Origin of the sequence: Limnothrix sp. PR1529 (assembly GCF_002742025.1) — a bacterium.
Classification (GTDB): domain Bacteria; phylum Cyanobacteriota; class Cyanobacteriia; order CACIAM-69d; family CACIAM-69d; genus CACIAM-69d.
In genome coordinates this window covers 1-54,213 of the sequence record NZ_LIRO01000102.1, presented here as the reverse complement: position 1 = coordinate 54,213, position 54,213 = coordinate 1, and the positions used below count along the sequence as shown (strand labels likewise).

The window sequence follows — 54,213 nt, the reverse complement described above, 5'->3', positions numbered from 1 at the left end:
GTTCTCCCCCATCTCTACCCCCCCCTCAAGGACTGTTATGAAAACCGATCTAGACTTCTCGAATCGTTACCTGTTGGATTCCGTCGTCTTCCGCCCCGACTTCAACTCAACGGGCGAAACCATCAACATCAATCAAGCCTGGTCTCTGTTTTTCACAGCGGGGCGCGAAGATAAGGCCCTGGGTTTCAATGCCGAAACCGGACGCTTTTTCACCAACATTCTCTTCGCCTTGGCGGCCGCAGGGGCCCTGTGGGGTCTACTCTTCAGCAGCACCCTGTAAGTAATGGCTGTAGAGCTTTTCCCGCCTCGAATCCCCAGCAGCTAACCTGCAATGAGAATCGTTAAAACTGACAAGAGCCGGGCCACAGTGTGGCCCGGCTCTAAGTCTATTGGGAGCGTACTGTTGAGAGCGTCCTGTATCTCAGGAGTTGCCCCCTAGGGTTCCAGGGCGATCGCCGGAGCCACTAACGGTTTTGCGCCCGGCATCAGCCCGATCGACTGTGACTCCCGACTCACCAAGGTTGGCACCGCGTCTCGCAGCCGTGCCGTTAGTTGCACCGTTGTTGAGTCATAGATCTGGGTCAACAGCTTGGGATAGAAGCCAATGCCAATGATCGGAATCAGCAGACAGGCGATGATGAACACCTCGCGTGGTTCCGCATCGATCAGCACCTCGTGGGACACCAATTCCTGATTTTCCGGGCCGTAGAAGATTTCCCGCAGCATCGATAGCAGATAAACCGGCGTGAGAATCACCCCCACCGCTGCCAGGAAGACCACAATCACCTTAAAGGGCAACGAATAGGCATCACTGTTGGCAAAACCCAGGAACACCGTTAGTTCTGCCACAAAGCCGCTCATCCCCGGCAAGGCCAGCGATGCCAGCGAGCAAGCCGTGAACATCGAGAAAATCTTGGGCATCTTTTGGCCCACGCCGCCCATTTCATCCAGCATTAGGGTGTGGGTGCGATCGTACGTGGCCCCCACCAGGAAGAACAGGCTCGCCCCAATCAACCCATGGGACACCATTTGCATCATCGCGCCGCTGATGCCCAAGTCCGTGAAGGAACCCAAGCCAATCAGCACAAAGCCCATGTGGGAAATCGAGGAATAGGCAATTTTGCGTTTCAGGTTCCGCTGGGCAAAGGAGGTGAGTGCCGCATAGACAATGTTCACCACCCCCAAAATCACCAACACGGGCGCAAAGGTGGCGTGGGCTTCCGGCAACATTCCGGCATTCATCCGCACCAGGGCATAGCCACCCATTTTCAGCAGGATGCCCGCCAGCAGCATGTGGACTGGAGCCGTGGCCTCCCCGTGGGCATCGGGCAACCAGGTATGCAGCGGGAAAATGGGTAGTTTGACGGCGTAGGCAATCAAAAATCCGCCGTAGAGCAACAGTTGCAGCGTGTGGCCATAGGGTTTGAGGGCCAGCTCCCGCATATCAAAGGTGACCGTATCGCCGTAGAAGGCCATGGCCAGGGCGGCAACCAAGATAAACAGCGAGCCACCAGCGGTGTAAAGGATGAATTTGGTGGCGGCGTAGAGACGTTTTTTGCCACCCCAAATCGACAGCAGCAGGTACACCGGAATCAGTTCCAGTTCCCAGACCAGGAAGAACAAAAGCAAGTCCTGAACGGCAAAGACGGCGATTTGACCGCCATACATGGCCAGCAGCAGGAAGTAGAACAGTTTGGGCTTGAGAGTGACGGGCCAGGAGGCCAAGATGGCCAAGGTGGTGATGAAGCCCGTCAGCAGGATCAGGGGCATGGAGAGGCCGTCTGCGCCCACTGACCATTTCAGGCCGAGTTCGGGAACCCAGGTGTAGCTTTCCACCAGTTGCAGTTCGGGGTTGCCGAAGTCGTACTGGGTACAAAAGGCATACACCAACAGGATGAAGTCAATGAGTCCTACTCCCAACGAAAACCAGCGTACGGTTTTGCCGTCTTTGTCGGGCAACAGGGGCACGATCAGGGCGGCGACGATGGGGAGGAGAATGGAGGTCGTCAGCCAGGGAAAGTTCATAGGAAGTCTTGCGTCGCTAGGTGCGATCGCGACTTGGCAAAGCGTTAGTGGGTGCGTTACTCAAAGCGTTGAGTGGTGATGGTTTTAGCCATCTCTGCTGACAGTGTAAGCAATGGGATCGATCCCGTGGCGATCGCTTAATACTTTGGTTACAAAGCACTTTGAACTCTTTAAAGTTCCGTTGCAGTTTGTGGCTATTTCCTAATTTTTTGCTATGCAGCTTTTGGCAGGAATTCCCCTTGCGGGTGCGATCGCTTTTGGAATTTATCAATTCTTAAGAATTGATCAAGGTTAACGTTTGTTGATTAACGCTTGCTACTTAACCCTTGGATGTTAATCCTTGGATGCTTTCTTCCCCTGGGTTTTGAGTCTTCAGCTTGGAGTCTTGGACTTTGATTGTGGAGACTCTGGGAAAAATTGGGGGAATTTGGGATCTCGGGAAGTACCTAACTCTCAAGCTTCTGCGGTCGATCGCCCCAAGGCCCTAGCGATCGGGGCGGGCAGGGGGCCGGCAGTTGGGATTGGGCAGCAGAGCATCCCAAGTTTCGGCGGTCACTTCACCACTGGGATCCAGTTTTTGGGTTTCCTGAAAAAGACGAACAGCGTTGGCTAAGGCGGTGTCGTAGGTTCCGTCTGCGGGGCCTTGATAGAACCCCAGGAGCGCCAAAATGCCCTGAAGTCGGCGCACATCGCTGCCACTGTCACCGGGGCCCAAGTTGGGCAGGGGTTCCCGACGCGGCGGGCAGTTGGCCCAAGCGGGCCCCATGCCCAGGCTGAGACTGATGCCTAGGCCGATCGCCCCCAGGCTCAGGAGCATTCCCAGCCGGGTGAAGGCAATTGCTTTTCGGGCCGATGCAGGATTTGGAGCCATGGCCAGCCTGGGACAATTGAAATGTTCGAGAATGGAAAGGAGGCGGTTCCAAGCCATAGGGCTAATTAACGGTTAGGCAATGGTTCAAGAACGAATTCTCAGCCGCACAGCGGAGCATCGGGAATCAAGGGTCAAGCTTGGACGGTTTTTTGCCATCCATCTTGAATTGGAGATCCCTTAGATTAGAGATTCGCTTGTCGCGCGATCGCGCTGGATTTGGCAAATCATGAGTTTTGGCGATTGGCCCGTCAGTTTACACGGTCGATTTGAAGGGGCCCTTGTGGGAGGCTTGGTGGCACTTCACCAGCTCGATCGAACCTGGGAGCGCGATCGACGCAATTTGGACGCGGCTTTGCAAGGGGCCCTCCAATTGTCAGAGATCGTTGGTGCACAGGCGGGCCCGGATCCGGGGCTGTTGGCCTTGGCCTCACTGGAGCCGCTGATGGCGGGGCCGGGCGATCAGTTGGGCTTGGCCCTGTTGCCTTTGCTATTGCGCTGGTTCGATCGCCCTTTGGTGTTGCGCCAACTGTGGACTCAGGCGATGGATCAGCCTTTGCCCGAAGCGGTAATTTTGGGGGCGGAGGTGTTGGCCTGGGTGTTGGTGCATCCCAATGCTGCCACGCTGGAATTCTCCCAGGGCGATCGAGAGGAAACCGAGTTCGATCCTGCGGCCCATGCGACCCATTCCACTGCTCTCTCCAACACCCTCTCCAATACCCTGTGGCCGTCGGTGGTCAACATTCTCAGCGATTGGCAAACGTTGGATCGATTGGCCCTGGATTGGCCCCAACGGCTGCGGGCAGCCACGCCGGAAACCTTGCCTATTTTGGTGGCACTCCATAGCCTGCGATCGAGCGGTGGCCGCTGGGCCAGCAGTTTAGCCCGCTGCCAACAGCAGTCGGCCAGTGCGGTTTTGTGGTCGGGAGTATTGGTGGGTGCGGTGGGGGGCTGCGCGGCCATTCCGGCCGATGTGGGGGCAATTGTGCCCGATCGGCTGCTGACCCGGGCTATTCAGGGATCGCAGATGTTGATCGATCGCTGGTCGGGTCGCTTGCCCCAATATCCCCTAACCGACTCGATCGCAGAGGGCGATCGCCTGATTACCCATTTCAGGGTGGGACGCTGAGTTGAACGCTGAGCAATTACACCCCGCAAAATCCGCAACTGGGGACGATTCAGCCAAAATTACCGATAAAATGCCCTACGCTTCAATCAACTGAGATACTGCCAAGATGCCACCCCAATCCCGCCATGGGGCGATCGGGTGGTGGCTGGCCCCATCTTGCCATGGGGCCGGTGTTAACCCATTGCGCAATCTTTGCGAGAGCGCTACGACTGTTGAAATTGTCCAGCAACCGGTTGGCCAGAGTGATGAATGAATCCCATGGGATCATGGCCAACTCAGCCAACCGGTTGAAGTACCGACAGAGTCCCTGCAAGATGAACATGGAGACGAGACCCTTTTGGGATGACCTCCGATGGTTCTTCAGAATGGCATTTTTCAGCCCATTCTTTGGGTCAAATCAATTGGGTGGAACTGATTATGGTGACTTGGATTGCAATGGCTACTGGCGCAATCGGCGCAGGGTGTTAGGGGCAAAATGAGAGCCTCCCAGACGTTGACCCCCGCCAATCCGATGGGGCGTGATGGGCAACAGCCTGCCCCATCCCACACCGACTCCGAAGCCAGTGCGCAGGAACCGCCACCTCGCCAGGGTTCCCTAGAAGATGCGGAGGATCCGGTGGAGCCAGTGGGCGGCCGATCGCCCGAGCCATTTCGCGACCCATCCCCCGGCCGATCGCCCTTGGGGCCAAATTCTTGCAGCGTTTCCCCGCCTGGTTCAGTACCGCCATTGCCGCCATTGCCCCCCAGCCCATCGACCCGGCACGGATTTGGGCAGCTTTGGCCCGAGCGACTTTGCTGGCTGAACCGTCGGCTGAGTTCACTGGTTCAACGAGTGACGATCAACGGAGGAGTTGGGGTGATTCGCGGCGCTTGCCATAGTCTCTGTTGCCAAACCATGGGCCAACCCTATGTGCGGCGGGCCCGATCGATCCGTCAGCGGGTGCAAACCATCCTGCTAGGGATTTTGGGGGCGATTATTCTGACGGCCACCATGAGCCAGCCTTGGTTAAATCAACCGCGCTACGGCATTGGTTCGATCGCCCCCCAGGATATCGTTGCCCCCTACGATGCCCAAGTGGTGGATCAAGTCACCACGCGCAGCCGTCGAGAGGCAGCCCGCAACGGCATTGTGCCCGCCCTGAAAATGGACTCCGATGCCACCCAACAGTTGGCGGCCGAGTTGCAACGTCGGCTGGAACGGAGTGATGAACTGCGTCAGGTGGCTGGTCAGTTTCCCTATTGGCCGTCGGCAAACCTGTCCACTGACCTGCAACAAATTGCGCGATCGCTCAATGAAGCGGACTGGCAACAGGTGCTCCAGGCCCTGGGGCAAGCGTCCCCCCACCCCACTCCCCGACCCACGGGCCGATCGGATGGGTTTGACCCCTTCAAGCCCTCCCTGGCCTCCGGCAAAGTTCTGCCCATTTCAGCAGAACACCCCCTGGTGGTTGCCCTCAAAACCTACCGCATTCAGTCCGGTGAAACGGCGCTGCGGCAAGTGATCAGCGCCATTGAAAAGGCCCGCGAACGCTACGCTATGGCCCAAGCCGTGATGCAGGACTTTGGGCAACAGGACTACACGGTGGATCTGTTCACCCTGACCGATACCCAATGGCAGGCCACCCGCGCTAAAACCTTGGTGGCCCTCGAAAACCTGTTGGTGCAGGGCCTCGCGCCCGGTTTACCGCCGGAACTCGTTGAACGGGCGGTGCAACTCCATGTGGCGTTGGTGGTTCCCCTGGAAGGTCGGGCCCTGGCTCAGCAGCTTTTGCTGGGCACGATCGATCGCCCCACCCTCACGGAAGATCCAGATCGCACCCGCCGCTTGGCTGAACAGGCGGCGGAAGATGTGCCCCTTTCGATCGTGTCGCGGCGCATGGGCGAAACCATTGTCCGTCAGGGTGAACGCATTGATGCGGGCCAATTTGCCCTGCTCGATCGCTATGGTCTCAGCTCTCGGAATGTGAACTGGGGAGCAATTCTGCGGCTGTTCCTGTTGGTCTCGGGGGCGATCGTGGCCTTTTGGCAAATTGAGCGCCGGGTCTATCACCGACTGCGCCAGCGAGACTGCTTCCTGTTGCTGCTGCTGGCCACCAGCACCCCCCTGTTGATCAGCATGGGAGCCACCTGGCCTTGGGCCAGCCCCACCATGCTGGCCAATTTGTCTGCCATTGGCCTGCTCAGTGGCAGTTTTTACGGCTCCCTGGTGGGCATGTCTTTGGTGGGGCTGTTGGCGCTGCTGTTGCCCCCCGGTTTGGAGGTGAGTTGGGTTGATGCCTTGATCGTGGCGGCGGGGGGCTTGGTAGCTGCGGCCTGGGCCGGCCGGGCCCGATCGCGCGAAGACTTGGCCCTGTTGGGCGGGGGCGTGGCGATCGCCCAAGGAGGGCTATACCTGGTCATGAACCTAATCAACAGTGCCGCGGCCGAATTTGTTTGGCTGACGGTTCTTGGTTCAGCGGCCCTATGCGGGTTTGCGGGGCTGATTTGGGTGATCATCGCCATTGGCCTCAGTCCCTACCTGGAACATCTGTTTGATTTGGTCACTCCCATTCGCCTGGCGGAGTTGGCGAATCCCAATCGCCCCTTGCTGAAGCAACTGGCGGCGGAAGCGCCGGGCACGTTTCAGCACACCCTGTTTGTGGCGAGTTTGGCGGAGGCGGCGGCTCGATCGCTCGGCTGCAATGTGGAACTGGTGCGGGCCGGCACGCTCTATCACGACATCGGCAAGCTCCATAACCCCCGCGCCTTCATCGAAAACCAAATGGGCGGCCCCAATCTGCACGATCAGCTGGCGGATCCTTGGCTGAGTACGGAAATTGTCCGCAAGCATGTGAGCGAAGGCTTGGTGATGGCGCGGCGGGCCCGGTTGCCCAAGGCCATCCAAGCTTTTATTCCGGAACACCAAGGCACGATGCTGATTGCCTATTTCTATTACCAAGCCAAGCAACAACAGGAACAGCGAGAGCAGCGGGCCAAGACAGCCCATTTCGGGTTAGAGCAAACTTCTGTGGAGCGATCGAGCCGATTCGATCGCGTAGATCGCTTAGACCAAGCCGATCGAGCAGGTCAAGCAAATCCAGCCCACCAGCCCGATCGCGCCACAACCACCCTCGAAACAACCCAAACAACCCAACAGGACAAGGCCCCCCAAGGGCGATCGCCCTACCAAGCTTGCAATTTAGATCAGCGTCCGGTGCTGGAAAGCCATTTTCGGTATCCGGGCCCCATTCCCCAATCGCGGGAAACAGGAATTGTCATGTTGGCGGACTCCTGCGAAGCGGCCCTGCGATCGCTGGAAAATGCCACCTATGAGGAAGCCTTGGCGCTGGTGAATCGAATGTTGCGGGCCCGCTGGCAAGACAATCAGCTCGTTTGCTCGGGCCTGAGTCGGGAAGACCTGCGGGTAATTGCGGAAGTGTTCGTTACGGTTTGGCAGCAGTTTAACCACAAACGAATTGCCTATCCCAAGGCCGCTTTAAACGTGCCCGATCGGCCAGCAGCAGAACCAGCGGCCAACTCCTGCGCCAAATAGTGCAACTTCAAAATGCAGCAATGCAGAAATGCAGAAATGCAGGATTGATTCAACCACCGAACGATCGGGGTTGGCTCGCCTATTTGCAAAAATGTCAGTAAACCACAGCAAATTAATCACGGTTGATTAACCCCAAGGCGATCTCAACATTCGGACTTCGAGCGCGATCGGTTCCCCTGCGGTGGCTGCTGGTGATGCCCGTGGCGATCCAGTTGGTGGGGGCGATTGGGCTAACCAGTTGGCTCGCCTGGCGACATGCCAACCACCTGCTAACCGCCAACAGCACCCGCCTGCGCCAGGAAACCAGCCTGCGGATTGGGCAATTTTTGCAGGGCAGTTTGCAAGCCCCAGTCCAGGTGGTGCAACTGATGGCCCAGGATTCGGAAACGGGGCGGGTGAATTTTTTGGATCCGAGCGATCGGGAACAACGCCTGATTGAATATTTCCAAATCTTCAAGGGCACGGTGGACAACGTGGCCTATGGCGGCCAGGATGGGGAGTTTGCCGCCGTGCAGTTCACCGACGATCGCAGCGCTCGCCAATTGCAGGTGGCCGGGCGAGCCACGGACGGCAAAATGCTGGGGTTTGATTTAGACCAAAACCGCAAGCTGACCTCCGTGGCCCAAGTGTTTGACCCGCGCCGCCGGAGTTGGTACAGCAACACCTTCAAGGCCGAGCGTTTGGTTTGGAATTCGGTCTTTCAGCTCCACAGCAACCCGCAAATTTTGGCGCTGCCGGTGAGCCAGCCCGTGCGCGATCGCAATGGGCGAGTCATTGGGGTGGTCACGTCGCGGCTGTATCTGTCGGCGGTGAGCCGGTTTCTGAAAAACCTGCCGATCGGGCGATCGGGCTTGGCTTTTGTGATGGAAACCGATGGGCAGCTCATCGCCACCTCCACCGCCACGCCGTTGGTTTGGCCCAACCAACCCCAACCCAGCCGCATTAAGGCCAATCAATCCCTGCATCCGGTGATTCGAGCCACGGCCCAACATCTAGCAGCCGATCGGATCATCACCGCCCCAACGGATCCCGCAGCCCCGCCAGCCAGAGTTCACCCCCCCGCCGCTGCCAATCCCCAATCCTTTACCCTGACCGTGAACCATCGCGCCTATTTGGGCCAGGCCACTCGGTTCCAAAACGCGATCGGTCTGCAATGGTGGGTGGTGATTGTGGTGCCGGAAAGTGATTTTTACGCCCCGATCGCCGCTCAGTTACAAACAACGGTGGTGGCTTGTTTGGTGATGTTGCTGGTGGTGGCGGCGGTGGGGGGATGGCTGACCCAATGGCTAACTCGGCCGCTTCAGCACCTGGTCTTGGCGGCGGAGGGTTTGGCCAAGGGGAACTGGCTCGATCGCGCACCCCGATCGCCCATTGCCGAAATCGATCGCCTGGCCAGCACCTTCAACGCCATGACGGAGCAGCTCGCCCAATCTTTTCAAACCCTGGCCCACCAAGCCGCCCACGATCCGCTTACGGATTTGCCCAATCGCCACACCCTGCTGCAAGCCATTGACCATCGCCTAGAGCAAATGGAGCAGCAAATAGAACAGCAAATGGCGCAAAACATGACCCAAAACATGGTCCACCCCATGGGCCCACCGGGGGAACCGTCTTTGGCAACCGGCCTCAACCCTCAGCCCTGGCCAGGGTTAATTGATGCCGGGCCCGGTCACTATAGCGCCATCCTGCATTTGGACTTGGATGATTTCAAGCTGGTGAACGATTCCTTGGGCCATTGGGTGGGCGATCAGTTGCTGACCCTATTGGCCCAGCGGCTGCAAGCCCATTTGCAACCTAATGAGGTGCTGGCTCGGTTTGGGGGCGATGAATTTACGCTGTTTTTGGAAGGATTGGCCAGCTATGACCAAGGGATCGATCGCGCCATTCAACTGCAAACCCTCATTGCCCAACCCTTTGACCTGGGGAGTTTGGAAATTTTTGCGCGCGTCAGCATCGGCATCACCTGGGTAAATCCTCAGTTGGATGCGGAAACCCTGCTGCGTCAGGCAGAAATTGCCCTTTATGCGGCTAAACAGCGGGGCAAAGGCACTTGCGTAGTCTTCCGGCGGGAAATGCATGCCCAGGTGCTTAGTCGGTTCCAGATGGCTTCGGATTTGCAATGGGCGCTGCCTCGACGAGAACTGGTGCTGCACTACCAACCGGTGGTGGCGTTGGAGACCCAAGCGATCCAGGGATTTGAGGCCCTGATGCGCTGGCACCATCCTCAACGTGGGTCGATCGCCCCCACGGAGTTCATCCCGATCGCGGAAGAAACCGGCATCATTGTGGAGTTGGGGCTGTGGGCCCTGCGGGAAGCCTGCCAGCAACTACAGCATTGGCGATCGGCCTATCCCTGGTGTCAAGAGTTGCCCATTTCCGTCAACTGCTCCATTCGTCAACTGACGGGGGCGGACTTTGTGGGGCAAGTGGAGGCCATTTTGCAAGAAACGGGGCTGCCCCCCAATCTCCTGGCTTTGGAAATTACGGAAAGCCTGTTGATGTACCTCTCCCCGGAGTTGCGGGCCACGCTCGATCGTCTGGCGATCCTGGGGGTGCGCTGGGTGATTGATGACTTTGGCACGGGCTACTCGTCCCTCAGCTATTTGCACCAATTGCCACTGTCGGGGCTGAAAATTGATCAGTCGTTTATCCATAACCTCGATCGCCAAGAACGACCTCGGGCGATCGTGGCTGCCATTTTGAACCTGGCCGAGCAGTTAGAGTTAACCGTCACCGCCGAAGGAGCCGAAACCATCTCCAGCATCAGCACCTTGCAGGGGTTGGGCTGTCGGCAAGTGCAAGGGTTCTTTTTCTGTCCAGCCAGCACCCCCCGCACCTTGGAGGCTTGGATGACGAATTGGCAAAGGCGTGTGCGACCGCCCCGGCCGCGGTTAACCATTGTTCGATCGCCCCAGGAGCGATCGGCTCCGGCCACCAACCGCGCCCTGATCGACACCATCGATCGCACCCTAAACTACGCCGCTGAACGCCTTGATCCCCAGGAATTGGATCCCCAAAACCCCTGAGCAGGGGCCGGAGCGATTCATGCCTGGGTAGGTCACCCTCCGGCATTCAGACCCACAATTCTGATCTGATCGGGACTGGCACCGCGCACTAGCCCCAGGGCCAAACCAGTGCTGCTATCCGTAATCAGCGTGGCCGCGATCGCCTCCACCCGAAAATCCGCCGTCCGAATCATCGATCCTGGCGGAAACGGCCCCTCAGGCGCATGGTCGCGCGAATCGCCAATCACCAAGTAGCGCTGGCTGAGGCGCACATTGGCCGGCAACACACCATCCGCCAACTGGATGCGATCGCCCTCGGCCGCGTTGTAGTCCAGGATGATATCCACCACCAGCTCATCCACGTTGAAAATTGGGTCGGTGGTACGGGGTTGCTCACTCCCGATCGCGCTGTTGGCCGGGGCATCGCCCGGCCGGAGGATGAAGGTATCCGCGCCGCGACCTCCCCAGAGCCGATCGCGCCCCAAGTCTCCCGCGAGAGTATCGTTGCCGGCCTCACCGGTCAGGATATCGGCCCCCTGCCCCCCCAGCAGCAGATCATCCCCTTCACCGCCATAGAGATAGTCGGCCTGTAAATTGCCAAATAGGGTGTCGCTGCCGGCCCCGCCGCTGAGGTAATCCATCCCTCGCCCACCGATCAGGCGATCGGCCCCGTCGTTGCCTTCCAGATAGTCGCCGCCCCCGTTGCCATAGATGATGTCTGCGGCCTCGCTGCCCTGCACCAAATCATCGCCATTCAGGGCCCGCACACCGCCTGGATAGGCCGTCAGCAGGGACGGAATCCGCACCCGATCGCCCTGTTGCCCATTGGCACTCAGATCAAAAAAACGCGGTCGGGTTCCATCATCGGGCGACAGCGGATCGCGAATCAAGCGAGTATCCGGTAATCCATCGGCAGCAAACAGGCTAAAGAAACTGCCGAATTCGTAATCATTGTCGGCCATGGTCAATGGGACAAATTCAATGGGGACAAATTACAGGCGCAACAAATCCGCACCGCTACCGGGTCGAGGTTGCACCGGAGTGGGACGCGGGGTATTGGTGGGGCCGGGGGTAGCGGTGGGCAGCTCACCCCGATTGCCGTTGGGGTCAAACAAAATCACCAGGGTGTTCACCAACCGATCGCGCTGGGCCCGGTTCAAGCGTCGAACGGCCGCCTGGTCCCCATCCAAGGGATTTTCCGTGAGGCGTTCATTGCCGGGATAGCTGGTTTCGGGAATGTATTGATGCAGGCCCAAATAGTCCGCGAGGGTCAGTTTCCAATCCAATCGCGAAAAGGGCGATCGCCCCACTTGGTAAACGTGGTAGCGAATCATGCGGGCTAATAAACTGCTGCCGCGATCGACCTCTCGGGACTCACGGTTGATGTAGTGATCTTCCCGGGGAATATCCGGCAGCACTTGATAAACCTGCCGCCAAACATCATTGGTGGAAGGAGGCAGTTGGGCGATCGCGGGGCCCCGAAGCATCAGGGCGATCGCCAAACCCAAGGCCACCCAAACGCCCCACAGGCCAGGCCAACGCCCCGATCGCCGCCCGTTTCCGCTCAACAGAGTCATAAACTGCCGTGCTCGCTTCATGGATTCTGAATCTTGGTTGATCCGGGCGGTCGAGATGACCGCGCTCCGGACGGGCGGGCCGAACCCTCAATTAACGCTCAAAAATAACGTTCAGAACAGAACCAACGTTCAGAAGCGTCATTAGGAGACTGACGAAACTGAGAAACAAACTAAGAAACAAAACGAACTAAGAAACAATGATGTCCGGCTGGGTCAGCTCATCGGACATTTCAATGATGGCGCGAATCACCGGCTTCATGGCAGATTCTTCGCCCGTGTCAAATTCTTCGTAGCGGCGACGCTTCGCCCGGTTGGCCACCTGCACCGTGATTTTGTAGCGATTGGACGATTCGGAAATCAGCGAGGCAGCACGATACATCAAATCCGACGTGTCAAAGGGCTTGTCGAGTTTAGACATGGTTGGCTAGTGAATGGGGCAAATTCAACGAGACGAGGTTGCTGTAGGTTGCGGAAGGAGCAGGGCCGTTGGCAACGGGCCCAACAGGAGCCGCTCAACCGTGGTTGCAAGCAAGCGCCACAAAATCACGGAGCGGCCGATCGCCTGTACCCAGCCTGTTTAGATTACCAGTTCCCGGGAGGGCGATCGGGGATGGGCCCAGGTGGGCCAGTGAGCCGGCCCAACTCCGATTCAGTCCAGTATCAGTCCGGCTTTAGTCCGTTGCGTCATGGCTCCACCCGCACGGGCATCCCCTCCGTGACCCGATCGAATAAATCCACAATGTCCTCATTGCGCATCCGCACACAACCGTGGGAAACCGCTTGACCGATCAGCTCCGGATTAGGTGTGCCATGGAAGCCGATCGAATTGTCACCATTGGTCCAAAACCCAATCCAACGAACTCCCAAGGGATTATCTTTTCCCGCCGGAACGATCGTGCCGTTGAAGGGGTGCTGCCAAACGGGATCCACGGTTTTTTGGATGACCTGAAAATGGCCCGTGGGCGTTTCCCAACCATCCCGCCCGATCGCCACGGGATAGCTGCGCACCATCACCGTACCGCGATAGAGATAAACCCGCCGTTCCCCAAGCCTTAACACCAGGGCACTGGAAACGACTGGGACATGGGCTTGATGTTGGCCCAAACCGGGCAACGGCGGTTGGGCCGTTTGCACGATCGGGGGCCACAGGCCTGGCCGCTCTAGGGGCGACTCATTGGCGGCTGGGTTAACGGCCTGGACGGGGCGGGGTTGCGGATTGGGAAGCGGTTGGGGCCCCTCTGCCCAGGCCGGGCCCCCGGACAGTAAGCCCAGACCCAGGATCGCCAGAAGGGTCAAGGGGCGAGAAGAGTCCCCAAAATGCGGCGGTTGCTGGAACTGCATAGGTTGGGTGTGGATTCAAGGCAGAGAGGCCTAGGGTTCAACCACAACGGTGGTTCCCATTTGCACTTTTTCAAATAGTTCTACAACATGCTCGTTGCGCATCCGCACACAGCCATTGGAGGCGGCCCGCCCGATCGAGTTAACCGTGGGCGTGCCATGAAACCCAATGATGCCGTTGGAGCGCTCCATAAACCCAATCCAGCGTAACCCCAGGGCGCTGTTGGGGCCGGGGTTGGTGACCTGGCCTGTCCAGGGATTGCGCCAAATGGGATTTTTCACCATTTGGAACACGCGATAGGTGCCGGTGGGGGTGGGGGTGGAAGGTTTCCCGATTGCCACCGGGTAGCTGACTTCTACCCGATCGCCCCGATAGACATAAACCCGCCGTTCCCGCAGTCGCAACACCAGTTTCACGGGCAGTTCCGCTGGCGCTGCTGTGGGGCTGGGGGACAAATTGGGGGCTTGGGCTGGAGGTTGAGCCGGAGTTGAGCCGGGAGTTGCGTTCGGGTTGGCTGAGTCGGTGGGGATGTTGGCGGGAACCACCGTTGGAGCGGGTGAGGCGGCTTCCGGGGCCCGCCCGATCGAGTCGTTCAGCCCATGGCCCTCAGCAGCGATGGTTGACGGAACAGGATTGGCCAAAACCGGTAGCGGCCCAGCGCTTGTCCAGGAGGCGGCCATCGCCAGGCCCAAGGCCAATCCTCGACGGGTGCGTCGTTGCACCAATTGCCAAGCCCAAGGCAGAGTAGATCGAGTGTGCATCATGCGTTCCTAACACCAAATTTGACCCAATCCGGAAGGGGGTAGGCAGGCTTGCGGTGGGTGAACCGAGGCTTGCAAAATCGCTCGCCATTTTAGCGCGGCCTTGGGAGCGGCCTGATCCCGATCGAATCTTGTTGCGCCTGCGCTCTCCAATCCTGAAGCGATCGGAAGCGATTTATGTCAATGCTGAATTTTTCCCCTATGGTCATTAACCGAACAATTTGAGCCACATCGGGATCGCCAGCAAAACCAGCACGGTGGTGAGGGCGATGCTGGTGGCAATCATGGAGCGATCAAGGTCGTATTCTTCCGCCAAAATCAGGCAAGCAAAGGCCGTGGGCATTCCAGACATCAACACCAGCCCCAGGCGTAATTGCGGATCAATCCCAACCACGATCGCCCCCAGTCCCAACAGGGCCGGCACGGCGATGGTTTTGAGCAGGGCCGGCACGGCCGCCACCCGCAAACAGTCCCACCCTTTCAGTTGACTGAGCCGAATGCCCATCAACACAAACGCCGTGGGAATCACCAGCCCCACGGAGCCATGGGACAGGGTTTCGATCCAGGAGGGCAGGGCGATCGGTTGGCTGGCCACCCCAAACCCAAATCCCCAAAGAGAGGGCACGGCGGCCATGGTTTTGACTTGACCCCACAGGCTGCGATCGCCCCCTGTGGAACCAAAGGTGCTGGCCACCCACACCCCGAGGCCATAGGTTCCCATCACGTTTTGGGACACTGCGTAAAACGCTGGAAATCCCGCTGAGCTGGCATCCAAAAACAAAGGGGCGATCGCCAAGCCCACAAAACCCGTGTTCCCCAGCATGGCGGAGAGAATATAGCTCCCTCGGGCGGCGGGTTCTGTCCACCAAGGGGCTGTTTCCGGAGCCTTGGCCGGATCGATCGGATCGATCGCGAGGTCTACCCCACAATCTGCCCCGAAATTTGTCTCCAAATTCGTCACCATCGGGGCCAGGGCGGGCGAGGTGCTGAGGGCGATCGCCGTTGCGAATTTCCCAGAGCCATGCCGCCCCCAAAGGCCCCCCGTCGGGCGATCGGGCGATATGTCAACGCGCAGATCGCGCCTCATCAGGTAATGCAGCGAAGCCAGGCTCAGCAAGGCTCCCAACACCACCGCGAGAGCCGCACCGGCCGGAGCCAGACCCATTTGGCCTGAAAAGTTGGTGTGGCGGGCGAGGGAAAAGACTTCGAGGGGCACACCGACCCAATAGAGCGATCGCCCGACCAGTCGCGGCCAAGAACGGGGTAACCAGGGCCCCAACAAAAGTCCCAACCCTGTCCAAATCAACAGTGGTGTGTAGGCATGTAGAAGTACTTCGGCCATACGGGACTGCGCGATCGCCGTAGGCCAGCCCGGTGCAGGGACGGTGATTTGGGTTTAGGGCCCAAGGCCGATCGACCCGCTCAGCAAGCTGGCGTTTAACCATGGGTTAACCCAATCATCGGATCACTTTAACATCACGTAGATACCAGCGCCCGTCCTTGCGTTGAGCTTCGTAGCGCACTCGCAGCACTTCGTTGTAGGAACCGGCGCGATCGGGCTTGCCATTTTTGAACAGTTTGGCCACTTCCCGCACCTCAGCGGTAATTTGACCGCGATCGGGCTGGTCTGGCGTGGCTTTCACATCCTCCAGCTTCACCTGATGTTCGTATTCCCAGTGCAGTTTTTGGTTGAGGGCATCGCGCGATCGGGCCCGCCAGGTGCGCAACATTGGGTCTGCCAAAATTTCCGTGAGGCGTTCTCCCTGGTGCTCGCGGCCCATGGCGGCAGTCTTGGCGCTCAGCCAGGTTTGCACCAGTTGCTGGGCGGTTTCCGGGTTGAGGCCAGGGGCCGTGAGGGCGGTTTCCGGGTTGGGAACTGCGGGCGGCGGCGGAATTTCAATCACGGGCCGATCAAGCTGGACGATCGGTTGTTCTCCCTCCAGGTTGGGCCCCCCTTGGAAGGTTTCGCCCAAAGCTTGGAACACGCGCCAAATGAGGAACGAACCAAGACCAATCACCATAATCCCGACCCCGATCGCGATCGGGAGTCGATCGCCGCCTCCACCCCGAGTCCGGGCGGGGCGATCGGAACGCTGACGGCTGCGACTGGGGCGATCGGCCCCACCAGGGGGTAGCGGAGGCGCGGCTCCCACGGTCGATCGCCCGCTGCTGCCCATGTTGCTGGTTCCTGTGCTGGCTCCCGTGGCCCGGCTGAGGGGAATCACGTTGTTGGGCGGCGGCGCGGAACCCGGAGCCGCAAAGTCCGAAAAGGCCCGGGCAACCGCGCCGGAGTCCTGGGCCGTTGGATCATGTTGGGTGGCTTGGGTTCCCAACTGTTCCGGCAAGGGCAGCGGTCGAATGGTGCTGGCAGTGGGTTCGATCGGGTTGGCGGCCGATGGCACAGGGGTAGGGCGTTGCCAGGGAAACTGGGGCATGTCGATCGACCGGCGATCGCCCAATTCGGCCAGGGCCGCCAAGGTGCGGTTCGATCCCCGGTTTGCTGTCATCGGTGTGGCCGCTTTCACGGAAGTGCGATCGGGAACCACTGTCCATTCATTCTCCGGTGGTTCCCCTTCCGGCAAGGCTTCCAGATAGCTTTGCACCGAAGCATCCGCGAAATATTCCTTGAGGGAAACACCCCCTTGCACCAAATCCCGGAAATGGGGAAACACCTCATGGCGTAACCAATGTTCCGTGTAGGCACAGAGGCCCGGCAACAAATCCGGCGCACCGGCCGACTGCTGACGAATCAGGGCGATCGCTTCCTGTTCTTGGCTTTGGCTCAAGTAGCGCGTGGCTTCTTCGGGCCGTCCCAACAGCAATGCACAAACCGCCTGCTCCAAGAACACGTCCTGACGATTGCCCAACCGACGCAACAGCAAGCTCGCTTGCCGCACAAAGGCCGGCTGTCGTTGCCCAAATCCCCGGGCGATCGCCGCATAGGCCGTCAGGAAGGTGGCCACCGCTGAGGGGCGCTTGGCCTCCGCTTCAAACAGGGCGAGCTGTTCTTCCGTGGTCAAATACACCCGCAGTTGTTGCACAAAACGCAGAAAATCCTCAACGCCCAAGCCCGATCGGTCATCCCCTTGACCATCAATGCCTTCGCGTTCTTTCAACATGCTGCGCAACAACTGCAAGCCCTGGCGATGTTGCACGCTGTTCTCGTCCGGATGGGCCAACAGCTCCAAAATGCGATAGGGCCGCAGTTTGTACAAATCCGCCTGAATTTCGCCCCGCAAGCTGGCAAACAGCCCATGGTGCAACAGCAACTCTTGGGCAATCTTGAGGGAGGTGGCGGCCGGTTCCGCCTGGCCTTGGTGCCACTGTTCGCGGCCCAGTTCTAGGTAGGCCAGCACCACGGTCAGCAGAATGTCTGCTAAGGCCAATTGCGGTTCGCCAAAGCGGCCCGCCTCGATCGTGCCCGGATTGCTCAGGTGGGGATAGCCCAGCTCCAGCACCAGTTCATATTCCCCCAACTCCTGGAGCAGCAGCAGTGCCCCCACAAACTGGCGCTCATCCAGATCCAGCATGGGGGTTTCGGCGCGATCGGCCGGCGGCTTCGCCCGGCGACGGCCTTGAGCATCCAGCAGCGGCGGAGCCGAACCACCCCCACCGGCCAAAAAGGTTTCATCATAGGCCTGCCGACTGGCGGCCTGACTCAGTTGCCGATAGGCCTCATCGATCAACTGCTGCCGCAGGGTAATGGCGGCCTGGGAATATTCCGGGCGCGGCAGTTGGTCACTCCGCTGGCGATAGGCCTGTTGCAGTTGCGGGGTGGTGGCCTGGATCGGCAAGCCCAAGATTCGGTAATAGTCTAGGGGGATCAGCACAACTGCCACCCTCGCGGTCTAACAACAACAATCAATCGATACCACATTATTTTGCGAACTGACGGCTTTTTGGGGTCTGGACGGAACGGACAAAGGGAGGTTGAACGGTTCTGGTTTGATGGTTTCAGCACAATCGCCTTCAACGCCGGCCCAATCTCGATCGAGCCTCGCAAGATGATCACGATCATTCCCGAGGATTCAGAACAGCTAGGCGTTATTTGGGCTATTCAAGTGGCTGGCCAATCGGCGATCGCTCAGACGATTCAGGCGAGCCATCGGTCATCAATCAGGCGATCGACCTTGGACAACAAAACCCTGCATTTCGCTTTTCAATAGTCTAGACAGCGTAAGTCTAGACAGCGTAGCCGTTGATGCCCGTTTCGGGGATATTCTGTTAATTCAAGGCTTCCTGATTCGCTATGGGCAAACGGCACTCGTATGCTAGCCTTTGCGACAAGTATGGGAGATGTAATGGGACCCGTGGACTCGCCACCGTTAAATCTTGCACCGGAGGCCCTCGATAGTTGGGTGATGCGGGTTTTGAACTGGCCAGGCCTGCAAGTGCAAGTGCGCCTAGCGGGAACCCATTTGCACGTGCTTTGCGAAGGGTTGACCTGTCCCGATGCGGCAATTTTGGAAGCCCGGTTTCGCCAAGGTTTGACCCGATCGCCCCTGCATCAGTTGTCTTGGGAAACCTTGCCCCGGCTGGTGTTGCTCTATGGTCGGCAACTGGGCCAAACCAAGCCGGCCTGGACACGCTACGTGGTGCTGGAGCCTTCCATGATGGCCACCGCTCCCACCGCAACCCCAATACCGACGGTTGCCGATGTGATGCAGGCGGCGGATGCTTCGGAGGAATTTGCGGCCCTGCCGTTGCCAGCGACCTCAACACCCGACGCGCCGCCCATCCAGGCCGCTTGGGCCGGTTTGGCCCAGCGGGCCGCCCAGCAGGTGGGTGAAACCCTGAAGCGATCGGGCATTCAAGCCAAGGTGACGGTCAAAATCACCCCCAGCCCCCGGGTGATTCAGGGAGAGTCGAACGGGGCTACGGGCCATCGCCTTTGGGCCATTTGCCAAGTGGCGGAACCGGTGGATTGGGTTGCCCAGGGGCCGGCCATGGCCCTGGCCTTGCGGGAACTGAACCTAGACGGCTTCCGGGATGGCTATGTGTTGGGCCAGGCCGTTGCGGAACCGGAACCGAATTGGATTTTGCGGGTGAACCTGACGGCTCCTCGCCAAATGTTGTTTGATTGGGCCCGTTGGGGGGATGTGCAGGCCCTCTCGCACTTGCTCGATCGCACCTTGGGCAGTCGTTTGGCCCAATCTGTTTCGGCGGTGTTGGAAGAGTCCACGCTCCATGTGTTCGCGAAGCTTCAGGAATCGGCCCTGGCCACGCCCCTGGAGGTGATTAGCACCGTTTCCACCCTGGTGCGGGCGATCGCCCCGCAGGGCATCCATTCCTTGGTGCTCTATGGCTGTCCCGATCGCCCGGAGGCCACGCCCCAGTGGGTGGAATGGATGGACTTGCCAGCGGCCAGCCGATCGGACTTGGCCGAGTCCACCCTCACCCTGGCCCAAAGTGATGATCATGCGGCCCAGGTGTTCTTGCTGGAGCGGTTGATTAATCCGCATTTGGATCAATGGATGGCTTCCGGCGGGTTGCGGGTGCAGCTCTGTCGGCGGGGCGATTTGCTGCATGTGATGTTGGATGGGCCCCGTTGCCCCGAGCAGGCCGCCGTAACGACCGCCGTGGCCAAGCTGATCCATGATCTGCAAGTGCCGGGCCTATCTGGGGTGCGGATCTATGGCCGGGCCGCCGGCAGCAAACAGCCCCAATGGCAATTTGCCGAAGATTTCACCGCCCGCTCTGGCCGTCTCAGCTCCCATGATGCGGTTCCGGATTTTGTGGGCGCGGAGGCAGTCGTGGCCCGGGCGGCCGAAGCCTCCGCCACCGAATCCCATTCCCCCCAAGGCTCCGATCGGGCCCGTTCCCCAGCGGATTCCCCAGCGTTCGATCCAGAGCTGGATCAGCCCATTGAGCGAGGATCGTTGCAGCCCCTGTCGTTGCCCGGTGCGGGACGATCGGGCTGGTCTTGGTCTCAGTTTCGGGAACGGGCTTGGTTGGAAGCGCGATCGACCCTCACAGCCACGGGCATTTGGACCACGGACGCGGAACCGGCCGAGTCAGCCACCGCCCATCCCAACACCCGCACTCGGGTTTGGTATTCCGATCGCCCGGAACCGGCCCCATGGCTCCCTCTCCTCAGCGCCGGGGCGATCGGGTGCAGCCTCGTTGTGGGGTTGGATTGGATCGCAGCCCGGCCCGAATGGGCCCTGTCTTCGGCCGCCCAAGCCCGTCGTTCCGCCTCAGCTCTGCTGAATCTTTCCAGCGGCCCGGCCGAAGCGGCGGAGGTGCTCCCGGAACCGCCCCAGTTTCCCAGTTTCAATAGCCCCCAGTTCGATCGGCAACTTCTGCTCTATCAGCAGTTTGTGCTGCGGGAAGGCGTGCCCGATGTCTTGGTGGTGGGCAGTTCCCGGGCCCTGCGTGGCATCGACCCCGCCCGTCTGCGCGATCAGTTGGCTCGCCATGGCCATCCCAAGCTCAAAATCTTCAACTTTGGGATCAATGGGGCCACGGCCAAGGTGGTGCAGGCGATCGTGCAGGGAATTTTGCCGCCGGAGCAATTGCCCAAGCTCATTCTCTGGGCCGATGGCACTCGCGCCTTTAACAGTGGGCGAGCCGATGCCACCTACCAAGCCATGGCCGCTTCACCCGCTTACCGGGCCCTTCAGCAGGGAAAATTTCCGCGCCCTGTCAGCCCGCTGGTCAGTGCTCCGAGCGGGGCCACAGCGCCACCACCGGAACCGCCCGATCGCCCCGGTAGCCTCACCAGCACCCGCGAAGCTCCGGCCCTGCTGCGTCAATCTTGGTTAGGCTCCACCGTCGAAACCATCCCCACCCCCGAAGATGTGGAAGCTTGGTTGCAGGAGCGCACCACGGGACTATCCCAGGTGCATAGCCGCCGTGATAGTCTCAAGGCCACCCTGCGCGATCGGTGGCAAGGGTGGGATCTATTTGCGTTATTGGGTGCTCGCGAGACCCTCCGTCGGGGTCTCAGTCCTGCCCTGCCCGATTTGGTGCAGGGGGCCCGGGCCCACTTGGGGAAAGTGGCAGCCACGGCCGGTGCAGGGCGTGATGGGGTAGTGGATTTACACGGCTTCTTACCCCTGTCTGTCAAGTTTGATCCTGCTACGTACTATCAAACCTACCCACGGGTTCCGGGGGATTTTGATAGCGATTACCGTAGTTTTTCCTTGGGGGGCGAGCAGTTTGATGCGCTAGCGGGAATTCTGCAATATGCCCAACAGCGAGGAGTAAAGGTAGCTTTTGTGAATGTGCCCTTGACGGATGATTATTTAGATCCACCCCGATCGGCCTATGAACAAAAGTTTCACCAATTCATGAACTCACAGCCGTTGTTGTACCTCAATCTTTCGCGGCTTTGGGTGAATAAGTATGATCGATTTTCGGATCCAAGCCACCTCAATCGCTACGGGGCCCAGGCCCTAACAGATGCGATCGCCCAGCAGAAAACCATCCCTTGGCCAAGCCCCTAGAGGGTGAAACCTCAGGGACTAGAGAGAACTCTCCGGGGTACGATCGCAAATGTTTGTATAACCAATCAATCTCTCCCATGGGAAAAGACCGGTTGGGTGGATGCCCCCAAGCACGATCAAAGCTCCGTTACGGTTGCGCTAGGGTTGGATCCCTTGCGCTTGATTGGCTGAATTCACCGAATTAGCTAAATTAACTAAATTGCTTTGACTGAATTGCTTTGACTGACGGAAAACCGGCGGTGGGGCAATTTCAACCCATCGGTGGCGAATTATTCCTCCTCGGTCTAACAATAAAGTGGGTTGCAAAGGGGCGTTGGGTGGGGAGCTGGCCCTTTGCGGTTAGGCTGAATTCTTGATTTGATTGGTTCCGTTTTGTGTTTGCGCCTCTGCTCCTTTGGGTTGCGCCATCGTCATGACTTTTGCTGGCACTGGCAGTTTTTTGGCATCGTTAACGCGACCCGATCGGGTGGGCTTGCTCACCCAACGGGTTCAGGATCTTCCGGTTGCGGAATTTGTTTGCCTCCTGGACTTCATCACAGCGGAGTTTCAGCAGTTTTTGCGCGCCTTTGATTTGGTCAATAATGCGGCGCTCGAAAGCATCTTGGAGCAAATTCTCGATGCCTTGACCCTCAAAATTGGGCTGATTTTGCAGGCGGAACGCACTACCATTTTTCTGCTGGATCCCGATCGCGCGGAACTCTGGGCCCGGCCCAATGGCGATCAAGTGCCTGAGTCCGATGAAATTCGGATTCCGCTGAACGTGGGCATTACGGGCCGATCGGCTGCCACGGGTGAAGTGGTGAACATGGCCAATGTGCAGCAGGCGGCGGGGTTTGAGCTGGCCTTTGATGGTCTGGGCGATCGCCCCACGGAGGCCTTGCTTTGTATGCCCATTCGCAGCACCGATGGGGCCGTGGTGGCCGTGGTGCAACTGCTGAACAAAACCACTGCGCCAGCCTTTGACCGCGAAGACGAGGCCCGCTTTCGGGAATTTGCGGAATCGATCGGGATCATTCTGGAAAGTTGCCAATCTTTTTATCAGGCGGCCCGCAACCAACGCGGGGTGGCGGCGCTGCTGAAGGTCACCACCCTGTTTGCCCAAACGGGCCTGGAACTAGATCGGGTTTTGCAGGCGGTGATGGCGGAAGCCCGCGACTTTATGCAGGCGGAATATGGCACGTTGTACCGGCTCGATCGGGACACGGGCCGGCTGCGCACCACCTTTGAAGACGGGCGATCGTTGGAGGTGTCGAGCGATCGGGGTTTGGTGGGCCATGTGGTGCGTAAGGGACAGCCCCTGAACCTGAGCCATGCCCCTTCCCACGAAGATTTTGATGCCCTGCTCGATCGCCCCCATGGCCTGAACACTCGCAATGCCCTCTGCTTGCCGATCTTTGACCCCTCGGGGCAACTGATTGGCGTGAGTCAACTACTCAACCGCAAACAGGGCAACTTCACCGCTTCCGATGAAGCCTTCATGCGGGCCTTCAACACCCAGGCCGGCATTGCCCTGGAAAACGCCCGTCTCTTTGACAGCGTACTCACGGAACAGCAGTACCAAAAAGACATCCTGCGCAGCCTGTCCAATGGCGTAATTTCCACCGACCTGCAAGGGCGAGTGGTGACAATCAACGAAGCCGCCTTGGAACTGCTGGGCTGTCCGGTGCGGCGGGATGGGATGGCGGGCCGCCGCAGCATCCAGACCATTTGGGAACAGCAACTCCTGAAACGGCCCGTGTGGGAAATTATCCCGATCGAGTCCTTGGAAACACGCTTGAAAGACAGCCTCAGCACTGGCGCACGCCATCGGGTTCCTGAGCAGGCCCTGCGGGTCGGGCGCTACTTCAGCCCCCAAGAGGGAACCGTCTGGGTTGTGCCCCAGGGCAACAATCAAGTGCGGCTGTGGAACGATCCGGCCCGCCCGCTGGAGTATCTGAATCCCGATGATATGCAACTGTTCGATCGCAACGTCAACCTAGCCGTGAATCCCCTGACGGATTTGGATGGCAAAGTGCGGGGCGGTTTGGTGGTGTTAGAAGACATCAGCCGCGAACAACGACTCAAAGCCACCATGTCTCGCTACATGACCCCTGAAGTGGCCGAACGGGCCGTGGAACTGGGGGCAGACATGCTGACCGGTGAGCGCAAGGATGTGACGATCCTGTTTTGCGATATCCGGGGCTACACCAGCTTGGCTGAGGCTCTGGATGCCACGGAGGTGGTGGCCCTGCTGAATCAATATTTTGAAACCATGGTGGAGGCCATTTTCGATCGCAAGGGAACGCTCGATAAGTTCATTGGCGATGCCCTGATGGCGGTCTTTGGTGCGCCGTTGCCCCTCGAAGAGGATCACGCCTGGCTAGCGGTGCTGACGGCTTTGGATATGCGCGATCGCCTGAAAGTGTTTAACCGAGCCTTGGTGGCTACCGATCGACCGCCCCTTCGGGTTGGCATCGGCATCAGTTCCGGCGAAGTGATTGTGGGCAACATCGGTTCCCGGCGGCGCATGGACTACACCGCGATCGGGGATGCCGTAAACGTCAGCTCCCGCCTGGAAGGGCTGACCAAAGAATATGGCTGTGACATCATCCTCAGCGAAGCCACCTACGAGCGCTGTGCCGATCGGCTCTGGGTGCGCGAACTCGATCGGGTACGGGTGAAAGGCCGCACCAAACCAATTCGCATCTTTGAACTGATTGGCGATCGCGCCCGTCCCCTCTCCTTTGAAGATGAAACCTTCCTGGAGCAGTACGAACTGGGCAAAGAAGCCTTTAACCGCTTCCATTTCCACAAAGCCATGGTGCATTTTGCCGCCGCCCAACAACTGCGGCCCCATGATCATTCCGTGAAACTCCATATAGAACGGGCAACCCAGTATCTGGATTGCCCGCCCCCGGAATATTGGGATGGGGTGTTTAATACGCCAGGGGTTTAACTTTTCCATCCACCCAAAGCCAATGATTCCAAAGGCTTTCAGGAATTTAACCCCTCCATTTTCCTGTCGCAACTTGTGGATATTTGGGGATATCCTGATGTTGACTGAGCATCTTTTGAGCATCATGGCGACGAAAGGCAGTGTGACAGTTTGGGATCAGCGCGGCCGGTTGCATCTGAGGTTTCGCCACCAGGGTAAGCAACACCGTCCGGCGTTGGGGTTAGGGAACACCCCGGTTGATTGGGCGGTGGCCAGATCGATTGCAGCCAGAATCGAGGGGGATTTGAAGACGGGAAATTTTGACCCCACATTGGCAAAATACGGAATTGGATTGCAGCGTTCGGGTGGTGTGTTGACGGACCGGGCCTTGATCGAGCGATATTGCAAATCACAGAAGGATCGACTTGACCCAGGCAGCCTCAAAAAGTACCGGGCGATCCTGGCTGATTTGGATCGGGCGGGGTTGGCTGAAACAGACAGCAGACAACTCACTCGGGATGACGGTGCGAAGCTGATTCGGTCAATGGGCGGTCGGCTGGCTTTGATTACGGTACGCCACCGGATTGAATCGCTGTCCACTGTTTGGCGCTGGGGAGTTGAACAGGGTTTGGTGGGATCCGTCCCTTGGGTGGTCAAAGACGTGAGGGGGATTGCACCGCAACCGCCCAAACCCTTCAGCCTAGAAGAGATTCGCTTAATCGCCAATTGGCTTGATGAAAATCAAAGCCCCGCTGCTGGATTTTTCCGGTTTCAGATTGGGACGGGTTGCCGCACAGGGGAAGTGATTGGGCTGCTGTGGCGGCATGTTTCCGATGATTGCCGACAGGTTTGGATCGGAGAGGCGGTCGTACAGCGCACACGAAAATCCGTGAAAAATCGCAAGCCCCGATTAATCACGTTGCCGCCGTCGCTTCAGAAATGGTTGGCAGAATATCGGAAGGCTCGCGGCAAAATTGACCCGGTTTTTCCTGATCCGCAAGGGAGAGTCTGGACGGCCAGCCAACTCAATTGGTATTGGCGCAAACCGTTCACGGCGTTAGGCATTCCCTACCGCCGTCCTTACGTGACTCGGAAAACATTAATTTCCCATCTACTTCAACACGGAAAAAGCCCCGTGGAAATTGCCAATTCCATGGGGCATTCAGTCAAAACGCTCTTTACCTATTACGCCGATTTAGTCGGCAATCCCGAGTTAATCGACTTGCTCGATTGATAGGCTAACACCCAAGCCTGATGAACATTTGGGTCGTGATTTCTCCAGTGATTGAGAGCGGTCAAGTTGTACTCAGCTGCCGCTGTCCTACTCACTCCCGCTCGCCAATGAACCCCTTCAATCCAGCCCTTGTAAATTGGAGAATTTGGGTTGCGCCATCGTGCCAAGGTTTCAGGACGGGCGTTTAGGAGGTCGGCGGCGACGTATTTATCAACCCATTTCGCGGCCGTAGACGACGGAAAGGACTTCAGCATAGATTGCGTGGGCGGTTTCGCGTTCGTAGTAATCGAAAAAATTGTCGAAATCTTGGCAGATTGCACCCGCTAAATTCACGGCATTTTCTGACGGATTGCCAGACACTCCGTAGCCAATTTTTGTGACCAGAATTGACCCGCTCGCTTCCGAGAGATTAATGCATTGCCCGTAGATTTTTACCCTCATGATTCACCCCTAAAAAAGTCTTCGAGAATCTTGGCTGATTCGAGTACCCGATCATCGTCGGTTAGGCGAGATGCTATCGCCAATCCATTACGGGCGCACTCTAGCAATCGTGCGTAGCCGACTCGAATCAAGTCAGATTTGATGAGCGCAAACGTCAGCTCATCAATGCGCTTTTGGAGGTCAGCAATTTCGCGATCTTGAACGGTGGGATGCATGGCATTGTTGGGCGAAATGAATGAAAACGGAAAAAGAATAGACGGGAGGGCTACGGGATTGCATCAGACTCCTTTCGGCGCTCTCCAATTTCGCCACGATAATACGAATAAACTCTCTCGTCTTCATCCCAAAACTCTTCGATGTTTTCGCGGAAATACCGATAGCATTCAGGACAAAGAACGTCCTCAGAGAAGCCGCCGTCTCCGATTCCACTCATCTTGAAAAGCTCGCTACCGACAGGTAGGCGGATTCCGCAACCGTCGCAACGCCAGTCCTTTCGACAGGACTTGATGTGCTTATCAGGGAAGCTCCACATTTACGCCACCGCCGAAACATCAATAGTTTGATACTGAGGGGAGCCGACCGAAAATTTTGATTGCAGCTCTTTCTCTTCAAGCTTGGCTTTAAAATGCTTCTCCCAGCCGTGCTTAAACCCGAGAACCCGGCGCAATAACCCACACTCTTCAAGGGATGCATCAGGGAAAAATTCTTCAAAGCGGTGGAGGATCCAGCCTTTTTTATAGCCCCGCTTATTGCAAATTCCCGCCCATGATGCGAGGGATAATGCAACTCTTGCACCCCGATCCGTGGACACATCGACAAACTTGAGAATCCCCAAATCTAATTCAGCCTGGACAAATTCATCGCGCACCTTTTCTTCACGTTCTTTGCGTTCCCGCTTCTCTTTTTCCTCAAAAGTTTCGATCCCCTTGAGTGTCCAGATTCGCTCCTGTTCAGGGAGTCCGTGATTCAGCCAGTTTTCGGTATGGTCAATCAAGATTGAATCAACCTTGTCGGGATGAAGCCGCATTGCCCGTCCAATAATCTGCAACCACAGGGCAAGGCTCACGGTTGGGCGTAGACATTGGATTGCTTCCACAATGGGAATATCGGTTCCTTCCGTGAGAACTCCAACATTAATTAACACGGGATAGGCGCGTTTCGTGAATCGAGAAATCATATTTTCCCGATCTTTTTCGCCCGTCTTTCCTGTTAGCAACTCCGCCCCAATTCCCGCATTACGGTATTCCTTCAGGACGCTTTCACCTGACTCAATTGAGGGCACAAATACGAGGGTTGACTTTCCATTGGCGTACTCTTGCCAGGTCGGGACTACCTCACCCAAAACCTTATCAACACGTTCGGTTAGCTCGCCTTCCAGATAGTCGCCACCCTTGCGAGACCTGGCTCCCTTCATGTCAATCCGAGCGGACGGATCAGGAGCCAGTACCCGAACGGGACACAGATAGCCCCGTGCCAGCATTTCCGCAACGGACGGGCCGCAAACCAGCACATCGAAAAGGTCATCGAACCCACTGCCATCAGTGCGGCATGGGGTGGCCGTGACTCCCAAGACAAAGGCGCTGGGGTAATGGCTCAAAATATCCCGGTACGTTTTGGCGGAAGCATGGTGGGATTCATCAATAATCACCAACCCGGCCGCGGGCTTAGTCCGCTTGGCCAAGGTCTGAACCGATGCCACTTGCACCGGAGCCAGCGGGCTTGGATGGATGCCACTCTTAATCATCCCGACCCCAACACGGCGGCCAAGAGCGTCAAAGATTTTGCCGTGAGCCTGACGGATCAACTCGGTTCGGTGGGCTAAGACCAATACGCCCTCACCCCGGCTGACAAACTCATTCACAATCGCAGCGAAGACCACCGTTTTCCCACCGGCCGTGGGCAGTTGGGCCATCACGCGGCGGTGTTGCTCCCAGGAGCGGTAGATGCCTGCAATCAGTTCAGACTGATAATCGCGCAAGGAAATCCCACGGGGGTGCAAGGCGGTGGGCAGAAGAGACGCGGCATTTAACGGCCGCCACTGATTTGCAGCGGTCTCGACTTGGGGGGTAAAAAGCAATCCGGTCATCACAGTGCCACCCCCGTCAAGTCGAAATTGGCCACCAACAATTCGGATCCCTTGGATCGTGAGCCGCTGAGGCCACCTGTCATCCCGTAGGTTTTGCCCCAAGGGCGTTGATAAAAATCGGCAAACAGCGTTCGGGTTTGATCGGTGTTTTCGCAGGTCATCAGCCATCGGCACGGCACACGATCAAGATGGGTGCGTAGCTGCTCATGGCGATAAGCCGTATGCAGCTCACCACGGAATCCATAGAGTTTGGACTTGGCTGCGCTCTCGTACGGCGGGTCGAGGAATAGCGCGTCCCGTGCCGTCAGGTGAGGCAACACATCCGCATAGTCTTGCTGGCTAGCGTTGAACCGGGCCCGGTCAACGTGGATCGCACCCAAAGCAGAACGCAGCCGATTGATTGCGTTTTGGTTAAACCGGGATCCGTCAGATGGGCCAGCCCCATCGATCACACCACCAACGGTTAGACGGTTCCTAACCCAAATGCGGGCCCCCTCAATAACCGGGTCTGACTCTGGGCGTTCCAGCGCGGATAAGATCGCCGCCACCGGAACACCTGAATCGAGCTGGCGCAACCAATACTCACAGAGGGACAGCAGTTGAACGTGATTAGATACGGCAGAGACCCAAAACGGGCCCGTGTGGAGATCGTTGATCCAGACCCTTCCACCACCCGAAAAAGCAGCCAGGGATAGAGAGCCACCACCACCAAACAGGTCAACAAAATAGCCAGAGGGAATGCCCAGGATTTTGACCAGATTCCCCGCCTCGCGGGACTTTCCGCCTGGGTATCTGAAAATCGGCTTGAGGATTGAGAGTGTCGCCATGGTGATGAGGATTTATAGTTGAAGTATGACCAGATTAACAGTCAGAGTATGGAGCGTCAATACTCTGACTGCAAAATCACTCATCAACAAAAGGCGTTACGCATCCCCTTGCTACCCAAGTCTGAACACCTGAAGAGGATTGAACGCAGGCAAACGATAGATCGGGAGACCACGCGATCAAGGTCTGATAAAGCCTTGCTCCCTGGATCACGGCCACCACGGGGCTGTTGAGGGGGATGGGGAAAATGGATTGAGGTTCAGGCGTGACGGGTTCAGACTGAACGGATTCAGATTGAACAGGTTCAGTCGCGACGGGTTCAGACTCTTCGGTTTCGGTGCTTTGGTTAGGCGCGCTCAACTCAACATCTGAGGCGAGAGACTTGGCCAGTTCGAGAGGGAGTAGGACACAACGCCCCGGAACCGTGCCCACTTTGACGGACGCATCACCGTCCTGAGTCTTGCGGCGGTAGTGCAGCGAAGCATCGCGGGATTCATGGAAGCGAGCCGTCCCGCGCCGTGAGCCACCAGCTTGCTCAATCGCCTGGGTGATGGTTTCCCGGCTGTAAACCGGGTTGAAGCGATCCTCGATCTCGGGCCAGACCGAGGACATATTCACGGCCAACCATTTTTGGCCATCCTTAGTGGTGTGGGGTGTGGCATTCCAGCGGCCAACCCGGTCATTGGACTTCAGGGCTGATAGTTGGGAGATGAACAGTCGCAACGGGTCGCCCGCCTTGTCAGCATCGTTATAGAGGGGGATGAGGGTGTTGTCGATGTAGGCATCCACAACTAACTCATCAGCCCCACCCAAGCGGCATAAAGCTTTGGCGTACCAGCCCACCAGGGCCAGATTATGGGCAACCCGAGAGTGAGCGTCGGGCAACTTACCCCGCAAAGTGTTCGCGTATTCGGAGATTGCGGCTTTCGGGTAGCCAAGAGCGATAATTTGCCCTAGCCCACCGGATGCACCGACTAGGGCTTCACGCATCGCATCCCAGCCATCACCATTGACCGGCTCTTTCGGAAAAGGCACTTGCAGGATGCGACTCAGGGCAGCGGGATGGGACTCACCGATGGCGTGATTGGACGTGGCCATGATGGGCGAGTGCGGCTTCTGGGTCTTGCCCGTGACGGATCGAGTTAGCGCGTTAAACCAGCCCTTCAGCAGCTCGTCAACGTTCGGATCGTTGCGGTCGGGATCGTCGAGACAGAAGGCCAACCCGTGGCGGCGGTCGCCTTCGGTATAAATCTGGGGAACCGAAGCGCGGGCAATCATGCCGCAATCCTGCTGTCCTACCAGGGCCAACGCAGCTTCAGCGGTCACGGACTTGGAAACACCAGCCGACCCAATCGCATTCAGGATCGGGAAAAATCCTTCCTGCTCCTGAATCGTGTCAAAATGCACCCCGGCGGCCACGAACCCACCCAAGAACAAGGCCTGAGCAAATCCTGTAGGGCCAAAGTAGCCAGCCAGTCCATTGATCCAGTCAGGGATGGCAGTGTCAGACGGCTTGGCAATGGACGGCTCTTTGAGGGAAGTGGTCTCACCCGCCTCGTTTAGCCGAAACTCATTCGTATAAACCCATTTCGAGCGCTCACGGAATTGGCCATCGGCGGTGTATTCGATGCCACCCGGAAAGACCCAAGACCCATCGGACTGGCGACCGATACCGCTCACCATCCGATAAAGTTGTCCACCGCGCTCCCGATACTCAATCTGACGGTTGGCGAGTAGACCTTGCCACTCTTGGGTGGTCAAGGTGGATGCGAACCAACGGCCCGCGCCGCGAGTCAGTGTGGCGTAAATTGAGCGGGCATCGTTTGAGGATTCGGCGGGCAAGGTCACGACCCGGCTCACATCCTCTCCCTCACGCTGGAATCGCAGCCGCAGACCCGCACCATACTGTCCAGGATCGGCTTCGATTTCCGCCTCAACTTGAAAGTCAAAATTGGCATTGGGGCGAAACCGTTTGGGCGGCTCCATTCCTTCTGCCCACTCGCCGGCCGCCTTCATCCGGGCCAGTTCAGCCTTGTCCACAACCCAGCGACCGATCTGACCCTGGTACGAAGTGGGGGCATCCCATAGCAACGACTTACCCTTGACCGGATCAGCCGCGTCGGATATGGCGGTGTATTGCTCCCAAGTCAGGATGGGAGCCTTCAGGAATTCGTTGATCGCAATCTCATCAGGGTCATCACCACTGACCTTGGCAAATTGGCCCCACCACCGAACGGTCAGCGCGCGACCGTGGGAAGCCAGCAGGTCAGCCAACTTGCTCATCTGCCGTGAAACGTGGGGATTTTTGATCGCGCCTGAGTCAGGGGAGAGGGTGATGGTCGCATCAGCAGGCAAGTGCTGCAACAGATTGACCCATTGAGTTTCGGCAGAGGCCCAATTGGAGCCACCCGCGCCGATCACCAGCCAATCGGTTTTGCCTTCAGCCCAAACCCGCTGGGCAATGGTCGCTGATTTGAGCGCCCCTTCGGAGACTTCCACATGGGCGATCGCGTTCCCCTCAGTCTCAGGATGCCGCCATAAAAACAGGGGCAATTCACCGCCAAACTCTTTCAGTCCGGCGTTTTCATTGCGGGAAATCCACACATACTTGCGGCCCTCAACGGATTCGTCGGGTTTGACCTGAAACCCTGCAATCTTGCCCTTGACCACAGCACTGATCGCCAATCCATCGTTGCCGGTGGCACGGTTGCGGCCAAAGCCAGCCAGGTTCTTGGGGTGATTCTGATAGGGTGTGCCGACCTTCCAAGACCGAAGCCACCCAAGGGACTCAAAATAATCCACCATCGCCTCAGACCAGCCGCGCCGAATCAGTTCGGAGCGATGGGCAGTGGTCAGCGCTTGGGCGGATAGAAGCTTGGGGCTGAAGTAGACCTTGTGCCGATCGGCTAACGGAACCAACGAATCGAGATGGGCCCGCGTTGCGGCTTCCCGCTCTGCCTGCATCCGAGCGATTTCTTCCGGGTCGCGCTGGGATGGCTTTGAATCCCACTGGTCAAGGAAAATTTGAAACCCGTGGGAATCCTCGCCAACATGCCCCCAACCGGACGGGGTTTGAGCGTTCCCACGGCAGTGAACTTGACGGCGGCCATCATTGCGGTCGGTAGCCTCACGGCACTCGGATGTTGCACCGCAAATCGGGCAAGGGGTTGTACGGGTGAAAACTTTGAAGGTAGCAGTCGCCATGGTTGTGTCCCTCTCTAGATGGATGCGATGAAGTGAGCGAAATCAACGGAGGCGACCCGATCCGAGAGAGTGCCGGAATCGGAAGAGTGCCACACACGATCCGCGATCCAAAGAGAGGGGGACATCCCCTCGGCAGCGGCTCTTTTCTTGAGCCGTCCCCAAGTACGGGAGTCCGACATTAGGCGGGATTGAAGCCGCGCTAGACAGGTAACAGGAAGCATAGGACAATAAAACCGCTATACTGGTCTTGCCGTTATCTTATCAAAACTTGTTAGGGAACGGCAAGTCTTTTCTTCAAAAATCAGGGGAAACGTAATGGCAGACTACGATTCAAGGTTTTGGGACGCGATGGACTACTTGATTGAGGTCTATGGCAATCAAGTAGGTGCTGCTGAGGCCATGAGAATCAATCGCGCGTCGTTTTATCAAATTCGCAAAGGCGAAACGGCTCCGACCTCTCGCCATGCGGCCTTGCTGGCCGTGGCATTAGACCTGCCGGTAGATTTGATCGACACTTATTTGGCCGGACGGCTATCGCTCGATGACATCAAAAACGCCCATGGGCGGATTGTTGAAACACTGGTGAGTCAAATCCGGTCTCTCCCCTTTGATCAACAGCTCAGAATTATTCATGAAGTCACCAGAACTCAAAACGAGTCATAATAGATATTTGTGGCTAGAGTCGAAGACATCATGCTCACGAAAGAGAGAGAGAACGAACCGATTGACTGGCCCCCCGATCAAGTGGCGAAATTGAGAGACTTGATCGCGTGGCTCGCTACCCGCCCACCCTCTGATCTGTTCCGAGCGATTTACGAGCTATCAAAAGTGCATCTCCCCTGATTTTTCCCGCCGGCCTTGCGCCGGTTTTTTTATGCCAGGGACACAGCAGTGGCCGCACTGATAGACGAATTTGCTGGCGACCAATGGACAACCGCATAGACCGAATCAACCGGGATATCGGCCCGGTCAATCGAACCCAGGATTTCCACCCGGTCAAGGGAAATCCTGGGTTCAAAGTTTCGGAGCGCGTTCACGCATTCCCTCACCAGCAACAACCGCACTTCTGCCAACGGGCGGTCAATCAGTCGGTAAATATCCGTCGCGAACTCGGGACGCAACGGGTCACTCCCTTTGGGCGTGGTCAAAATGATTCGGATGCTTTGGGCTAACTCATCCAAATCCGTCAGGACTTGGCCAAGGGTGTCGCCTTGGTTGATGGCATTGCCCAACCGCTGCAATCGGGCTGATTGGTATTGGGCGGTAATCGCAGGGTAGGGCGTGGATGGCGTGGCGATGATCGGCATGGGGTGACGGATGGGTCAACCCCCTCACCATCGCACCAGTCCCGATGGGGTGACGGTTAACGACGACGGCCGCTAATTTTTGCCACCCAACAGGGGTGTATCAACGGAGTGGCGGTACTTTCAGCTTTTTATAGCCATCGACAACGCAGGACAACAGGCGTTGGATACGCCCTAAAACCCTTGCCCCACAAGACTTTCGGGTTTCGTTCAAAACCCTGTAACCATTTAAAGGGCGATTTGGCTCATCAGCAAAATTTCCAAAATTTTAGGCAGGTGTCGCTGAAAGTATTGCCCTACATGCATTTCAACCCCTATCCCTTCATGGGGTCATAGGCAGATGCCAGATTTTTAGGCAGATAAGCAAAACCTTTCAGGATTATCAGGTTGTCTTATCTGCCTAAAATTTCAAGCCCTATTCCAGACCTCTAGGAAGGGTAGGGGCTGAAATGCCCACCCAATAAGGGATACAGAGACACCTGCCTAAAATTCCAAAAAAATCCCTTTATACACATTTCCTTCTTTTAGTGGTTACAGATATATATAAGGGCGCTGAAATGTAGGCAGGGAGAGGCTTTCAGAGCGTATCCAATGGTTGTTAATGGGTGGCGATGGGTGGCTACGAGAGCCTGAAATCCTTGCAGGATGGTGGATACACCCTTGTTTGCCCCTCTGCCCCGAACGGATTTATGAGGGTTTGGGGTCGGGTTAACCCTGATGATTCGGTCTTGGGTGGCAGAGTTGGGGGGTGATGACATCGCGACTGATGATGTCGCCCTGCGAAACTTGCAGGGCACTGGCCACAAAAAAGCCAGCCCGTGATGAGCTGGCCTGTGCCTGTCGATTGTGGGTTAACCCGCGCGATCCATCCCCCAATGACACGATGGGAGTATCACCCCTCTCACCCCCATGAGATACCGCACCTACACCACCCGAGACGGTGATCGGCTTGACCTAATCACCCATGCGGCCTATGGGTCATCCGATCGGCTTCATGTGTTGGCCCGCGCCAACCCGTCGCTGCTGCCTTTGCCCCCCGCGATCCTTCCGAGGGGATTGGCCCTGATCATTCCTGAGTTGCCCGAACCCGAACCCGTATCGACTTCGATCAAACCGCCATGGCTGTAGACCCCCTAGCCCCCAAGGTCTGGTTCAAGCTGGTGATGCAGGGGAAGGACATCACCGAAGACATTGCAGCGCTATGTACCCGTTTGGAGATCGGCGCATCGGTAGAAGGTGAGTCAGACACGCTCGATGTGGATTTGTACGACCCGGACGCATGGTTGGTGGCGGGGCGATTCCTGAATGACTGGTTCCCGCCCTTGGGTGCTTCCCTGGAGTGCTCCATTGGCTATGAGGGCGGCGGCTCCCTGCCGGTCACGCGGTACGAGTTGGATGAGCCGACTGGCACGATATCGGCCACATCAGGGGAGACCTTGAGGCTGTCCTGCAAATCCACGCCGATCACCCAACCGGCCAACACCAAAGGATCAAAGGAATACGAGAAGACCACGCTCGACAAAATTGCTGCTGACGTGGCCAAGCGCACGGGATTGGAGCTGAAAGGCAGGGTCAAGCCCGTGGTGATTGATCGGGTATCGCAGAAGGATGAAACGCCCCTGGAATTTCTGAAACGGATTTCAGAGAAGCATGGGCTGATCCTGAAAGTTCAGGACGCGAAATTCATCGTCTTCTGGGATTTGGAGGATCTGGACAGCCAGCCGGCCGCATTCACCCTTGACCGATCGGAGCTGACCAACGCCACATGGAAGCGCACGAGTACCGAGAAGTACGACTCAGCGGAACTGACCTACACCGACCCGCAATCGGGCAAGACATTCAAGGCAACGGTGAAAGCGTCTGAGGTGAGTGGGGAAAAATCGGAGCCGTCTGAGGGGGATACGGCCAAGCCCGACAAGTCCAAGCCACCTGAAGGGGAGAAAAAAACCGCCAACGTTCTGAAAATTTCGGAGCCGGTCGGGTCTGATGATGAGGCCAAGCGGGTCACTCGGGAGAAGTTGCGGCGGGCCAATGCCAATGAAGTCGAGTGGCAAATTGACGTGATTGGCGATCCTCGGATTCAGGCAGGGGTGATGTTTGAGCTGGGTGGGGTCGGCAGGTTGTCGGGCAACTACCTGATCCAGGAATGCCGCCATTCAGTTGAGGGGCGTTCGGGATGGAAGACGAACTTTCGATGCGAGCGACGGTTGGGGTCAGGGGCCAAGCCGTTGGATGCAGGTCGGTTCGATGTGGATGGGTAGGACGTGCCCAAAGCAGAACCGCGCCCCACTGAAGAGAGTAGGACGCGGTTCGGAATATTTAACGCCTAACGGCAATCTGAGGTATAGACGCGATAACGCCTTACGGGTGCTCAACGCCTGACGGCAATCTGAGGTTTGGGCAGCACTCCGACAATGATAGTCAGTCTGTGCTCAACGCCTGACGGCATCAGAGGTGTTTCAATCCTCGCCCGGCCCGACCGGGCGCTGTGATTAGAATGATGCCATCCCCCATCCAAAACGTCAAGTGCCCAAAACAAAAACCCAGCAGAGAGCGGCATCACCTGAAGCCGGTCGCACCACACTGGCCTATGGCGTGGTATCCGAAATCGATCCAAAGCTCTGCCGTGTGCGGATCACCCAAGCCGACAGGGATGGCGTTCTATCCCCCTGGCTGCCATGCATCGTGACCGGACAAGGCCCCGACCGTCGCCAATCCTACGCGCTGCCATCAGTCGGGACATTCGGAGCGGCCATGCTTGATGAGGCTGGGGAGAAGGGGGTTTGGTTGGGTGCGCTCTGGACTGAAGTGGAGCCGCCGCCACAGGAGCCGGACGCGATCAAACCGACGGGGGATGAGTCCGATGGGCACAAGCATTATGTGGTCTTTCCCGACGGGTCGGCAGTGGTCTACGACTCGGACGCTCACCACCTGGCTCTGACGGTCAAGGGCGATGGCGCTCACGTGTCGATCCGCTCTGAAGGGACGGTCTACATTGAGGCTGGTGAGAATGTGACCATCAGGGCCCCACGCATCGACTTCAACCCATCGGAGCCGTCAACAGCTCAAACCCGTGATCAACAAATCGAGTGGTGAGGCAACAAAAATCCCGCACAGGGCGGGATCCAAGAAATCAATTCCATGACCATTTAATTATACGAGGATGACCGCAAATGCCCCGCGTCGTGAGAGAAACTGACCTTTGCACCGGGCACGGATGCTGGCCGCCAAGGCCGCCCGCGTCATGGTCTGAGGATGTGTTCGCTGAAGGATTGGGCGCGGTGCGAGTCGATGACGGTTGGGTGGTTCACTGCTGTACCGATTGCCACTCAGGGACTCAGGTAGACGGAAGCCCGACCGTATTCGTGAACGGCCGGGCCTGGGCGAGAATTGGGGATTTAATTAGTTGCGGGTCTCGGAATCGGGATGGCTCACCATCGGTTTGGGCGGATTAGGTTTGCGATGTCGATCTGTGGACAGGAAAAGCCGATGCTTGACCACACCAACCTGCTCATGCCATACCTTGCAAGCTCCCATTCGTCGTAGCTGACAGACGAGATTTCAGCCACTCGCCACGCAAAATGATCCCATCCATCTGCGGCGTATTCAATCAAGCGTCGCCAAAACCACTCCAGTTGATTGAGTTGCCCCCACCCCGTAGGGCGGATCACGGCCTTGCCCCATGGAGTGAGGTTGTCGTTTGCCGGGCCGTGCATGTTCATGAATATCCACCCCCAAGCCAAGTCAATCGGATGCATGTTTAATCCTCCAGCCCCAGTATTTCAATCACAAGTCGAGAGATGCATATGCAAATAGGCGGGCTTGGGCGATTGCCACCTTCTGTTGCAACCCGCCAATCTCAAAATCAATTTGGTTTCGCCACTCTCCCCAGATAAGTAGCTCTGCGTGAGTTTTGCTGGCGATGCTGTCAGATTGGCGATCCAACTTTAGCCGCTCTGTTTGAGTTGTCAGGCTGTCGATTTCTCGATGCAAATCCTGAACAATCCAAGGGCGTGGGTAATGAGATCGTCCCATCACTCATCCTCCCAATCCTCAGCGATCATGGCCGCATAATACCCCATGATCGCGTGTTCTTTCATGCAGCAAACCACCCAACGAACCAATTCAGGGAAGCTGGCCCCATCTCGATTGATTGATCGACAACCGGCATAGTCGTAGGCGAATTGACGATCCCCCCATGGGACAAAATCTTGGTTTTGAAGTCCATGGACATTGGCATAAACCCAGCCCCAAAAAAGATTGATCAGGGTCATGATTCCACTCCATCGTCTTCAAGGTTTGCCATCCACGCCCAACCGGCAATTAATTCATTCAGCATCGCAGCCCACCTCGTATTTCATTCCAGTTGATCTCATCTCGCGAATTGCGCCGTTGTCGCATTTGACGACGCAATATTTAGACGTTCCAGCCCCGTCAATTATCGACAGCAAGACACCTTTCCACTGGTCAAAATACTGAGCGCCATGCTGACTGGTTAGCCAGATTCTTTCGGCTTCCGAAAAAACTCGAAAAACACGGGATCCAATCTTTGGGGTTTTCGGGTCTACCCGATGAGGGTCAGACTTCGGAACCACATCAATCCCCCTCGCATCAGCGCCGTATGCTTTGGCCCGGGACAGGGAATTTACAACTGCTGGGCGAATCCATTCCTTGTGTTTCATCACAGCCCTCCAAAGGTCATTGCCGCTCGCAATCCGTTCGCAAGCTTTTGGATTTCATCTGCCGATTTCAGAGCGGCCGCCCGCGATTCAGCCGCCATTTTGGGGTCTTGACATAAACGTGACGGATAAACCTCACGGCGAACTCGATCTGATCCAAATCAATGTCGATGTCATTCATGGGAGTCACCCCCTTTTTGGAGCGCCTGGATCGCGTAGCTGTCTAACCGCTCACGAAATTGCTCGAACATCAACCGAATCGAGCCGTGTTTCATCGCCACAACCATTGCGGGCTGGTCGGGCAGAATCAGCACAATTTGCGCCCGGTCAATGGTCAGTCCGTAGGTGTGTTCGAGAGCGCGGGCGTATGCGGCCAATTGCATCAGGTAGTCGGTGCGCCGCTCTAGGTCAGACATGACCCGCGAGCGATGACCCTGGATCTTGCGAACCAGCTTGGCCGCGGCCGCTGCCGACAAAACGTGATCGCGCTCCTGCTGTCGAGCTTCTGCAATCCGGTTATCCCAATTCTGGATTTCAGCCAGATACTCATCAACCGACCCGTACAAAAACGGCTTGGTTGTGGTTTTCCAATCCAGCAGGGTTAGCTCGCCATCGACTAGGGCCAGGCAGTCAGCGCGGCCCGCGTATCCGTCAGGGTGGTAGCAGCAAATCTCGGATGCCACATGGGTGATTCCCTTCAGGATGGGCAGTACCGATTCGTAAAATCCCATCAGGGATTGCGGAAGTTGGGCGGGTTCTCCCTTCAACAGGGCCTCGATGGCGTGATGCACCATCGTGCCCCGTTCGGCGGGATCGATGCCCGACCGCTTGGACTTGGCCCACTTTGCCAACTTCATCCGGGTCTCTTCCGAAGCGGTCTCGCGCAGGATGGTCGTGACCGATGGCAATGCACCCATGGGGGTGAGGTAAGGTTGCCCCTTTCCACCTGAGAACTCAAGGGGCGTGATCGTGGGGATTGCAAGGGTAGCCATGACAAAAACGGGCCGGTCATCACCGGCCCGGGCAAGGTGGATTAGGCGGCGTTCAGGGCGGGGAGTTGCGCCATCGGTTCGGACGTGACGGCACTGACGTGGTGGGATTTCAACAGGGCCAGTTCATCTGCCGGGATGCTGTCCAACGGAATCAACCCCGGAGCCTTGAACGATTGCACCGCGTCAGGATCGACGCTTTGGGCGAAACTCAAAACCTCACCCATGAAGGACGCATCAGACTTTTCAGGCTCCGAAAACTCAAAGGCAAACGATGCGTAGTTGCCCTTTTCGTTCTTTTCGGCCACAGACTTGAACTCGCAAATCAGTTGCGCCAATCCCTTCTTGAACTTTTGGGTGGCGATGACAGCCGCTTGCTGAAACACCGTCCGGCTCTTGCCTTTCAAAAACGCTTCGCAAACAGTGTTAGCGGGAATTTTGCCCTTGGAATCTGCTACCAATGCAGCGGTCGGGATGAACACAATCCGAGTCCAAAACTCGCGTTCCGTTTTGCCGAGGTTTCCAAAGTGGTCATCGTAATGCAGGATCACGACCTTGCCTTCAGAGGCAACAAAACTACGTTCATCCAAGGCCAAGTAGCCGGAAGCGCAATTAAATCGAGTCGCGAACGGGCCTGATCCAGGGAGAAAAATACCGTCAACAGGAGCAATCAATCCATTCAACGCCATTAGTTCAACCCCCATCGCGGGGTGATGTTCGATGTAATCATTTTAATACTTCAACTATAAAAACGTCAATAGTCAAAATATGAAATTTGGACATGAAAAAGCCGGGTAAAGCCCGGCTGTTGTGTGGTTAGCGCTTCCACCACGGCTTGCGAACCTCGGTTGTCACGTAAGCAAAATGCCCCTCAATTCCGTCCGGTTCTTGCTGGGCAATCACGCGACGAATATCCCGATCATCGGGCGGCTTTTGGCGATTGTGAAAGTAAGCAGTTGATTCCTGTGTCCACTCGATCACGCCTTCGGTGTCGGTGATGGTGTACTCGATTCGGGCTTCGTAGTGGCTCATGAGGGTAAAATATCCACAATCGGTGTATGGCCTTGGGTGGTCGTCTCCGAACTCGATAGATGAGGGCTGGTTTTTTGCCAGCCCTTTTTTGTTACAGAAATCCAAACTCGACCCGATCAACACGCCCCCCGCGCTCGATAAACGATTCCGCTTCATCTCGACTCAAAGGGCGGCCGGTGGTGTCGGCAGTGGTTTTGCGGATCATATCGGTCGCATCGATCCAGGTGATGAGGTTCCAGAAAGTAGCGGTGGTCATGGTGTTCTCCAAACCCCGGTTGAACCGGGGCGATAGGGCTCAGAACTCGTGTGCAACCCCCGCCAAGGGGTTAGAACTCGTCAAATTCAGATTCGGACTCAGACTCGAAATACGGGTCTTGATAGCCCACCACGATCACCCGCCCATCAGGGTCAACGTCCGTGATCTCAATCGGTTCGAGATGCGAGCGAATCTCTTTGTACAAAGCCGGGTAGCTGTACCCGAGATCAAGCAACTCATACGAACCTTGATCCAGCACTGACTGAATCCGATTCAGTTCGGCCGCAACCGAAGCGACATTGCCGCCCTCCCATCCAGGATGAAGGTCAATCTTTTCCAGGGACTCAATCGCCTCAATCAACTCAGCCTGAAGGTCGGTCAACTCAATCGGATCAGCGGGATAGAACTGTTGAGCAACGGGGTTGAAGACTGCGGTGGTCATGGGTGTCTCTCGAACTCGATGAATCCAATATAGTTTGTATCCATCGGAATGTCAAGAGCTTTTCTTGATTCCCGATGAATTTAATTTTATAGCCAAACTATAAAAGGAGCAATAGTTAAACTAGACAAGCGGCCCCAATCCCGGTAAGGTGAACTGGCCAACGAATCGTTGTTGGCTATCAGCCCCGCTAAATCTAATCCGATCAAAAATATGTTGGCCCTATCCCCGTCACCCACCATGACCCGAATCAAGCTCGATCAAGTCCACGCCCTTGCCTGGTCACCAGAGCGCGGCCGCCGTCTGGCCCGAATCCGTGAATTTACCCCGCGCCGTGTAGTTTGCGAGCGGGCTGCTGAGTCTGGGTTGCACCTCACGGAGGTCAACCTGACCAGAATCGAAACCTTAAATGCTGAGTCGGTTCCCTTGACCACGCTGGCTGCAATCGCGGCCGGGTTACGAAAAGACCTACCCGCGCTGCTGAAGGAATTGGGGTTTTAAAAAAACCGGGCCATGACGGCCCGGTTTTTTTAAGCTCGCATCCCCGCAACTTCGCAGGCCCAATCCCAACGGCCTGAACTCACCCAGCGGCGGTAGCGTTCGCTGATTCGAGTCTTATGTGGGTGATCCAATGCGCAAAATGGTCGCTGTTCTGTGATCGCCTTTACGCAGTAAGTCAAAAATTCCTCAAGGGGAACTTTCGTGTTGCCAGACTCAAAAGTTTGAGCCTTGATTTTGTCGGCAGCGGCAATCAGCTTTTGATACTCGGATGCCGGAAAACGCATCGGGGGTGGGGCGATCCGCTTGATCAAGGCTTGGGGGCGTTTGGAGTCGCTGAATTTTGACGGGAGCCGCCGATATTGGAGTTTGGTGAGGTAGTAGTTGACGGCCACCGCGTCTCCGTAAGTTGCCTGTAGCTCACGGAAAAACGCCCGCTGATCTGGTAGCAGTTGGGACAAGTCAACCCTGAATCGAACCCCCAATTTCCGAGACAGCAGCCGGTCTAGCACGATGTCGGTGGGAACGTCATTAGCAGCGGCCACTGCATTGAGGTGCGCGATCAAGGCCGCTTTCGTGGGGTCTTGCGCCCAAAGGGGCAGAACTTCGGTGATCGAGATCGGGTCAAACGTGCCACGGGGGCGATTGACCGTCCTGATTCGGAAAGGGGGCTTGGTCTTGGCTCCAGGGATGCGGAACCAAAAAGCAGAAACTCCCGGCTGTTTGCTCATCAGTCGGTAGACTGTGATCGGGACATCCAGGAGTTCGGTTTCAATTCGTTCGGCTAGTAAAGCGGCCATATTCAAGCGGGCTGTGCGGGCCCGTTTTTAACTGCCTAAAATTTTATCTTAAATATACTTGCGGTTGTAGTTTGAATAGTGTTACGCTGTTAGCGGAAATCATAGACAAGACAATAGACTGCGCTCTGGCGCGGGAGGGGCAAAACCCCTCCCTTTTTTTATGCTCGCGGGCGGGATGCGTTGGACATGGGTGAATTGAAACCGGGTCATGGCGGCCCGGTGGGAATAGTTACGGGTTGCTCAGCTCCAGCGCGGACTGAAACTCTTCAGCCGTCATCCACTCAGCCGCGCACCAGTAAACGGATCGAAGCATGAAAGCAGTGACGCTCCCGCCGCCCAGCATCCCAAACCAGCGCTTATCGTCGCTATGCCAGCGGCCGCGGTCTATCTTCCAGGTCGGCACGTCTTCGGACTCCGAAAGCGGGTTGTAAATCGCGTACAAACAATCCTCGCCGTGCTCTGGCCATGTATCAGGGTTCCCCGGATCAAGGTGTAGCATTGCGCGGTGAACGGTACAGGGGATTGCGGGCTTACCCTCGGCCGCACTGGGTTCAGTCAAGAGACGATCAATGGCGGATTCGATCGCGATGGCGTGGGTAAGAGCGAAGTTGGCCAGTGCATCCGGGGTTGGTTGCCCTTCAAGAGTTGGGCACTGAATCAACGCGCGGTGAATCTTGCGAGCGGTTTTAGCGATGTCCATGGTGGGTAGTTCCAAGCTCGAATGCATATAGCCTAATCGGTATGCATCGGAATGTCAAGGGTGGGATAGAATTGATTTGTGGGATTCAGTGCGGTCAAGTCAGAACCCGCTGTGGTATTTCCAGTACCCAGCGGGTTCGTTGGGGTTAGGCAGCTAGCGGTTGGCCGAGATACGAAAGCCGTTTGAGCGCCTCCTAGAGAGGTGCTTGCAGTTGACTAAAAAACCGGGCCGCGATGGCCCGGTTTTTGTTTGGGGTTGGGGATGGGGGTAGAGTTAAGGTTCGTGAGTGGTTGTGAATTTGATTTCTGGCTTCTCCCAAAACGATTCCACGGTTTTCTGCGTGCCCGGCAATTCTGACCATTTTACGAAGCAGTCAAGATCGACATCATCTCCTACATGATCGCGAGAGAAGTCGAGCGATTCCGACGTGCAAATCATCAGCTTTTCGTCCCACGTTTTCGATATGCTCCCAACTCCAATCGCTCGCTCCGCTGCGGATTCTGGAATCAGTCCAGACGCTGCCATGAAATTCAGGCGAGCCTTGTTTAGGGCGGTCGCCACGATCAAGCTAAACATCCGATCACGGTAAGAGCCGACCGAAGGAAAGCGGTCTTCTTTGAATTTGCGCTGCGCCTCTTGATGAAAGCACTGTAGAAAGTTTTCTAGCAGTCCAACAAAGTCCTCTTGAAATTCAAACCAACTGTCTTCATGTCCCATGCAGATTTCATTGGAAAACGTCGTATAAAGACAAGAGTGATCGTCGCCCACCAATGCCTTTATCCGATCAATTGCTTGACCGCTTTTCTCTTCCCGTGACATCTCGCGCGGTGACTCATTGTGGACTACCTTTGCTGACCGCAATGAAGCAAATCCTCGAACCTGATAATTCATCAGCGGGACAAAGTGTGCAATTGCCCGACTTTCTAGCGCAATCCGGTCGGTGCAAGATCCGTTGGTTTCCAGGTAATGAATTGCAACTGGATTATCGACAGAATTGTAGTGTTCAAACACTTTCAGCTTGTTGTGTTGATTCCATCGCTTCTTGAGTGACTTTGCTTGCCCGATGTAGTAAATGGGAGTAGCGCGATCATCGACAACAAAGTACAGCCCCGGTGCATCTGGCAGGTCACAGCGGTTGCATAGCCAAACGCAGGGCAACGATTTGACAGTTAGCGACTCAATGTTCATTGGGCGGGTCTCGATAGGGTTGATGAAGACCGGGCGCGACGGCCCGGTCGGGATGGGGTTAGGCCAATGCGGATCGCATCTGTGCGGCCATGGTTTTGATGCGTTGATGCAAGACGCTGTACGAATCGAAAGTTTCAGCCTTGAGCAGGGATGCCACCCGCTGTTCAAGTAGGTCGATCATCTTCAGCTCCTCAGCGGTCATGCTGTCTCGCAAGCTGTCTTCATCATTCAGTCCGCGAATCTCCATCAGCTTGGCTTTGTTGCACCCAAAGAGTCCGATGTAAATAGCTTGGGTGATGTTGATGAAGTGGCGCTTCTCTCCAAACCCGGCTTGCTGCATTGCGCGGGTCTCAATCGCTCGCGAAATCTTGCCATGGGCCCGTGCTTCTGCGTAAGCACTGCGTCCCATCAGGTGATCCCGAACCAGTCGCTCGACAAAAAGCCCGAAGTCATCGTCAAGCCACATGGCAAAACGTACCGACAGGTCAGGATGCAAGTACGTCCCCCGGTGTTCGTTCGGGCCGGTTTTGATGATGATCACCAGGCGGTCTACCGGAAAACCGGTAGACCGGGACACCGCCAAAATCGATTCTTGCGTCCGAGCGTTTTCCATCCAATGACCAGGATCGCGACGCTTACCCGTCTTAGCCAAATACGCTTTGCTCAACTTGGTCGCGTTGACGTACCCATCGGTAGACCGCTGTTCAACGCCGACACCTTCGAGCAAATGGGTGATAAACTTAGTAGCAGTCATAACCACTCCTAATGGTGTGACTCAACCCCGGTGGGTGCATTCCCAGCCGGGATTTTATTTGCCCTTTTATCATATCCCAACTATCATCACAGGCTTATTCAAAATAAAACCGCCCCCCCTTTCGAGAGCGGTTAGTCGAACGGCTTCAAAGTATGTTCAACGCAACACTCGGACTATCACCCAAGTGACCAGACTCCAGCCCCTCCACAGTAGGTTGAAGCCACGGCGGCGGATCGAGTGAGGCTTGCGAGATTGCCAAATGACCGGATGATGCACCAACCGATGGGCCGCTTTCGAGAGCGGTAGGCAGTCACGCCACGGTATTTCGCGGGTGAGATTTCGGTACGTTAAATGATGGCATTCATCAGCCTTTAGCCAAGGGAATAGGGCGCAACGGTTTCGCCAAATCTTCAAGACGGCGCGACGGCGGGCGTACCAATCAGACGACAGGATGTAGGACTTGTACGCGCGGGAATGGTGTCGAGTGTCCATGGCTTAACGGTTCCAATGTTTGGGCGGATTCCAGCCTTTGGGGTTGGCATCGCGCAAGATTCTGACAGCCTTATCGCAGGCAGCGGGGTAGGCCGCGTTCTTGCCCGATGTGCCACCACCCTTCGATACATCCCAAACCGATTTGACCAGCTTTTCCAAAGACGGCTTGCGGTCGGACTGAATCAATCGCCATGCCGATAGGACGCGGGCCCGCTCTGTCGAGGTGATCGTGGGTTGGGTGGCCAACTCTGTCGGCAACAGGTCAGTCGCCATCGGCACGGCTTCCACCGTCAGGGCGCGATCAAGGGTTTCTCTCTCGGGATTGGAACGCTCACCCCACTTCGCCACAATTCGAGCGGTGATCGGGTCGCGATCCTCGGGACTGACCAGTAACCCTTGCACCCGAACCACTCCCGAAATGGCGGGGCATTGCAGAAGGGAATCGCCCTTGCCTAGCAGGGACATGGTGGGCATTGTCGATTCACCGATCACGGCACGGCCAAGGGCCGATTCCATCCGACCCACATGGCGGGTTGGCAGATTGTCGCGTAGGGCAGAGAACCCATCGGGCAAGACCACTTTGGATGGCGACTGAATCACCAGGTGCAGCATCAGCCCGGTCTTACGGACGCGAGACGCGAGAGCCGACAGCTCATTGGCCAGTGCCTTACCCACCTCAGATTGCAGGTACGAGAACGCCTCTTCAATCCAGAGGATTAAGTAAGGCATCCTTTCGGCAGGGAATTTGGCGCGGTATTCCACCCAAGACTTGACCCCATTGGCATTGAATAGCGCTAACCGCCGATCGGACTCAGCAGCAAACTCAGCAATGGTCGCCATCAAATCAGCCGGGTCTTGCACCATCGGGCGGGTGACGTGCGGAATCTGGTCAACGCCCAACTCAAACGACGCACCGCCCTGGAAATCAGCCAGCCAGATTTCAACTTCATCGGGGCTGTAGGTCTCGCAAAGGTAGGACATGGCCGATGTGTCGATTGAGGTCTTGCCCGACCCGGACGCGCCGGCCGTGATCGAGCCGACTACTTCGGTCAAGGGCGCGGTGATCGGCTGCCCATCCATCCCGACTCCAAAAAGCCAATGGGGGCTGGCCCCATCGGGACGGGTGAATTGCATTTCGGCATAGCGGAAAACTTCCCGATCGGCCCGAGGGACTTCCATCACCAATCCGAGCGACGAAATCGTCACGGACGGTTGCCGGTCTAACCCGAGTGCCAATTGCAGCCCGGTCAAAAGCGCATTCGTCATGATGTGGTTCGGGTCAATCGGCTTGCCCGACTTATCATGGCCAAGCACCAACCCGACCCGGCGAAAGGCCGGAGCCGGTGGCATCTCGGAAGTCCCGACCGGAATCCCACGGGCCGCATAAAACCGCTCGATCTCGCCAGCCAAACCGGGTTGGGATGAAGGGAGCGCAACGGGCGTGAATTGCGGGGTTTCGGTCTTGGGTGAGCCGTAAGCCAATTGAGCGGCCAAGGTCTCAGATCGAGCGGCGGTGATCGTGCTGGCCACGCGAGACCATTCCCGACGCTTGCGATCTGAGACATGAGCAGCGAGACCAGCCCCAAGGGAGCCGGCCGCGCACGATAGGCGGATGGCGGGATGGGTGGCGGCCACGCCAGACGCAAAAAGGGCCGACCCGATGGCGAGGGATGCGATGGACGGGATGCGTCCGTGGGGAGTGAGGCTCATCTAAGCCACCCAAGTCAGGATAAACCCGACCCCATAGATGGCCACGATTGCCGCAACGACCGCGTTCGATTGCGGGGCGTATCTGGCCACGCACCACAGGGACAAGGTGGCGACGATCACCACCGTCAGGGTGAGGGCAATCGCGACGGGACTAACGGGCAAGAGTCGTAGCAGCAAGCCTGAGATATGGCCAGATGCCAGGGTGATCAGGACGCGAGAGGCGAGGTCAGTCTTGGATTTTGGCAGAAGGGAATCGAGCAAGCTAGGCGCGTCTTGGATCGTCAGGCGACGGGGCAACGCTTCGGTCGGATTCGGGGCCATCACCGTTTTGTAGGTGACGTTTTGAGGCGGGTGTTGGGTGTACATGGTCTGAACTCGATAGGGGTGGGTGGGTCGGAACTACTTCACGCTCTTGCAAAAATTCTCGATCTGAGCGCGGTTGGCATCAAGCGCTTTTTCGGCCGCAGCTTTAGCCCCGTTGGCTTGATTGATTTCAGCGCTGGCCATATTTCGCCCAATCGTGACCCCTACAGGAACAGCGACCATTCCAACCGTAGAAACCATTGCCACTATGACCATGGCCCGTTGCCAATTGGATACCGGGGCATGAACGGGACGGGGCGCGGGCGATTGGTTCGGAACTTCAACCGTCACGGTGATCGGAGCATGGGCCGGACGCTGGATGTCAGGCAGGACGGGAGCGGTTCGGTCTTGGGTGGTGTACATGGCTCAAATCTCGATAGGGGGGTAGGGATAGCGGGCGATACAGTCCAGGGTGTCGATCAACAAGTCCCATGCTCTGCGGACAAACCGAGCCAGTCGGGACGGTTGGGAGGTGACGGTGACGGCCGCAACGTCAACCGTCAGGACTGATTCGGAGTCGCAACCGGGATCGAAGGGGCGGCCCCGGTTTAGGAGGGATCGGAACATGGCTACATCAACGACAGGACGGGAGCAGACGCGGGTTGGCGGGGTTGGGACGGCAGGCTCTGCCCCTTGACCAGCCCGGCCAGTTGAGCAGGGGTAATGCCTTGGTAGTAGAGGGCTTGTAGCAACACTTCCACCGTCCGGGTCTCCCATCCCTTCTCCGTTGGATCGATTCGGTGGTAGACCGCGATTGCGGCCAGAACCGGCACAAGGTTTTTGGGGATTTCGGCCCGATGGCGGGCCGTTTCCAGGTAGGCAATGCCTGCAACATCGGGGTACATGGCCTAACCTCCAATCTGGGATTGACCGAACGCGGCCATTCCGAGCGCGTTTGCGATCCGAGGCTGAGGGCAGAGCCGAATTTTGCCACCCAAGATGGGTTGGGATTGCAGCAACTCGATCAGTCCAGGCAGCATTGCGCCGCCACCGGTCACCAGAATTGCATCAGATTCATCACGCCATTGCTTCAGGGCGTTCAGGGTCGGGGTGATTGTGGTGTTAGCCCACAGGCCGAGATTCCGGTGATACGAAGGCATCAAGTCAATCCCAGTCGAGAGGTACTGAATCCCGCCGCCAACCATCCCGCGCTCGAACGAACGGGCCACGGCGGTCGGGTCGCCAAATTGCAGAAGTTTGGATCGCATCATGTCGGGCGCTTCATCGGCAGCAATCGCTTGCCACAGGGCATACACCCCTTGGCTTACCACCACTCGCGACTCAGGAACGAACTGGCCGCGCACTACGGCATTGCCCAAAGTGGTTCCGCCACCCAAGTCCAAAACCGTCACGGTTGCGCCGCGCACGGTGGCCGCGTCAATCGCCCCGGTGTTCACGGCATGGAGCAACGCGCCGCGACCTTCTTCGATGACATCAACCCGATTGAGAGTGATCGTGACCCGACGGCCATTGACTCGAACCAAGTGAGTGCCGGTCAAAACCGATTGCATCCGGGGCGCTAGCACTTTCGCATCGGGCAAGGCCACGACCAAGACGGCGGGGCTGATTTCGGATGCGTCAGGGAACAGCAAACCCAGTTGGGCAAGAACCAAAGGCAGCGCGTAGGTCAGCTTTCCGTCTGGGCGGTCTACCACCTTGGCGTGGGACGTAGGAGCGGTGGCGACGGCCACGTTGCCGACTAGCCAATGGCAACCGACGGATTCAACGGAGTCGCCAGCTTCGTAATGCAGCAGGGCAGAACCTTGATCGGTCGGGATAGCCGTGCGGGAGTTGGCCCCAACCAATGCACTCGGAATCAGTAGGTGTGTGCCATTGGCGGCTCCGATGGTGCTGGAATTGCCGATATCGACGGCGACAGCAAGGGGAGTGGTCAGATTTTGCCAGTCTTGGGACAACACGGAACCGCCTGGGGCGGTTGCGGTGCGATTGGGGGCGGTGGATTTTGCGGGCATTATAGTGTCCTGACTCGATAGATTGATACTCAATCGCCCCATTCGATTCTTTCGGGTACAGATCGGGGCGCTTTCTTATTTAGAGTATAAACACACCCATAGTCAAACTGTCAAGGGGAAAATAGTCAAAACTTGATCGGTCTTTGATCGAGACTACACCATGGGAGTGATGGGGTATGGGTGGGCTGTATCCTTTGGCGCTTAAGGGTTTCACGGGTTTTTGGGCAAAATAAAACCGCCCTGTTTAGAGCGGTTGGGAGGGGGATGGGACAGGGAATTAACTTCGCGCGATGACGTACTGCCGAATAAATTCCAATGCTTGCGACCGAGACGCGCAAATTTTGAACAAATCGAATCGCACCCCGTCTGCGCGAAAAATAAAGTGACTGTCGTATTCGATAACGCAAAACTCAAAAGATCCACAGGACATTGTGTGAATCGTTCGCGATGAAGCTCCACCCCCTTGCTCGTATTGGAAATCGGGAAACATCGATTGCAGTTGATGGGATAAGGACGTGAGTTCGTTGATGGCTTGAGTCATAGATTTAACCGGCCGCGGCCGGGATGGGTAAGTCCGGGGCGGCCCGGACGGGTGGACTAGGGCAGAGGTGGGATTGCCGCCCAGTGGGTGACTTCCAGATCCAGGTCTCCGAACAGCGCGGTCAAGTCCTCACCACCGCCGTCGTAGCTGTAGAAATCTCCATCCTGCCAAACGGCAGTCCAGACAGTGGAAGCGCTAATTTCGCCATCTTCAAGACACAGCACGTCCTGTTCATCAGCGGGCCAAGTGTCTGGGTTGTTGGGGTCAAACGGATTCCAGAATTGCGTGGTCATGGTTGGTTGGTCGTATGAATGGTTAGCCGTTATGGATGGTCACGGCGGTTAATTCGCCACCAGCAATTTCAGCCAGGGATTTGATGTGATCGGCCGTTTCCTTCAGGGCGCGATCTTCGGTTTCGAGTGCGGCCCTGATGTCAGGGTGTGCCCCTCGCCATTCAGGGGTCTGGCTGTTAAATCGATCGGTATCTGCCAGCAAGGCCATGGCCCGGCTGTGATATTCCGGTAGCAGGGTCTCAAGCTCACGGCGGGCGATCGCTTGCTCACGGACGGATTGGATCGAGGCGATCAATTGCCCGCCGATCGCGTTGCGGGGGTGCGCTGGGTTAGCAGCCATGTCGCTGGCGATTTTGCGCTCGACTGCTGTGGTCATGGCTTCCACCGAAAAATGGCGCTTGAGAAACTTACGGATACCAAACATCTGACAACTCCAATCCGGCTACGGCCGGGGCGAAAAATCTGGAGAGGGGGCGGATCGACCGCCCCGCGTGAACCTTAGCGGCTGTTGATCCGCTGAATCGCGCCCGTCGCTTGCATGATGATCTGGGTCAGCCCTTGAATGTCGCCAGCAGCTTCGAGCTTGTGCAGCGATTCTTGAAGCGTAGAGATTTCGTCGTCTGTCAGCCTGGGCGCGGCGCTGCTTTCGATGGCAGAACGCAGGTGTTGGGCGATTGCGGTTTGGCGGTCGTTCATGAGTGTCTCTCGAACTCGATGAATCTAATATATCCTGTATGCTTCGGAATGTCAATGGCTAAATCGATAATATTTTGATTCATAAATTTCAGATTTATATAATCAGGTTTAATCGTTTTATCTGTTGACATTCCGATGAATACAGGATATATTAGATTCATCGAGTTCAGAGAGCGCACCGCTCAAACCCAAGATGGTTGATTTGCAATCGCTGGATTTTGGCTATACCGAACCGAACTGGGAACAGCTCTGGGCTGAAGCACAGAAACGGGTCACGCCCGAACCCGAACATGACTGGCAAGAGCCGGAGCCAACCCCGGAGCTTGAGGCTCGCCTGAGTGAGCTAGAGTTCGAGTAAATTTCACCGGGGCCGCAAGGCCCCGATTAAGCCACCCAAGTCGAGAACCACCCATGACACCCGATCAAGTTTTCGCCCGATTGCAAGAGATATTCCCCCGTCTATGTTGGGATTCGGATTCGAGCCAACACGAAACCACGTATGTTGGAATGCTGGAAGACGGGGAGAGCGAAATCCTGAAAGTGACGCACTGGAACGAAAGCGCTGGCTACCACGCCAACCGTGTTGACATCGAACTACTCGAAAGCCCCCGCCCCCAATTCCGCAGCATTCGATCCGCCCTTGAGTGGCTGGAATGGTTGCAGGGGGTGATGTCGAGAACTTGATGCGTCCCAACCGCTCCAAACCGGGGCGGTTTTGTCCACACCTATCGAGAACAACCCATGTCCATTCACGTAACCGCATACAGCCGGATTGTTCGAGCTGAAGGATTCGACGACGACAACAACGACGAATTGCCGGACGGCGTAACACAACTTTTTGTCAGCGACGGGCCGCCCGACTTGGCAGGAGAGATCAATGACGGCCACTACCGCTTTGATGACTGCCATTGCTTTTGTGCCGGGAGTGGTCACGGTTATGGCGACTGGCTAGACGAACTGGCCCGCCTTGCTGGGTATGCCCCGCCCAAGGAATTTCTCGATCAACTCATTGGTGAGCTGTCTGCAATTCGCGACGGGAAACTAACCGCAACCCCTCAGCAAATGGCCCGTCGCCTACAGGACTGGGCTGAAGGGTTGGGCAGTCCGTCTGAATGGGTCAAGTCTGGAGATGGGCCGTTTTCCGAGTTGATCGATTTTTCCAGTACCGGCGTGATTGGGACGGGCTACTGCCAAAAGCTCGCCAAGGACTTTGCCGATTTTGAAGCCAAAGCAAACACCCACGATAATCTGTGGTTCCGAAAGCGCTACGCCGATTGGCAAAAGGCGTTCGAGCTGGCATCAGGTGGCGGGGTGGTGTACCTGCACTAATCCACCCGATCACGCGTCAACCGCTCCGGACTAACCCGCTCCCACCACCACCCCTGTGCAATCTGCCCATTCCCACCGATCCAACACCAAGTCAGACGCGGGCGAAACCAGCCCGACACTGACCACACCCGGCACGTCCTGAGCAGCGCAGATGATCTGGGAAGCCGTCACCCGCTGGCCCAACCGTGACCGCCACTCAGCAGCCAAGGCCGTCAGCGCCGATTCAACCCCACCCTGAACCGTGGGAGCATCCGCCCCGGTCGCCAACACAATAGCCACCTCAATCCCGAACGGTATCCGTTCGGGATTTTTGATTTGCGCCCAATCGGTAAGGGGCCTCACCCGTTCCGCAGACACCGACGCGGCCACCAGCGCCTTGACCTCTTCCGATGGGAGACCCGATCGGCTCAATGGGTAAATCCAGACCTCACCCGGTGTTGGCCCGTCAGGATCGAGCGTGGCATCCAAGCTCACCCCCCGCACGGCCGCGTCGATCACGTCCTGGGAGGCCGACCGCGCCCAAAATTCATACGCCCCTGCCGACCCGGCATTGCTGAAGCTCTCAGGGACTAGGATGATCCGCTCCCGTAAATTCTCATCATCCTCAATCTCAGCGCCCCCGTCCGTGGCGGTCTGATTGGTGATCGAGTACCCCAGTCCCGATGGCAGCGGGTCGATCACTTCGATCACCGTTCCCGGGGCGTACCCGTTAGCAGCGGGGCCCGGCTCGACAGCAACAGCCGGGATGACGGCGGTAGAGCCACCCATGGGGATAACCCTCGCCACCGCCGTGGAAAAGACCGGCCCATCCGTGGCCGCCACCCTTAGACCAGCCGGAATTGAGACCGGCACGGGAGCGGTCGATGCCAGGGTCAACAGCAGGGTTGTGCGTGCCGATTGAGCCGGTAGCCGTTCAACCCCCAACAACCGCCCTAGATTCTCTAGATTGACCCCTCTCGCGAACTCGACAAGGTTTTGCTCTCCCGTGTCTTGGATCGCGGTCTTGAGTAACAGGGCTTGGTAGCCAATCAGGTTGATCAGCAGCCGCTCGTACTGACCAGGGAAGAGGGTGCGCCCTGTCTCGGACTCGAACCGGGCGATCAACTCCTGAACGGTGGCGGATGGGTCAACGGTGATGAAGGTGGGTTGAGCCATGGTCGGGATGGGTGGGGATGCTCCCAATCTTGCCCGCTGGGTCGGGATGAGGTGGGTTAACCGGGGTTCACCAGACCCCCTCAACAGGTGTGTATCCACCATCCCGTAAGGGTTTCAGGGATTGACAACCACCCACTGACACCCGCTAACAACCATTGGATACGCCCTGGAATCCTTACCCCACAAGCCTTTTGAGTTCTGTTCAAAACCCTGTAACCACTTAAAGGGAAATTTGGCTTATCAGCAAAATTTCCAAATTTTTAGGCAGGTGTCGCTGAAAGTATTGCTCTGTATACGTTTCAACCCCTACCCTTCCCTAGGGTCATGGGCAGATGCCAAAATTTTAGGCAGATAAGCAAAAGTTGTTGACGGGATTAGTTCGTCTTATCTGCCTAAAATCTCAAGCCCTATTCCAGATTTTCAGGAAAGATAGGGGCTGAAAGTCTCACCCAATAAGGAATACAGAGACACCTGCTCAAAATTCCAAAAAAATCCCTTTATACACATTTCCTTCTTTTAGTGGTTACAGATATATATAAGGGCACTGAAAGGTATATGGGGTAAGGGTTTCAGAGCGTATCCAATGATTACTACAGGTGGCGATGGGTGGCTGTGAGAGGCTGAAATCCTTACG

General features: G+C 57.0%; 51 protein-coding genes and 1 pseudogene. 16 read left to right on the top strand and 36 right to left on the bottom strand.

Annotation, left to right across the window (positions count from 1 at the left end):
* The first annotated feature begins 37 nt into the window (after positions 1 to 37).
* Positions 38 to 280, top strand: a complete 243-nt coding sequence (locus AMR42_RS14695; RefSeq protein ID WP_099534418.1) for a hypothetical protein — start codon at positions 38 to 40, stop codon at positions 278 to 280.
* Between the two features lie 155 nt (positions 281 to 435).
* On the opposite strand, the gene AMR42_RS14690 is transcribed toward AMR42_RS14695, so the two are convergent.
* Positions 436 to 2,025, bottom strand: coding sequence for an NAD(P)H-quinone oxidoreductase subunit 4 (locus AMR42_RS14690; RefSeq protein ID WP_099534417.1), 1,590 nt, complete (start codon positions 2,023 to 2,025; stop codon positions 436 to 438).
* 484 nt (positions 2,026 to 2,509) lie between these two features.
* On the bottom strand, positions 2,510 to 2,896 hold the full coding sequence (locus AMR42_RS14685; RefSeq protein WP_158234495.1) for a peptidoglycan-binding protein: 387 nt from the start codon (positions 2,894 to 2,896) through the stop codon (positions 2,510 to 2,512).
* A gap of 226 nt (positions 2,897 to 3,122) precedes the next feature.
* Between AMR42_RS14685 and AMR42_RS14680 the strand changes: the two genes are divergently transcribed.
* The 3 genes from AMR42_RS14680 (at position 3,123) to AMR42_RS14665 (ending at position 10,580) form a co-directional block, all read left to right on the top strand.
* Complete coding sequence (locus AMR42_RS14680) at positions 3,123 to 4,022, top strand: hypothetical protein (protein ID WP_099534415.1); 900 nt, start codon at positions 3,123 to 3,125, stop codon at positions 4,020 to 4,022.
* 475 nt (positions 4,023 to 4,497) lie between these two features.
* Positions 4,498 to 7,554, top strand: a complete 3,057-nt coding sequence (locus tag AMR42_RS14670) for an HD family phosphohydrolase (protein WP_099534413.1) — start codon at positions 4,498 to 4,500, stop codon at positions 7,552 to 7,554.
* Between the two features lie 122 nt (positions 7,555 to 7,676).
* Positions 7,677 to 10,580: an EAL domain-containing protein gene (locus AMR42_RS14665; RefSeq protein ID WP_143473120.1), complete on the top strand. Its 2,904-nt coding sequence runs from the start codon at positions 7,677 to 7,679 to the stop codon at positions 10,578 to 10,580.
* Positions 10,581 to 10,612: 32 nt separating this feature from the next.
* Here the strand turns inward: AMR42_RS14665 and AMR42_RS14660 are convergent, their stop codons facing one another.
* The 7 genes from AMR42_RS14660 to AMR42_RS14630 form a co-directional block, all read right to left on the bottom strand.
* Positions 10,613 to 11,521, bottom strand: coding sequence for a calcium-binding protein (locus AMR42_RS14660; protein WP_099534411.1), 909 nt, complete (start codon positions 11,519 to 11,521; stop codon positions 10,613 to 10,615).
* 30 nt (positions 11,522 to 11,551) lie between these two features.
* The gene (locus tag AMR42_RS14655) at positions 11,552 to 12,157 is read right to left on the bottom strand and encodes a hypothetical protein (protein ID WP_143473119.1); all 606 of its coding nucleotides are present in this window, start codon (positions 12,155 to 12,157) and stop codon (positions 11,552 to 11,554) included.
* A gap of 166 nt (positions 12,158 to 12,323) precedes the next feature.
* Positions 12,324 to 12,554: a DNA-directed RNA polymerase subunit omega gene (locus AMR42_RS14650; RefSeq protein WP_099534409.1), complete on the bottom strand. Its 231-nt coding sequence runs from the start codon at positions 12,552 to 12,554 to the stop codon at positions 12,324 to 12,326.
* A gap of 266 nt (positions 12,555 to 12,820) precedes the next feature.
* On the bottom strand, positions 12,821 to 13,432 hold the full coding sequence (locus AMR42_RS14645) for a L,D-transpeptidase (protein ID WP_234407018.1): 612 nt from the start codon (positions 13,430 to 13,432) through the stop codon (positions 12,821 to 12,823).
* A 75-nt stretch (positions 13,433 to 13,507) separates the two neighbouring features.
* A complete protein-coding gene (locus tag AMR42_RS14640) occupies positions 13,508 to 14,236 on the bottom strand; it encodes a L,D-transpeptidase (RefSeq protein WP_234407017.1) in 729 nt (242 codons plus the stop codon).
* 208 nt (positions 14,237 to 14,444) lie between these two features.
* Positions 14,445 to 15,578: an AEC family transporter gene (locus tag AMR42_RS14635; RefSeq protein WP_099534407.1), complete on the bottom strand. Its 1,134-nt coding sequence runs from the start codon at positions 15,576 to 15,578 to the stop codon at positions 14,445 to 14,447.
* Between the two features lie 115 nt (positions 15,579 to 15,693).
* Complete coding sequence (locus AMR42_RS14630; protein ID WP_099534406.1) at positions 15,694 to 18,066, bottom strand: IMS domain-containing protein; 2,373 nt, start codon at positions 18,064 to 18,066, stop codon at positions 15,694 to 15,696.
* A gap of 480 nt (positions 18,067 to 18,546) precedes the next feature.
* On the opposite strand from AMR42_RS14630, the gene AMR42_RS14620 reads away from it, so the two are divergent.
* The 4 genes and pseudogenes from AMR42_RS14620 (at position 18,547) to AMR42_RS14610 (ending at position 25,832) form a co-directional block, all read left to right on the top strand.
* A complete protein-coding gene (locus AMR42_RS14620) occupies positions 18,547 to 21,684 on the top strand; it encodes a hypothetical protein (protein ID WP_143473118.1) in 3,138 nt (1,045 codons plus the stop codon).
* Positions 21,685 to 22,096: 412 nt separating this feature from the next.
* The gene (locus AMR42_RS14615) at positions 22,097 to 24,619 is read left to right on the top strand and encodes a GAF domain-containing protein (RefSeq protein WP_099534403.1); all 2,523 of its coding nucleotides are present in this window, start codon (positions 22,097 to 22,099) and stop codon (positions 24,617 to 24,619) included.
* Positions 24,591 to 24,920, top strand: a pseudogene (locus AMR42_RS21635) (DUF3596 domain-containing protein); the annotation flags it as partial. The gene AMR42_RS14615 and the pseudogene AMR42_RS21635, both read left to right, overlap by 29 nt.
* Positions 24,921 to 24,968: 48 nt before the next feature.
* Complete coding sequence (locus AMR42_RS14610; protein ID WP_234407016.1) at positions 24,969 to 25,832, top strand: tyrosine-type recombinase/integrase; 864 nt, start codon at positions 24,969 to 24,971, stop codon at positions 25,830 to 25,832.
* A 210-nt stretch (positions 25,833 to 26,042) separates the two neighbouring features.
* Here AMR42_RS14610 and AMR42_RS14605 read toward each other — a convergent pair whose 3' ends face one another.
* The 4 genes from AMR42_RS14605 to AMR42_RS14580 all read right to left on the bottom strand — a co-directional run bounded on the left by AMR42_RS14605 (position 26,043) and on the right by AMR42_RS14580 (position 32,388).
* Complete coding sequence (locus AMR42_RS14605; RefSeq protein ID WP_099534401.1) at positions 26,043 to 26,273, bottom strand: hypothetical protein; 231 nt, start codon at positions 26,271 to 26,273, stop codon at positions 26,043 to 26,045.
* Between the two features lie 532 nt (positions 26,274 to 26,805).
* The gene (locus tag AMR42_RS14590) at positions 26,806 to 28,359 is read right to left on the bottom strand and encodes a DEAD/DEAH box helicase (RefSeq protein ID WP_158234493.1); all 1,554 of its coding nucleotides are present in this window, start codon (positions 28,357 to 28,359) and stop codon (positions 26,806 to 26,808) included.
* Positions 28,359 to 29,186, bottom strand: coding sequence for a DNA adenine methylase (locus tag AMR42_RS14585; protein WP_099534419.1), 828 nt, complete (start codon positions 29,184 to 29,186; stop codon positions 28,359 to 28,361). Before AMR42_RS14585 ends, AMR42_RS14590 begins: the two co-directional genes overlap by 1 nt.
* Before the next feature lie 76 nt (positions 29,187 to 29,262).
* On the bottom strand, positions 29,263 to 32,388 hold the full coding sequence (locus tag AMR42_RS14580; protein ID WP_143473117.1) for a hypothetical protein: 3,126 nt from the start codon (positions 32,386 to 32,388) through the stop codon (positions 29,263 to 29,265).
* 348 nt (positions 32,389 to 32,736) lie between these two features.
* On the opposite strand from AMR42_RS14580, the gene AMR42_RS14575 reads away from it, so the two are divergent.
* Positions 32,737 to 33,051, top strand: coding sequence for a hypothetical protein (locus tag AMR42_RS14575; protein WP_099534396.1), 315 nt, complete (start codon positions 32,737 to 32,739; stop codon positions 33,049 to 33,051).
* A 209-nt stretch (positions 33,052 to 33,260) separates the two neighbouring features.
* Here the strand turns inward: AMR42_RS14575 and AMR42_RS14570 are convergent, their stop codons facing one another.
* Positions 33,261 to 33,695, bottom strand: a complete 435-nt coding sequence (locus AMR42_RS14570) for a GPW/gp25 family protein (RefSeq protein WP_099534395.1) — start codon at positions 33,693 to 33,695, stop codon at positions 33,261 to 33,263.
* 906 nt (positions 33,696 to 34,601) lie between these two features.
* On the opposite strand from AMR42_RS14570, the gene AMR42_RS14565 reads away from it, so the two are divergent.
* The 4 genes from AMR42_RS14565 to AMR42_RS21630 all read left to right on the top strand — a co-directional run bounded on the left by AMR42_RS14565 (position 34,602) and on the right by AMR42_RS21630 (position 37,147).
* A complete protein-coding gene (locus AMR42_RS14565; RefSeq protein ID WP_099534394.1) occupies positions 34,602 to 34,820 on the top strand; it encodes a tail protein X in 219 nt (72 codons plus the stop codon).
* Positions 34,811 to 35,953 (top strand): phage late control D family protein, encoded by a 1,143-nt coding sequence (locus AMR42_RS14560; protein ID WP_099534393.1) that lies wholly within the window; start codon positions 34,811 to 34,813, stop codon positions 35,951 to 35,953. The genes AMR42_RS14565 and AMR42_RS14560 overlap by 10 nt, the downstream gene beginning before the upstream one ends.
* Positions 35,954 to 36,377: 424 nt before the next feature.
* Positions 36,378 to 36,788: a hypothetical protein gene (locus AMR42_RS14555; RefSeq protein WP_234407015.1), complete on the top strand. Its 411-nt coding sequence runs from the start codon at positions 36,378 to 36,380 to the stop codon at positions 36,786 to 36,788.
* Between the two features lie 77 nt (positions 36,789 to 36,865).
* Positions 36,866 to 37,147 carry a PAAR domain-containing protein gene (locus AMR42_RS21630; RefSeq protein ID WP_099534391.1) on the top strand — a complete coding sequence of 94 codons (282 nt, stop codon included), beginning with the start codon at positions 36,866 to 36,868 and terminating at the stop codon, positions 37,145 to 37,147.
* Here the strand turns inward: AMR42_RS21630 and AMR42_RS20890 are convergent.
* The 8 genes from AMR42_RS20890 to AMR42_RS14510 form a co-directional block, all read right to left on the bottom strand.
* Positions 37,124 to 37,450, bottom strand: a complete 327-nt coding sequence (locus AMR42_RS20890) for a hypothetical protein (protein WP_099534390.1) — start codon at positions 37,448 to 37,450, stop codon at positions 37,124 to 37,126. The two genes, AMR42_RS21630 and AMR42_RS20890, sit on opposite strands and share 24 nt — an antisense overlap.
* A 276-nt stretch (positions 37,451 to 37,726) precedes the next feature.
* Complete coding sequence (locus AMR42_RS14535; RefSeq protein WP_099534388.1) at positions 37,727 to 37,966, bottom strand: hypothetical protein; 240 nt, start codon at positions 37,964 to 37,966, stop codon at positions 37,727 to 37,729.
* A gap of 54 nt (positions 37,967 to 38,020) precedes the next feature.
* Positions 38,021 to 38,374: a hypothetical protein gene (locus tag AMR42_RS14530; protein WP_099534387.1), complete on the bottom strand. Its 354-nt coding sequence runs from the start codon at positions 38,372 to 38,374 to the stop codon at positions 38,021 to 38,023.
* Between the two features lie 170 nt (positions 38,375 to 38,544).
* Entirely contained in the window at positions 38,545 to 39,363 is an 819-nt protein-coding gene (locus AMR42_RS14525; RefSeq protein ID WP_143473115.1) for a hypothetical protein, read from the bottom strand.
* 41 nt (positions 39,364 to 39,404) lie between these two features.
* On the bottom strand, positions 39,405 to 39,950 hold the full coding sequence (locus tag AMR42_RS14520; RefSeq protein ID WP_143473114.1) for a hypothetical protein: 546 nt from the start codon (positions 39,948 to 39,950) through the stop codon (positions 39,405 to 39,407).
* Between the two features lie 226 nt (positions 39,951 to 40,176).
* A complete protein-coding gene (locus AMR42_RS14515) occupies positions 40,177 to 40,392 on the bottom strand; it encodes a hypothetical protein (RefSeq protein WP_099534384.1) in 216 nt (71 codons plus the stop codon).
* 91 nt (positions 40,393 to 40,483) lie between these two features.
* A complete protein-coding gene (locus AMR42_RS20610) occupies positions 40,484 to 40,648 on the bottom strand; it encodes a hypothetical protein (protein ID WP_158234491.1) in 165 nt (54 codons plus the stop codon).
* Between the two features lie 70 nt (positions 40,649 to 40,718).
* Complete coding sequence (locus AMR42_RS14510; RefSeq protein ID WP_099534383.1) at positions 40,719 to 41,090, bottom strand: hypothetical protein; 372 nt, start codon at positions 41,088 to 41,090, stop codon at positions 40,719 to 40,721.
* Positions 41,091 to 41,327: 237 nt separating this feature from the next.
* Here AMR42_RS14510 and AMR42_RS14505 point away from each other — a divergent pair, with 237 nt between their 5' ends.
* The gene (locus tag AMR42_RS14505) at positions 41,328 to 41,588 is read left to right on the top strand and encodes a hypothetical protein (RefSeq protein ID WP_099534382.1); all 261 of its coding nucleotides are present in this window, start codon (positions 41,328 to 41,330) and stop codon (positions 41,586 to 41,588) included.
* A gap of 29 nt (positions 41,589 to 41,617) precedes the next feature.
* Here the strand turns inward: AMR42_RS14505 and AMR42_RS14500 are convergent, their stop codons facing one another.
* The 13 genes from AMR42_RS14500 to AMR42_RS14435 form a co-directional block, all read right to left on the bottom strand.
* Positions 41,618 to 42,385, bottom strand: a complete 768-nt coding sequence (locus AMR42_RS14500; RefSeq protein ID WP_099534381.1) for a hypothetical protein — start codon at positions 42,383 to 42,385, stop codon at positions 41,618 to 41,620.
* A gap of 229 nt (positions 42,386 to 42,614) precedes the next feature.
* Positions 42,615 to 43,085, bottom strand: a complete 471-nt coding sequence (locus AMR42_RS14495; protein WP_099534380.1) for a hypothetical protein — start codon at positions 43,083 to 43,085, stop codon at positions 42,615 to 42,617.
* A 273-nt stretch (positions 43,086 to 43,358) separates the two neighbouring features.
* Positions 43,359 to 44,273, bottom strand: coding sequence for a GIY-YIG nuclease family protein (locus AMR42_RS14490; RefSeq protein ID WP_099534379.1), 915 nt, complete (start codon positions 44,271 to 44,273; stop codon positions 43,359 to 43,361).
* 58 nt (positions 44,274 to 44,331) lie between these two features.
* Positions 44,332 to 45,027, bottom strand: a complete 696-nt coding sequence (locus tag AMR42_RS14485) for a KilA-N domain-containing protein (protein ID WP_099534378.1) — start codon at positions 45,025 to 45,027, stop codon at positions 44,332 to 44,334.
* Between the two features lie 495 nt (positions 45,028 to 45,522).
* Positions 45,523 to 47,229: an FtsK/SpoIIIE domain-containing protein gene (locus AMR42_RS14480; RefSeq protein ID WP_099534377.1), complete on the bottom strand. Its 1,707-nt coding sequence runs from the start codon at positions 47,227 to 47,229 to the stop codon at positions 45,523 to 45,525.
* The gene (locus AMR42_RS14475; protein ID WP_099534376.1) at positions 47,230 to 47,595 is read right to left on the bottom strand and encodes a hypothetical protein; all 366 of its coding nucleotides are present in this window, start codon (positions 47,593 to 47,595) and stop codon (positions 47,230 to 47,232) included.
* A 33-nt stretch (positions 47,596 to 47,628) separates the two neighbouring features.
* Positions 47,629 to 47,955: a hypothetical protein gene (locus tag AMR42_RS19990; RefSeq protein WP_143473113.1), complete on the bottom strand. Its 327-nt coding sequence runs from the start codon at positions 47,953 to 47,955 to the stop codon at positions 47,629 to 47,631.
* 3 nt (positions 47,956 to 47,958) lie between these two features.
* Positions 47,959 to 48,159: a hypothetical protein gene (locus tag AMR42_RS19985; RefSeq protein WP_143473112.1), complete on the bottom strand. Its 201-nt coding sequence runs from the start codon at positions 48,157 to 48,159 to the stop codon at positions 47,959 to 47,961.
* A 2-nt stretch (positions 48,160 to 48,161) separates the two neighbouring features.
* Positions 48,162 to 48,437 (bottom strand): hypothetical protein, encoded by a 276-nt coding sequence (locus AMR42_RS14460; protein ID WP_099534373.1) that lies wholly within the window; start codon positions 48,435 to 48,437, stop codon positions 48,162 to 48,164.
* A gap of 3 nt (positions 48,438 to 48,440) precedes the next feature.
* Positions 48,441 to 49,565 carry a ParM/StbA family protein gene (locus AMR42_RS14455; RefSeq protein WP_099534372.1) on the bottom strand — a complete coding sequence of 375 codons (1,125 nt, stop codon included), beginning with the start codon at positions 49,563 to 49,565 and terminating at the stop codon, positions 48,441 to 48,443.
* 597 nt (positions 49,566 to 50,162) lie between these two features.
* Positions 50,163 to 50,399, bottom strand: a complete 237-nt coding sequence (locus AMR42_RS14445; protein ID WP_099534370.1) for a hypothetical protein — start codon at positions 50,397 to 50,399, stop codon at positions 50,163 to 50,165.
* 22 nt (positions 50,400 to 50,421) lie between these two features.
* On the bottom strand, positions 50,422 to 50,823 hold the full coding sequence (locus tag AMR42_RS14440) for a hypothetical protein (protein WP_099534369.1): 402 nt from the start codon (positions 50,821 to 50,823) through the stop codon (positions 50,422 to 50,424).
* 74 nt (positions 50,824 to 50,897) lie between these two features.
* Positions 50,898 to 51,095, bottom strand: coding sequence for a hypothetical protein (locus AMR42_RS14435; protein ID WP_099534368.1), 198 nt, complete (start codon positions 51,093 to 51,095; stop codon positions 50,898 to 50,900).
* A 193-nt stretch (positions 51,096 to 51,288) separates the two neighbouring features.
* Between AMR42_RS14435 and AMR42_RS20605 the strand changes: the two genes are divergently transcribed.
* Positions 51,289 to 51,453: a hypothetical protein gene (locus tag AMR42_RS20605; protein WP_158234490.1), complete on the top strand. Its 165-nt coding sequence runs from the start codon at positions 51,289 to 51,291 to the stop codon at positions 51,451 to 51,453.
* A gap of 383 nt (positions 51,454 to 51,836) precedes the next feature.
* Complete coding sequence (locus tag AMR42_RS14420) at positions 51,837 to 52,424, top strand: hypothetical protein (protein ID WP_099534365.1); 588 nt, start codon at positions 51,837 to 51,839, stop codon at positions 52,422 to 52,424.
* Between the two features lie 30 nt (positions 52,425 to 52,454).
* On the opposite strand, the gene AMR42_RS14415 is transcribed toward AMR42_RS14420, so the two are convergent.
* Complete coding sequence (locus tag AMR42_RS14415; RefSeq protein ID WP_158234489.1) at positions 52,455 to 53,579, bottom strand: baseplate J/gp47 family protein; 1,125 nt, start codon at positions 53,577 to 53,579, stop codon at positions 52,455 to 52,457.
* Positions 53,580 to 54,213: the final 634 nt, after the last annotated feature.

Excerpts from the sequence above, each read along its gene's own strand:
- AMR42_RS14695 (WP_099534418.1), top strand. The coding sequence starts at position 38 with ATGAAAACCGATCTAGACTTCTCGAATCGTTACCTGTTGGATTCCGTC.
- AMR42_RS14690 (WP_099534417.1), bottom strand. The coding sequence starts at position 2,025 with ATGAACTTTCCCTGGCTGACGACCTCCATTCTCCTCCCCATCGTCGCC.
- AMR42_RS14685 (WP_158234495.1), bottom strand. The coding sequence starts at position 2,896 with ATGGCTCCAAATCCTGCATCGGCCCGAAAAGCAATTGCCTTCACCCGG.
- AMR42_RS14680 (WP_099534415.1), top strand. The coding sequence starts at position 3,123 with ATGAGTTTTGGCGATTGGCCCGTCAGTTTACACGGTCGATTTGAAGGG.
- AMR42_RS14670 (WP_099534413.1), top strand. The coding sequence starts at position 4,498 with ATGAGAGCCTCCCAGACGTTGACCCCCGCCAATCCGATGGGGCGTGAT.
- AMR42_RS14660 (WP_099534411.1), bottom strand. The coding sequence starts at position 11,521 with ATGGCCGACAATGATTACGAATTCGGCAGTTTCTTTAGCCTGTTTGCT.
- AMR42_RS14655 (WP_143473119.1), bottom strand. The coding sequence starts at position 12,157 with ATGAAGCGAGCACGGCAGTTTATGACTCTGTTGAGCGGAAACGGGCGG.
- AMR42_RS14650 (WP_099534409.1), bottom strand. The coding sequence starts at position 12,554 with ATGTCTAAACTCGACAAGCCCTTTGACACGTCGGATTTGATGTATCGT.
- AMR42_RS14640 (WP_234407017.1), bottom strand. The coding sequence starts at position 14,236 with ATGCACACTCGATCTACTCTGCCTTGGGCTTGGCAATTGGTGCAACGA.
- AMR42_RS14635 (WP_099534407.1), bottom strand. The coding sequence starts at position 15,578 with ATGGCCGAAGTACTTCTACATGCCTACACACCACTGTTGATTTGGACA.
- AMR42_RS14615 (WP_099534403.1), top strand. The coding sequence starts at position 22,097 with ATGACTTTTGCTGGCACTGGCAGTTTTTTGGCATCGTTAACGCGACCC.
- AMR42_RS14605 (WP_099534401.1), bottom strand. The coding sequence starts at position 26,273 with ATGAGGGTAAAAATCTACGGGCAATGCATTAATCTCTCGGAAGCGAGC.
- AMR42_RS14590 (WP_158234493.1), bottom strand. The coding sequence starts at position 28,359 with ATGACCGGATTGCTTTTTACCCCCCAAGTCGAGACCGCTGCAAATCAG.
- AMR42_RS14585 (WP_099534419.1), bottom strand. The coding sequence starts at position 29,186 with ATGGCGACACTCTCAATCCTCAAGCCGATTTTCAGATACCCAGGCGGA.
- AMR42_RS14580 (WP_143473117.1), bottom strand. The coding sequence starts at position 32,388 with ATGGCGACTGCTACCTTCAAAGTTTTCACCCGTACAACCCCTTGCCCG.
- AMR42_RS14575 (WP_099534396.1), top strand. The coding sequence starts at position 32,737 with ATGGACTACTTGATTGAGGTCTATGGCAATCAAGTAGGTGCTGCTGAG.
- AMR42_RS14570 (WP_099534395.1), bottom strand. The coding sequence starts at position 33,695 with ATGCCGATCATCGCCACGCCATCCACGCCCTACCCTGCGATTACCGCC.
- AMR42_RS14565 (WP_099534394.1), top strand. The coding sequence starts at position 34,602 with ATGAGATACCGCACCTACACCACCCGAGACGGTGATCGGCTTGACCTA.
- AMR42_RS14560 (WP_099534393.1), top strand. The coding sequence starts at position 34,811 with ATGGCTGTAGACCCCCTAGCCCCCAAGGTCTGGTTCAAGCTGGTGATG.
- AMR42_RS21630 (WP_099534391.1), top strand. The coding sequence starts at position 36,866 with ATGCCCCGCGTCGTGAGAGAAACTGACCTTTGCACCGGGCACGGATGC.
- AMR42_RS20890 (WP_099534390.1), bottom strand. The coding sequence starts at position 37,450 with ATGCATCCGATTGACTTGGCTTGGGGGTGGATATTCATGAACATGCAC.
- AMR42_RS14535 (WP_099534388.1), bottom strand. The coding sequence starts at position 37,966 with ATGACCCTGATCAATCTTTTTTGGGGCTGGGTTTATGCCAATGTCCAT.
- AMR42_RS14530 (WP_099534387.1), bottom strand. The coding sequence starts at position 38,374 with ATGAAACACAAGGAATGGATTCGCCCAGCAGTTGTAAATTCCCTGTCC.
- AMR42_RS14525 (WP_143473115.1), bottom strand. The coding sequence starts at position 39,363 with ATGGCTACCCTTGCAATCCCCACGATCACGCCCCTTGAGTTCTCAGGT.
- AMR42_RS14515 (WP_099534384.1), bottom strand. The coding sequence starts at position 40,392 with ATGAGCCACTACGAAGCCCGAATCGAGTACACCATCACCGACACCGAA.
- AMR42_RS20610 (WP_158234491.1), bottom strand. The coding sequence starts at position 40,648 with ATGACCACCGCTACTTTCTGGAACCTCATCACCTGGATCGATGCGACC.
- AMR42_RS14510 (WP_099534383.1), bottom strand. The coding sequence starts at position 41,090 with ATGACCACCGCAGTCTTCAACCCCGTTGCTCAACAGTTCTATCCCGCT.
- AMR42_RS14505 (WP_099534382.1), top strand. The coding sequence starts at position 41,328 with ATGACCCGAATCAAGCTCGATCAAGTCCACGCCCTTGCCTGGTCACCA.
- AMR42_RS14500 (WP_099534381.1), bottom strand. The coding sequence starts at position 42,385 with ATGGCCGCTTTACTAGCCGAACGAATTGAAACCGAACTCCTGGATGTC.
- AMR42_RS14495 (WP_099534380.1), bottom strand. The coding sequence starts at position 43,085 with ATGGACATCGCTAAAACCGCTCGCAAGATTCACCGCGCGTTGATTCAG.
- AMR42_RS14490 (WP_099534379.1), bottom strand. The coding sequence starts at position 44,273 with ATGAACATTGAGTCGCTAACTGTCAAATCGTTGCCCTGCGTTTGGCTA.
- AMR42_RS14485 (WP_099534378.1), bottom strand. The coding sequence starts at position 45,027 with ATGACTGCTACTAAGTTTATCACCCATTTGCTCGAAGGTGTCGGCGTT.
- AMR42_RS14480 (WP_099534377.1), bottom strand. The coding sequence starts at position 47,229 with ATGAGCCTCACTCCCCACGGACGCATCCCGTCCATCGCATCCCTCGCC.
- AMR42_RS14475 (WP_099534376.1), bottom strand. The coding sequence starts at position 47,595 with ATGTACACCCAACACCCGCCTCAAAACGTCACCTACAAAACGGTGATG.
- AMR42_RS19990 (WP_143473113.1), bottom strand. The coding sequence starts at position 47,955 with ATGTACACCACCCAAGACCGAACCGCTCCCGTCCTGCCTGACATCCAG.
- AMR42_RS19985 (WP_143473112.1), bottom strand. The coding sequence starts at position 48,159 with ATGTTCCGATCCCTCCTAAACCGGGGCCGCCCCTTCGATCCCGGTTGC.
- AMR42_RS14460 (WP_099534373.1), bottom strand. The coding sequence starts at position 48,437 with ATGTACCCCGATGTTGCAGGCATTGCCTACCTGGAAACGGCCCGCCAT.
- AMR42_RS14455 (WP_099534372.1), bottom strand. The coding sequence starts at position 49,565 with ATGCCCGCAAAATCCACCGCCCCCAATCGCACCGCAACCGCCCCAGGC.
- AMR42_RS14445 (WP_099534370.1), bottom strand. The coding sequence starts at position 50,399 with ATGACCACGCAATTCTGGAATCCGTTTGACCCCAACAACCCAGACACT.
- AMR42_RS14440 (WP_099534369.1), bottom strand. The coding sequence starts at position 50,823 with ATGTTTGGTATCCGTAAGTTTCTCAAGCGCCATTTTTCGGTGGAAGCC.
- AMR42_RS14435 (WP_099534368.1), bottom strand. The coding sequence starts at position 51,095 with ATGAACGACCGCCAAACCGCAATCGCCCAACACCTGCGTTCTGCCATC.
- AMR42_RS20605 (WP_158234490.1), top strand. The coding sequence starts at position 51,289 with ATGGTTGATTTGCAATCGCTGGATTTTGGCTATACCGAACCGAACTGG.
- AMR42_RS14420 (WP_099534365.1), top strand. The coding sequence starts at position 51,837 with ATGTCCATTCACGTAACCGCATACAGCCGGATTGTTCGAGCTGAAGGA.
- AMR42_RS14415 (WP_158234489.1), bottom strand. The coding sequence starts at position 53,579 with ATGGCTCAACCCACCTTCATCACCGTTGACCCATCCGCCACCGTTCAG.